Origin of the sequence: Mitsuaria sp. CC2, from assembly GCF_048957715.1 — a bacterium.
In the GTDB taxonomy this organism is placed as follows: domain Bacteria; phylum Pseudomonadota; class Gammaproteobacteria; order Burkholderiales; family Burkholderiaceae_C; genus Roseateles.
Window position 1 is genome coordinate 1 of record NZ_JARVXN010000044.1, and the last position, 56308, is coordinate 56308.

At 68.8% G+C, this 56308-nt stretch carries 50 protein-coding genes; 19 read left to right on the plus strand and 31 right to left on the minus strand.

Going from position 1 to position 56308, the window contains the following annotated elements:
* Nucleotides 1-442 (plus strand): IS3 family transposase (locus tag PV762_RS27360; protein WP_421038156.1); only part of this gene is annotated, 442 nt, incomplete at its 5' end.
* 81 nt (nt 443-523) lie between these two features.
* On the opposite strand, the gene PV762_RS27365 is transcribed toward PV762_RS27360, so the two are convergent.
* Nucleotides 524-976: a CBS domain-containing protein gene (locus PV762_RS27365; protein ID WP_421038157.1), complete on the minus strand. Its 453-nt coding sequence runs from the start codon at nt 974-976 to the stop codon at nt 524-526.
* An 89-nt stretch (nt 977-1065) separates the two neighbouring features.
* On the opposite strand from PV762_RS27365, the gene PV762_RS27370 reads away from it, so the two are divergent.
* The 3 genes from PV762_RS27370 to PV762_RS27380 all read left to right on the plus strand — a co-directional run bounded on the left by PV762_RS27370 (nt 1066) and on the right by PV762_RS27380 (nt 3637).
* Nucleotides 1066-2379 (plus strand): O-acetylhomoserine aminocarboxypropyltransferase, encoded by a 1314-nt coding sequence (locus PV762_RS27370; RefSeq protein ID WP_421038158.1) that lies wholly within the window; start codon nt 1066-1068, stop codon nt 2377-2379.
* Complete coding sequence (locus PV762_RS27375) at nt 2376-3215, plus strand: alpha/beta fold hydrolase (protein ID WP_421038159.1); 840 nt, start codon at nt 2376-2378, stop codon at nt 3213-3215. Before PV762_RS27370 ends, PV762_RS27375 begins: the two co-directional genes overlap by 4 nt.
* Before the next feature lie 62 nt (nt 3216-3277).
* Complete coding sequence (locus PV762_RS27380; protein WP_421038160.1) at nt 3278-3637, plus strand: Mpo1-like protein; 360 nt, start codon at nt 3278-3280, stop codon at nt 3635-3637.
* Between the two features lie 7 nt (nt 3638-3644).
* Here the strand turns inward: PV762_RS27380 and PV762_RS27385 are convergent, their stop codons facing one another.
* Nucleotides 3645-3977 carry a hypothetical protein gene (locus PV762_RS27385; protein ID WP_421038161.1) on the minus strand — a complete coding sequence of 111 codons (333 nt, stop codon included), beginning with the start codon at nt 3975-3977 and terminating at the stop codon, nt 3645-3647.
* A 368-nt stretch (nt 3978-4345) separates the two neighbouring features.
* Between PV762_RS27385 and PV762_RS27390 the strand changes: the two genes are divergently transcribed.
* Nucleotides 4346-4762 carry an organic hydroperoxide resistance protein gene (locus PV762_RS27390; protein ID WP_421038205.1) on the plus strand — a complete coding sequence of 139 codons (417 nt, stop codon included), beginning with the start codon at nt 4346-4348 and terminating at the stop codon, nt 4760-4762.
* A gap of 82 nt (nt 4763-4844) precedes the next feature.
* A complete protein-coding gene (locus PV762_RS27395; protein ID WP_421038162.1) occupies nt 4845-5753 on the plus strand; it encodes an MBL fold metallo-hydrolase in 909 nt (302 codons plus the stop codon).
* 22 nt (nt 5754-5775) lie between these two features.
* On the opposite strand, the gene PV762_RS27400 is transcribed toward PV762_RS27395, so the two are convergent.
* Nucleotides 5776-7152 (minus strand): MFS transporter, encoded by a 1377-nt coding sequence (locus tag PV762_RS27400; RefSeq protein WP_421038163.1) that lies wholly within the window; start codon nt 7150-7152, stop codon nt 5776-5778.
* Nucleotides 7153-7399: 247 nt separating this feature from the next.
* Between PV762_RS27400 and PV762_RS27405 the strand changes: the two genes are divergently transcribed.
* From PV762_RS27405 to PV762_RS27440, 8 genes are all read left to right on the plus strand, one after another.
* Nucleotides 7400-8962 carry a methyl-accepting chemotaxis protein gene (locus PV762_RS27405; RefSeq protein ID WP_421038164.1) on the plus strand — a complete coding sequence of 521 codons (1563 nt, stop codon included), beginning with the start codon at nt 7400-7402 and terminating at the stop codon, nt 8960-8962.
* A gap of 92 nt (nt 8963-9054) precedes the next feature.
* Nucleotides 9055-9606: a type VI secretion system lipoprotein TssJ gene (gene tssJ, locus PV762_RS27410; protein WP_421038165.1), complete on the plus strand. Its 552-nt coding sequence runs from the start codon at nt 9055-9057 to the stop codon at nt 9604-9606.
* Nucleotides 9603-10937, plus strand: coding sequence for a type VI secretion system baseplate subunit TssK (gene tssK / locus PV762_RS27415; protein ID WP_421038166.1), 1335 nt, complete (start codon nt 9603-9605; stop codon nt 10935-10937). Before tssJ ends, tssK begins: the two co-directional genes overlap by 4 nt.
* A gap of 74 nt (nt 10938-11011) precedes the next feature.
* Nucleotides 11012-12334 (plus strand): DotU family type VI secretion system protein, encoded by a 1323-nt coding sequence (locus tag PV762_RS27420; protein WP_421038167.1) that lies wholly within the window; start codon nt 11012-11014, stop codon nt 12332-12334.
* Nucleotides 12331-15909, plus strand: a complete 3579-nt coding sequence (gene tssM, locus PV762_RS27425) for a type VI secretion system membrane subunit TssM (protein WP_421038168.1) — start codon at nt 12331-12333, stop codon at nt 15907-15909. The genes PV762_RS27420 and tssM overlap by 4 nt, the downstream gene beginning before the upstream one ends.
* 22 nt (nt 15910-15931) lie before the next feature.
* Nucleotides 15932-16642: a type VI secretion system-associated protein TagF gene (gene tagF, locus PV762_RS27430; RefSeq protein ID WP_421038169.1), complete on the plus strand. Its 711-nt coding sequence runs from the start codon at nt 15932-15934 to the stop codon at nt 16640-16642.
* A gap of 107 nt (nt 16643-16749) precedes the next feature.
* On the plus strand, nt 16750-17481 hold the full coding sequence (locus tag PV762_RS27435) for a PEP-CTERM sorting domain-containing protein (RefSeq protein ID WP_421038170.1): 732 nt from the start codon (nt 16750-16752) through the stop codon (nt 17479-17481).
* A 63-nt stretch (nt 17482-17544) separates the two neighbouring features.
* Nucleotides 17545-19020 (plus strand): HAMP domain-containing methyl-accepting chemotaxis protein, encoded by a 1476-nt coding sequence (locus PV762_RS27440; protein WP_421038171.1) that lies wholly within the window; start codon nt 17545-17547, stop codon nt 19018-19020.
* Between the two features lie 19 nt (nt 19021-19039).
* Here the strand turns inward: PV762_RS27440 and PV762_RS27445 are convergent, their stop codons facing one another.
* On the minus strand, nt 19040-19906 hold the full coding sequence (locus PV762_RS27445; RefSeq protein WP_421038172.1) for a PP2C family protein-serine/threonine phosphatase: 867 nt from the start codon (nt 19904-19906) through the stop codon (nt 19040-19042).
* Between the two features lie 33 nt (nt 19907-19939).
* Complete coding sequence (gene tagH, locus PV762_RS27450; protein ID WP_421038173.1) at nt 19940-21841, minus strand: type VI secretion system-associated FHA domain protein TagH; 1902 nt, start codon at nt 21839-21841, stop codon at nt 19940-19942.
* A gap of 149 nt (nt 21842-21990) precedes the next feature.
* Between tagH and PV762_RS27455 the strand changes: the two genes are divergently transcribed.
* The 5 genes from PV762_RS27455 to PV762_RS27475 all read left to right on the plus strand — a co-directional run bounded on the left by PV762_RS27455 (nt 21991) and on the right by PV762_RS27475 (nt 26912).
* Nucleotides 21991-23034 carry a LysM peptidoglycan-binding domain-containing protein gene (locus PV762_RS27455; protein ID WP_421038174.1) on the plus strand — a complete coding sequence of 348 codons (1044 nt, stop codon included), beginning with the start codon at nt 21991-21993 and terminating at the stop codon, nt 23032-23034.
* A gap of 82 nt (nt 23035-23116) precedes the next feature.
* Nucleotides 23117-24268, plus strand: coding sequence for an acyltransferase family protein (locus PV762_RS27460; RefSeq protein WP_421038175.1), 1152 nt, complete (start codon nt 23117-23119; stop codon nt 24266-24268).
* Nucleotides 24269-24325: 57 nt separating this feature from the next.
* The gene (locus tag PV762_RS27465) at nt 24326-25600 is read left to right on the plus strand and encodes a putative DNA modification/repair radical SAM protein (RefSeq protein WP_421038176.1); all 1275 of its coding nucleotides are present in this window, start codon (nt 24326-24328) and stop codon (nt 25598-25600) included.
* Entirely contained in the window at nt 25600-26436 is an 837-nt protein-coding gene (locus PV762_RS27470) for a TIGR03915 family putative DNA repair protein (RefSeq protein ID WP_421038177.1), read from the plus strand. The genes PV762_RS27465 and PV762_RS27470 overlap by 1 nt, the downstream gene beginning before the upstream one ends.
* 47 nt (nt 26437-26483) lie before the next feature.
* On the plus strand, nt 26484-26912 hold the full coding sequence (locus PV762_RS27475) for a VOC family protein (protein WP_421038178.1): 429 nt from the start codon (nt 26484-26486) through the stop codon (nt 26910-26912).
* Between the two features lie 3 nt (nt 26913-26915).
* Here PV762_RS27475 and PV762_RS27480 read toward each other — a convergent pair whose 3' ends face one another.
* The 26 genes from PV762_RS27480 to PV762_RS27605 all read right to left on the minus strand — a co-directional run.
* The gene (locus PV762_RS27480) at nt 26916-27635 is read right to left on the minus strand and encodes a hypothetical protein (RefSeq protein ID WP_421038179.1); all 720 of its coding nucleotides are present in this window, start codon (nt 27633-27635) and stop codon (nt 26916-26918) included.
* A complete protein-coding gene (locus PV762_RS27485; RefSeq protein WP_421038180.1) occupies nt 27632-28930 on the minus strand; it encodes an AAA family ATPase in 1299 nt (432 codons plus the stop codon). The genes PV762_RS27480 and PV762_RS27485 overlap by 4 nt, the downstream gene beginning before the upstream one ends.
* Nucleotides 28931-29100: 170 nt before the next feature.
* Nucleotides 29101-29994, minus strand: coding sequence for a hypothetical protein (locus PV762_RS27490; RefSeq protein WP_421038181.1), 894 nt, complete (start codon nt 29992-29994; stop codon nt 29101-29103).
* Nucleotides 29991-31100, minus strand: coding sequence for a polysaccharide deacetylase family protein (locus PV762_RS27495; RefSeq protein ID WP_421038182.1), 1110 nt, complete (start codon nt 31098-31100; stop codon nt 29991-29993). Before PV762_RS27495 ends, PV762_RS27490 begins: the two co-directional genes overlap by 4 nt.
* Nucleotides 31100-33961, minus strand: coding sequence for a protein kinase domain-containing protein (locus tag PV762_RS27500; protein WP_421038183.1), 2862 nt, complete (start codon nt 33959-33961; stop codon nt 31100-31102). The genes PV762_RS27495 and PV762_RS27500 overlap by 1 nt, the downstream gene beginning before the upstream one ends.
* Before the next feature lie 308 nt (nt 33962-34269).
* Nucleotides 34270-34404 (minus strand): hypothetical protein, encoded by a 135-nt coding sequence (locus PV762_RS27505; protein ID WP_421038184.1) that lies wholly within the window; start codon nt 34402-34404, stop codon nt 34270-34272.
* 51 nt (nt 34405-34455) lie between these two features.
* The gene (locus PV762_RS27510) at nt 34456-35337 is read right to left on the minus strand and encodes a type VI immunity family protein (protein ID WP_421038185.1); all 882 of its coding nucleotides are present in this window, start codon (nt 35335-35337) and stop codon (nt 34456-34458) included.
* A gap of 77 nt (nt 35338-35414) precedes the next feature.
* On the minus strand, nt 35415-36425 hold the full coding sequence (locus tag PV762_RS27515) for a DUF4150 domain-containing protein (RefSeq protein ID WP_421038186.1): 1011 nt from the start codon (nt 36423-36425) through the stop codon (nt 35415-35417).
* A 4-nt stretch (nt 36426-36429) separates the two neighbouring features.
* Nucleotides 36430-37209 (minus strand): hypothetical protein, encoded by a 780-nt coding sequence (locus tag PV762_RS27520; protein WP_421038187.1) that lies wholly within the window; start codon nt 37207-37209, stop codon nt 36430-36432.
* 12 nt (nt 37210-37221) lie between these two features.
* A complete protein-coding gene (locus PV762_RS27525) occupies nt 37222-38127 on the minus strand; it encodes a type VI immunity family protein (RefSeq protein WP_421038188.1) in 906 nt (301 codons plus the stop codon).
* A gap of 11 nt (nt 38128-38138) precedes the next feature.
* Nucleotides 38139-39161, minus strand: coding sequence for a DUF4150 domain-containing protein (locus tag PV762_RS27530; protein ID WP_421038189.1), 1023 nt, complete (start codon nt 39159-39161; stop codon nt 38139-38141).
* Nucleotides 39162-39165: 4 nt separating this feature from the next.
* A complete protein-coding gene (locus tag PV762_RS27535; RefSeq protein WP_421038190.1) occupies nt 39166-40464 on the minus strand; it encodes a TIGR02270 family protein in 1299 nt (432 codons plus the stop codon).
* Entirely contained in the window at nt 40461-41582 is a 1122-nt protein-coding gene (locus PV762_RS27540; RefSeq protein ID WP_421038191.1) for a beta-ketoacyl synthase N-terminal-like domain-containing protein, read from the minus strand. The genes PV762_RS27535 and PV762_RS27540 overlap by 4 nt, the downstream gene beginning before the upstream one ends.
* A gap of 25 nt (nt 41583-41607) precedes the next feature.
* A complete protein-coding gene (locus PV762_RS27545; protein ID WP_421038192.1) occupies nt 41608-42681 on the minus strand; it encodes a DUF2169 family type VI secretion system accessory protein in 1074 nt (357 codons plus the stop codon).
* A 27-nt stretch (nt 42682-42708) separates the two neighbouring features.
* Nucleotides 42709-43335, minus strand: a complete 627-nt coding sequence (locus PV762_RS27550; protein ID WP_421038193.1) for a DUF6484 domain-containing protein — start codon at nt 43333-43335, stop codon at nt 42709-42711.
* Nucleotide 43336: 1 nt separating this feature from the next.
* On the minus strand, nt 43337-45574 hold the full coding sequence (locus PV762_RS27555) for a type VI secretion system Vgr family protein (RefSeq protein ID WP_421038194.1): 2238 nt from the start codon (nt 45572-45574) through the stop codon (nt 43337-43339).
* Nucleotides 45575-45771: 197 nt separating this feature from the next.
* Nucleotides 45772-46290, minus strand: a complete 519-nt coding sequence (locus PV762_RS27560) for a hypothetical protein (protein ID WP_421038195.1) — start codon at nt 46288-46290, stop codon at nt 45772-45774.
* A gap of 124 nt (nt 46291-46414) precedes the next feature.
* Complete coding sequence (locus PV762_RS27565; RefSeq protein ID WP_421038196.1) at nt 46415-47449, minus strand: hypothetical protein; 1035 nt, start codon at nt 47447-47449, stop codon at nt 46415-46417.
* A gap of 59 nt (nt 47450-47508) precedes the next feature.
* Entirely contained in the window at nt 47509-47931 is a 423-nt protein-coding gene (locus tag PV762_RS27570) for a thioredoxin (protein WP_421038197.1), read from the minus strand.
* Nucleotides 47932-47945: 14 nt separating this feature from the next.
* Nucleotides 47946-49418: a hypothetical protein gene (locus tag PV762_RS27575; RefSeq protein ID WP_421038198.1), complete on the minus strand. Its 1473-nt coding sequence runs from the start codon at nt 49416-49418 to the stop codon at nt 47946-47948.
* A 31-nt stretch (nt 49419-49449) separates the two neighbouring features.
* Nucleotides 49450-50490: a hypothetical protein gene (locus PV762_RS27580; RefSeq protein ID WP_421038199.1), complete on the minus strand. Its 1041-nt coding sequence runs from the start codon at nt 50488-50490 to the stop codon at nt 49450-49452.
* Entirely contained in the window at nt 50490-52079 is a 1590-nt protein-coding gene (locus PV762_RS27585) for a PAAR-like domain-containing protein (RefSeq protein ID WP_421038200.1), read from the minus strand. The genes PV762_RS27580 and PV762_RS27585 overlap by 1 nt, the downstream gene beginning before the upstream one ends.
* Before the next feature lie 35 nt (nt 52080-52114).
* On the minus strand, nt 52115-53191 hold the full coding sequence (locus PV762_RS27590) for a hypothetical protein (protein WP_421038201.1): 1077 nt from the start codon (nt 53189-53191) through the stop codon (nt 52115-52117).
* Nucleotides 53188-54426 (minus strand): DUF2169 family type VI secretion system accessory protein, encoded by a 1239-nt coding sequence (locus tag PV762_RS27595; protein ID WP_421038202.1) that lies wholly within the window; start codon nt 54424-54426, stop codon nt 53188-53190. Before PV762_RS27595 ends, PV762_RS27590 begins: the two co-directional genes overlap by 4 nt.
* Nucleotides 54427-54435: 9 nt before the next feature.
* On the minus strand, nt 54436-55041 hold the full coding sequence (locus tag PV762_RS27600; RefSeq protein ID WP_421038203.1) for a DUF6484 domain-containing protein: 606 nt from the start codon (nt 55039-55041) through the stop codon (nt 54436-54438).
* The coding region (locus PV762_RS27605; RefSeq protein ID WP_421038204.1) for a type VI secretion system Vgr family protein at nt 55038-56308 on the minus strand (1271 nt) is incomplete at its 5' end. The genes PV762_RS27605 and PV762_RS27600, both read right to left, overlap by 4 nt.

Genomic DNA, 56308 nt, shown 5'->3' on the forward strand with positions numbered 1-56308 from the left:
CTACCAGGCCAAGGTGCTTGAAGCCGGCGACAAGCATGCGGGCCTGAAGGCCCGAATCCACGACGTGTACGAGCGTCCGCTGTTCCCGCTGGTGGGCAACATGCTCAAGAGGGCACTGTCGCGGCTCACGGGCCAGCAAGCTCCGATGCTGCACTCGGACCAGGGCTGGCATTACCAGATGGCGGCCTATCGACAGCGACTGGCCGAGCGAGGTCTGACGCAGAGCATGTCCCGAAAGGGCAACTGCCTGGACAACGCCGCGATGGAGAGCTTCTTCGGCACGCTGAAGTCGGAGTTCTTCCGGCTCAACAAGTTCGAAAGCGTCGAGCAGCTAAGACAGGGGCTGCGCCGCTACATCCACTACTACAACCACCACCGTCTCAAGCTCAAGCTAAAAGGCCTGAGCCCGGTGGCGTACCGAGCTCAGGCCATGAGCGCCTAGCTTCCAACTGTCCAACTTCTTGGGGTCAGTTCAGATCGGGGCGTTTTTCATGGGATGTCGATCAGGCGACCGTCACGCGCGTCAGGCGGCGGCGCCGTCCTCGGCCGGCCAGTCGCGGATGTAGGCCTTGAGCATGCGATTCTCGAAGTCCTGCGCGTCGACCACCGTCTTGGCCACGTCGTAGAACGAGATCACGCCCATCAGCTGCCGGCCATTGAGCACCGGCATGTAGCGCGCATGGCGGCCCAGCATCATGCGGCGGACCTCGTCGATCTCGGTCTCCGGCGTGCAGGTCAGCGGCGCGTCGTCCATGACGCTGCGCACCAGCCGCGTCCCGACGCTGCCGCCGTTGCCGACGACCGCCTGGATGACCTCGCGGAAGGTCAGCATGCCCACCAGATCGCCGAACTCCATCACCACCAGCGACCCGATGTCGCGCTCGGCCATGGTCTCGGCGGCCTGGGCCAGCGGGGTGTCGGGGGAGACGGTGAAGAGCGTGCTGCCCTTGACGCGCAGGATGTCGGAGACTTTCATGGCCGCAGTGAGAAAAAGTTACTTGCCAACATAGCACACAATGCCCGGCGCCAGACACGACTGGCCACCATAACAAGCAGGAGACACCCATGTCAGGTCCATCCGACCCGGGCTTTGATACCTTGGCGCTACACGCCGGAGCCGCGCCCGATCCCACCACCGGCGCCCGCGCGGTGCCGCTGCATCTGACGACCTCGTTCGTGTTCGAGAGCGCCGAGCAGGCCGCGGGCCTGTTCAACATGGAACGCAGCGGGCACGTGTATTCCCGGCTGTCGAATCCCACGACCGCCGTGCTCGAGGAGCGCATCGCCGCGCTGGACGGCGGCATCGGCGGCCTGGCGACCGCCAGCGGACAGGCGGCGCTGCACCTGGCGATCGCGACCATCGCCGCGGCGGGCGACCACATCGTGGCCTCGAGCGCGCTGTACGGCGGCTCGCACAACCTGCTGCACTACACGCTCAGGCGCTTCGGCATCGCGACGACCTTCGTCCGCCCCGGCGACCTGGACGCCTGGCGCGCGGCGATCCGGCCGAACACCAAGCTGCTGCTGGGCGAAAGCCTCGGCAACCCCGGCCTGGACGTGCTCGACATCCCGGCCATCGCGCAGATCGCGCACGAGGCGCACCGGCCGCTGCTGGTCGACGCGACCTTCGCGACGCCCTGCCTGCAGCAGCCGATCGCGCTGGGCGCGGACCTTGTCTACCACTCGGCCACGAAGTTCCTCTGCGGACACGGGACCGTCGTCGGCGGACTGCTGGTCGACGGCGGCCGCTTCGACTGGGACCGCGCGCACGCGGCCAGCGGCGGGCAGCGCCGCTTCGCCGAACTCTGCGAGCCCTACGACGGCTTCCACGGCATGGTATTCGCCGAGGAGAGCACCGTCGGCGCCTTCCTGCTGCGCGCGCGGCGCGAGGGCCTGCGCGATTTCGGCGCCTGCATGAGCCCGCACACCGCGTGGCTGATCCTGCAAGGCATCGAGACCCTGCCGTTGCGGATGGAGCGCCACGTGAGCAACGCGCGGAAGATCGCGGAGTTCCTGGAATCGCAGGACATCGTCGAGCGCGTGAACTACCCGGGGCTGGCGTCGCATCGCGACCACGCGCTGGCGCAGAAGCTTCTTCCCAGGGGTAGCGGCGCGGTGTTCAGCTTCGACCTCAAGGGCGGGCGCGAGCCCGGCCGTCGTTTCATCGAGTCGCTGCGGCTGTTCTCCCATCTGGCGAACGTGGGCGACGCACGCTCGCTGGTGATCCATCCGGCCTCGACGACGCACTTCCGGATGGACGACGCGGCGCTCGAGGCGTCCGGCATCCGTGCCGGGACAATCCGCCTGTCGATCGGTCTCGAGGACCCCGACGACCTGATCGTCGATCTGAAATCCGCATTGAAGGCGGCCGCGAAATGAGGGCGAATCCGCTCAAGGTCCAAGGGCGTCCGGTCTACGCCTACACCGGCGGCAAGCGCTTCGACGCGTCCCTGCCCTGCGTCGTGTTCATCCACGGCGCACTGCATGACCACAGTGTGTGGACGCTGCTTGCGCGGCACTTCGCGCATCACGGTCATGGCGTGCTGGCGGTCGACCTGCCCGGCCATGGTCGCAGCGAAGGACCGGCGCTGGACGACGTGCAAGCGCTCGGCGACTGGACCAACGCATTGCTCGACGCGGCCGGCCTCGGCGGAACCGACGCGAACGGCGGCGTCTCGCTGGTCGGTCATTCGATGGGATCGCTGATCGCGCTCGAAGCCGCGGCGCGGCGTCCGGCGCGGGTGTCGCGGCTGGTGATGGTCGGCACCGCGTGGCCGATGAAGGTGTCGGACGCGCTGCTGGGCACCTCGCGCGAACGGCCGCGAGCGGCGATGGCGATGGTCAATGCGTTCTCGCATTCGACGACAGCCGGCAAGCCCTCGTATCCCGGGCCGGGCGCTTGGCTGCACGGCGCCAACCTGGCGCTGATGGCACGCATGCAGGACGGCTACGGCGACCGCGGCAACCTGTTCGAGCACGACTTCCTGGTCTGCGATCGCTACCAGGGCGCGCCGGACGCTGTCGCGAAGGTGACCGCGGCCGGCCTGCGGACGGAGATGATCCTCGGTGCCAAGGACGCGATGACGCCGCCCAAGGCGGCCCAGCCGCTCGCCGCGATGCTGGGCGCGCGCGTGCAGACCTTGCCGGCCGGACATTCACTGATGACCGAGGCCCCGGAGGAGATGTTGAATGCACTGAAGGCGGCGCTCGGCTGAGCGCCGCGCGCCGCGGATCCAGCCAAGCAGACGGCCCGACAGGGCCGCGCCAGGAGACCCTCATGAGCACCAGCCCCCTGCCCCACGCCCCTCCGGAGTCGGATCCGGGCGCCGACCGAGTCAAGGCGATACGCAGCTTCGCCGAGTTCTATCCCTTCTACCTCGGCGAACACCGCGACCGGACCTGCCGCCGGCTGCACTTCGTCGGCTCGACGCTGGGACTGCTGTGCCTGGCCTGGGCGCTGGCGACGCAGACCTGGAGCTTCGTGCTCGTCGGCCTGCTGTGCGGCTACGCGTTCGCGTGGATCGGACACTTCGGCTTCGAGAAGAACAGGCCCGCGTCGTTCAAGCGCCCGCTTTACAGCTTCATGGGCGACTGGGTCATGTACAAGGACCTCTGGACGGGGAAGATCCCGTTCTGAGCGTGCCTCAGGCGGACAGCCCGCGCGTCGCGTCGATCGTGGCGATCGCCTCGACGGTGTCGCCGTGGCGGACCAGCCAGCTGACCTTCTCGAGTTGGCGCAGATCGCGGGTGGTGTCCGGATCGCGCTGCGCCATCAGCTGGCGACGTGCGTCGCGCAGCAGGTGCATCGCGTTGTCCTGGTGGTCGCAGTAGAGCTCGACCTGCACGGCGCGCAGCTGCTGCTGGACCATCGCGCGTCGCTCCGACTTGCGCGCCATGTCGTCGGGATCGGTGGAGGCCTGGGCCGACGCCGCCGCGAAAGCGGCGACCATGGCGAGGATCGGGGTGGACTTGCTCATGTGCATCTCCTAGAGGTGTTGCCCTGGGACGTAAGGTGCGCCCATCGAATTAGGGCGTCCTTAAGATTTCCCGGGGAACAGGCGCTGAGTGCATCGCCACGGCGCTTCACGCCCCGGGTTTTACGCGGCGGCAACGTCGCCGTCACGGAGCGTCACACGCCACGGCAGCATCGTCACAGCCGCGACGATCGGCATGACGTCCGGCACCACGACGGCGCTGCGCTTTGTATGCCAGTGTGTCGACGGTCCGCTTCGACACGCGCCGCGTCAATTCGCCGGGCCCGTCACACACCGTCGATACATCGGACCGATGAAATGCAGGCCATGCAGCAAGTGACGCTGCCCCACCGGAGCCCGCCATGTCCACGATCACCGACCACGTTCAAGTCCTCTACACCGCCAACACCCGCACCACGGGCGGACGCGACGGCCGCGGCCTGTCCGACGACCAGCGCCTGGACGTCCAGCTCGGCTCGCCCGGCAGTTCGCGCCCCGGCACGAATCCTGAGCAGCTGTTCGCGGTCGGCTGGTCCGCCTGCTTCATCGGCGCGATGGGCCTGGCCGCCCACGCGATCGGCGTGCGCCTGCCCGCGGAGGCGGCGGTCGACGCCTCGGTCGACCTCAACAAGGGCGCCGACGGCTACTTCCTGAGCGCCAAGCTGCGCGTCAGCCTGCCCGGCCTGCCCCGCGACACCGCCTACGAGCTGATCAAGCGCGCCCATGACACCTGCCCGTATTCGAAGATGACGCGCGGCAACATCAACGTCGGCCTCGAGTTGGTCTGACCCGGTGCCGCGCGCCGGGCGGCGCCGGCGAGCGCTGGGTATAGTGACTTTCACCGTCACCCCGCCGCCGCGCGCCCAGGCCATGAGCCCCGACTCCCCCGCCTTCACGATAGCCGCCTTTCACGACGACCGCACCGGCACCGTCAGCTACGTCCTGGCCGATCCCGCGACGCGTCAGGCCGCGATCATCGACCCGGTGCTCGACTTCGACCTCAAGTCCGGTCGCACCTCGACGATCCAGGCGGACCGTCTGCTCGCGCACCTCGCCGAGGCCAGGCTGACCGTGCAGTGGATCCTCGAGACCCACGCCCACGCCGATCACCTGTCCGCGGCGCGTTACCTGCAATCGCACGTCGGCGGCCGGATCGCCATCGGCGAGCACATCCGCGAGGTGCAGGCGGTGTTCCGCGACCTCTACAACCTGGAGCGCGATTTCCTGCCCGACGGTCGTCCGTTCGACCACCTGTTCCGCGATGGCGAGACCTTCCTGATCGGTGGCATCCAGGCGCAGGCGGTGCTGGTGCCCGGACACACGCCGGCCTGCGTGGCCTACCACGTCAGGGACGGCCGCGCAGAGGGTGCGCCTGATGCCGTGTTCGTGGGCGACACGATGTTCATGCCCGACGTCGGCACCGCGCGCGCCGACTTCCCCGGCGGCGACGCGGCGACCCTGTACCGGTCGATCCGCCGCCTGCTGGCGCTGCCGCCCGCGACGCGGCTCTTCGTGTGCCACGACTACCCGCCCGAAGGCCGCGCGCCGGCCTGGGAGACGACGGTCGCCGATCAGCGCGCGCACAACATCCATGTCCACGACGGCGTGAGCGAGTCTGCATTCGTCGCGCTGCGCACCGGCCGCGACGCGCGCCTGGAGGTGCCCGCGCTGATCCTGCCCTCGCTCCAGATCAACATCCGCGCCGGGCAGTTGCCGCCCGCGGAGGACAACGGCGTCAGCTACCTGAAGATTCCGCTGAACACGCTGAGTCGGCAGTGAGCCGGCTGCGACGGGCCTGGGATCAATGCCCGCCCGCCGGAGCGCCCGGCTCGTCCTGGTCCGCCGCCACCGGGAACGGCGCCAGCCACGCCAGCACGATCGGCGGGATCGAGAACACCAGCACCCAGCCGAAGAAGCTGGCGTATTGCTGGCCCACGCCCGCGTACAGCCAGCCGCTGACGCTGCCGGTGGCCCACTTGGTCAGCGCCATGACGCCGGTGGCCATCGCGTAGTGGGTCATCTTGAAGGGCCCCGGCGCGATCTGCTGCATCATGTACAGCATGTGCCCGACGGAGCCCATGCCGAAGCCGAACTTCTCGATCGCGACCACGGCGCCGATCCACCACAGGTCCGTCGGCAGCGCGTGGCTGAGGTAGTAGTAGGTCAGGTGCGGCAGGTTGAGCGCGATCGCCAGCAGCAGGAACGAGCGCCGCAGCGTCATCTTCGCGGCGATGAAGCCGCCCAGGAACGCGCCCGCGATGAACGCGATCGTGCCGGCGCTGCCGTAGATGTGGCCCAGCGCCGCGTTGTCCAGCCCGAGCCCGCCGGCCGCGCGCGGATCGAGCAGGAACAGCGGCCCGAACTTCTCGATGAAGCCCTCGCCGAAGCGGTAGAAGAACACCACCGCCAGCATCATCCAGATCGACGGCTTCTGGAACAGCGTCATCCAGGATTTCTTCAGCGACACCATCGCGCTGGACAAGTCCTGACCCTGCACCGCCGAAGGCGCGCCGGTCGGCAGCACGCGCAGGTGCCACAGCCCGAAACCGCCCATCATGGCCGCCGCGCCCAGCATCACCGCCATCCAGCACTGCACCCAGCTCCAGCCCAGCGAGCCGTGCAGCCAGCCGGTCAGCGACACCAGCAGCCCCGAGGCCACCACCGCGCCCAGGTTCCAGCACATGCCCTGCACGCCGGCGTAGCGCGCCTGCTCGCGCGGGGTCATCGTCGTCATGAACACGCCGTCGGCCACGATGTCCTGCGTCGCCGACGCAAAGCCGGTGATCCAGAAGAACGCCAGCGACGCCCGGAAGAAACCGTCCAGCGGCAGGCAGAACGCGACGGCGCCGATCGACGCCATCATCAGGAACTGCATCGCGATCACCCACCACCGCTTGGTCCGGTAAGGCTCCAGCAGCGGCGACCACAGAGGCTTGAGCACCCACGGCAGGTACATCTGCGAGGTGTAGAGGGCGATGTCCTCGTTCGACACGCCCAGGTTCTTGTACAGGATGGCCGCCACCAGCCCCACCAGCACGTTGGGCAGGCCCATCGCCAGGTACACCGACGGCACCCAGGTCATCGGATGCCGGACAGGGCCCGGCGTCGCCCCGACCGGCGCATCGCCCGCGCGCGGACGTTCGCCGCCGCCGGCGACCTGGGAAAGATCTGCACTCATCGACTGGTCTCCTCTTATGGGGACGAAGCATAGAACACGCTGACAACGTTGTCATACCCGGGCAAGTGCGGAGGCGTTCGTTGAGCGATCACCCGTGATCGTGAACGACTGCGCGGACGGCGGACGGACAGATGGACGGAATGCTCACCCTGCCCTCATAGGTCATTGACGGACAGGTTTCTGAAGGCTCATCGGGGCACGCTGAAGACACCTCCCGTAACACCCGGCCTCCCCTCCGGTCATGACCATGTCCCTCCTCCGCAACTTCCGCATCGGCAAGCGCCTGGCGCTGGCCTTCGCCGCCGTGCTGGCGCTGCTGTGCTTCATCGCGGCCTTCGGCATCCAGCAGATGGCGCGCATCAACGACAACGTCCAGGACCTCAATACCAACTGGCTCCCCAGCGTGGCCAAGCTGGCCGCCATGCAGGACGCCGCCAACGAAACGCGCCGCCAGTCCCTGCGCGGCGCGCTGGAAAACGACGACGCCGCCCGGGCCGGTCTGCTCCAGCAGCACGACGCCGCGGTCCAGGCCTTCGACAAGGCCGCGTCCGCCTACGAACCCACCATCGCCGGCGACAAGGAACGGGCGCTCTACGGCCAGATCCGCGACGCCTGGAAGGCCTACCTCGCCGCCGACGCCGAGCTCCAGCGGGCCATCGCCGGCGGGGAAGCGCAGCACGAAACCGCCCGAAGACTGGCGGGCGGCGCCTCCTCCAGCCTCTTCGTGGCCCTGTCCAAGTCGGTCGCCGCGGATGTCGGCTACAACCGCGACGGCGGCGACCAGGCCGCCAGGGAGGCCGCCACCTCCTACGCCAACGGCCTGCGCGTGACGCTCGCCGTCGTGGCCGTCGCGCTGGCCATCGGCATCGCGCTGGCGCTGCAGGTCACGCGCTCCATCACCACGCCGATCGCCCAGGCCGTCCGGGCCACCGAAGATGTCGCCGCCGGCGACCTCACGGTGCAGATCCGCGCGGAGGGTCGTGACGAACCCGCCGACCTCCTGCGCGCCATGGGTCGCATGGTCGACCAGCTCGGCGGCCTGGTCGGCCAGGTGCGCGACAGCAGCGAGAGCATCGCCAACGGCTCCAAGGAGATCGCCCAGGGCAACGCCGACCTGAGCTCGCGCACCGAAACCCAGGCCAGCAGCCTGCAGCAGACCGCCGCGTCGATGGAAGAGCTGACCAGCTCGGTGGCCCAGAACGCGCAGTCCGCGGGCCAGGCCAGCCGCATGGCGGCCGACGCGTCCGGCGCCGCCGGCGAAGGCGGCCAGGCCGTGAGCGCCCTGGTCGAGACCATGCAGGGCATCAGCGACGCCTCGCGCCGCATCGGCGACATCATCGGCACGATCGACGGCATCGCCTTCCAGACCAACATCCTGGCCCTGAACGCCGCCGTCGAGGCGGCCCGGGCCGGCGAGCAGGGACGCGGCTTCGCCGTCGTCGCCTCCGAGGTGCGGGCGCTGGCGCAACGGTCCGCCGCCGCGGCCAAGGAGATCAAGGACCTGATCCAGGCCAGCACCCAGCGCGTGGACACCGGCGCCCGCCAGGCGCAGAGCGCCGGCGAGGTGATGCAGCGGGTGGTCGCCCAGGTCGGCCAGGTCGACACCCTGATCCGCGAGATCTCCGCCGCCACGCAGGAGCAGAACGGCGGGATCGCACAGGTCGGCGACGCCGTCACCCACCTGGACCAGGTCACCCAACAGAACGCGGCCCTGGTCGAGGAAAGCGCCGCCGCGGCGGAGAGCCTCAACGGCCAGGCCCAGCAACTGGCGAAGCTGGTCAGCCAGTTCCGCGTCGGCGTCGCCGCCTGACGGCGCTTCCGGGGGGAGGACGATTACCTAAGTCACCACCTTGAGCCTCCCCCGCTGGCTATCCTTTCTTCCGGTCAAGAAGGACAGCCAAGATGCTCACGCCGCGTTCGGGACACCAAAACACCCTCTCCCTCACTCGCAGGACCGCCGTCGCGGCCCCGCTGGCCTGGGGGGCGCTGCTCGCCCTGGGCGTCCTGGGGGGCTGCTCGTCCCTCGACAAGATCAACCCGTTCTCCAGTGCGGACAAGCCGACCGAGGTGACCAAGGGCAGCATCCAGGCGTCCGCCCAGGTGAACCCGAGCGTCACCAAGCGCCCTTCCCCGCTGCTGGTGCGGGTGTATGAGCTGAAGTCGGACGTCGGCTTCAATGCCGCCGACTTCGTCAGCCTGTACCAGAAGGACCAGGCCGAGCTGGGCACCGAACTCGTCTCGCGCGAGGAGATGACGCTGCAGCCCGGCGAAGCGCGCCCGTGGTCGAAGAAGATCCTGTCGTCCGAGACGCGTTTCGTCGCCGTCTTCGCCGCCTACCGCGACCTGGAACGTGCGCGCTGGCGCGCGGTGGTGCCGGTGGTCGTCGGCCGGAAGCAGGAGATCCTGATCCAGGCCGACGAGTTGGCGGTCAGCGCGACGGTCAGGCTGCCGTGAGCTGGCACAGCAAGGTCATCTGGTCGCAGGGCATGTTCCTGCTGCCGCACCATTTCCAGCAGGAGACCCGTTACCTCGAGCACCTGGTGGACAGCCGCGCCCGCGCGCTGGCGCCCCACGGCTGGGGGTTCACCGAACTCGTGCTCGACGAGGCGCTGCTGAGCGTCGGCCGGCTGGGCATCGTGCGCGCCAGCGGCATCCTGCCCGACGGCACCCCGTTCCAGATCCCGCAGGCCGACGCCGCGATGGCGCCGCTCGAAGTGCCGGCGGACCTGAAGGGCGACATGGTCGTCCTGGCCGCGCCCATCGCGCGTCCGGGCACGGACCAGGTCGCCTTCAACGGCCACGATGCCGGCGAACTGCACCGCTACCACGTCGTCGACCAGGACCTGCGCGACCAGACCAGCGCCGGCGACGAGCCCGAGCCCGTCCAGACGGGCGCGCTGACGCTGCGCCTGCTGCCCGCCCGCGAGCTCAACGACGCCTACGCCGCGCTCGGCGTGGCCCGCATCGCCGAGCGCCGCGCCGACCAGCAGCTGGTGCTGGACCGCAGCTACATCCCGCCGCAGACCCGCATCGACGCCAGCGGCCACCTGTCCGCGATGGCCTCGCTGCTGCACGGACTCGTGCGCCAGCGGGCGCAACTGCTGTCCTCGCGCATGGGACAGCTCGGGAACGGCGTGTCCGAACTGGCCGACTTCCTGATGCTGCAGGCGCTCAACCGCGCCGATCCATTGTTCCGACAGCATGCGGCCTCCCCGCACGTGCACCCGGAGACGCTGCACCGCGACTGCCTGCAGCTGGCCGGCGACATGGCCACCTTCGTCAGCGACACCCGGCTGGCCTCCGAATACCCGCTGTACCGCCACGACGACCTGCGCGGCAGTTTCGCCCCGCTGCTCGAGGACCTGCGCCGCATGCTCAGCGTCGTGCTGGAGCGCAACGCGCTGCAGATCGACCTGACCGAGCGCACCCACGGCGTGCGCACCGCCATCGTCCCCGACGCCGACCTGCTGCGCAGCGCGAGCTTCGTCATCGCGGTCAACGCGCAGGTGGCCGCCGAACAGCTGCGCCAGCGTTTCCCCGCGCAATCCAAGCTGGGGCCGGTGGACCGCATCCGCGACCTCGTCAACCTGCAGCTGCCGGGCATCAGCATGCGCGCGCTGCCGGTGGCGCCGCGCCAGCTGCCGTTCCACGCAGGCTTCCATTATTTCGAGCTGGACCGCGGCGGCGACCTCTGGAAGCAGCTCGAACGCAGCGGCAGCCTCGCGCTGCACGTGGCCGGCGATTTCCCCGGGCTGGAACTGGAGCTCTGGGCCATCCGTCAGTGATCGCCGTCCGCGGCGACGCCGGGCCCCCGCCCCCTTCCACCGATTCAAGACACCAGTAACCTCCGGGAGCCGGCATGGACCCCTCCGCGCTCAACGATCCGTTCGCAGGCTTCGACGATCAGCGCACCTTCATCAAGCCCCGACCGGGCGGCGCTCAGGCGCCGCGCGGCACGCCGCCCTCGCCCGACTCGGTGCAGCCCGACGCCGCCCCGCCGGCCGCCGGGCTGAACCCGCTGCTCACGCTGGCCAACCCGCTGCTGCTGCTGGTGACGCAGTTGCGGGCGACGCGCCGCGTCGACGACGTGGCGACGCTGCGCAACAACCTGGCGCAGGGCATCCGCGACTTCGCGGCCCGCGCGGCCGCCGCCGGCATCCCGCCCGAGCGCGTCATGGCCACGCGCTACGTGCTCTGCACCATGATCGACGAGGCCTGCGCCGACACCCCCTGGGGCGGCTCCGGCGTCTGGGCGCGGCACAGCCTGCTGTCGATGTTCCACAACGAGACCTGGGGCGGCGAGAAGGTCTTCCAGCTGATGGCCCGCCTGGCCGAGAAGCCCGAGGCCAACCGCGACCTGCTCGAACTGATCTACGCCGCGCTGACGCTGGGCTTCGCCGGCCGCTACCGCGTCATCGACAACGGTCCCGCGCAGCTGGAAGCCGTGCGCGACCGGCTCGCCCAGATCCTCAAGCAGCAGCGCGGCGACTATCCCGCCGCGCTCGCGCAGCACTGGCAGGTCGAGGCCATCACCCAGCGCCGCCACATCGGCTGGCTGCCGCTGGCCGCGACCGCGGCGCTGACGGCGCTGCTGCTGGTCGGCGTGTACCTGACGCTGACGCTGTCGCTGGCGGAACGTTCCGATCCGGTCTTCGGCCAGATCCAGGGCCTGCGCCTGTCGCCGCCGGTGGTCGCGCCCCCGCCGCCGCCGGCCAAGCCGCGCCTCGCGCAGTTCCTGCAGTCGGACATCAAGGCCAACCTCGTCACGGTGCGCGACGAGGTCGACCGCAGCGTCGTGATCATCCGCGGCGACGGCCTGTTCGCGCCGGCCAGCGCGACCATCGTGCCGGAGCGCGAGGCGCTCATGGGCCGGATCGCCGATGCGCTCACCCAGGTCCAGGGCACCGTGCTGGTGACCGGTCACAGCGACAACACGCCGATCCGCACGGCGCGGTTCCCGTCCAACTGGCACCTGTCCGAAGAGCGCGCGAACACCGTGCGCGAGCTGCTGATCGCGCGCCGCGTCGCGCCCGAGCGCATCCGCGCCGAGGGCCGCGCCGAGGCGGAGCCGGTCGCCCCCAACGACACCCCGGCCAACCGCGCGCTGAACCGGCGCGTCGAAGTCAGTCTGATGGTCAACGGCCGCGCGCCTGAAGCGCCGGCGCGCGGAGCTTCCCGATGAAACGCGTCCTGGGATGGATTTTCAACCGCTGGGTGCTCCTGGCGGTGCTGGTGCTGGCGGTCGCGCTGCTGATCTGGATCGTCGGTCCGCTGGTGGCCGTCGGCGAGGCCCGCCCGCTCGATACCGAGCGGTCGCGCTGGATCACGATCGGCGTGCTGGTCCTGATCGTGGCCGCGTGCATCGCCTGGAGCCGCTGGCGCGCCAGGCGCGGCAACAGCCAGGTCGTCAACCAGCTGCTGCAGTCGCCCGCCGCGGACGCGCCCGAGCGCGAGACCGCCGACATGCTGGCCGTGCGCGAACGCTTCCGCCAGGCGCTGCAGATGCTGCAGCGCTCGCGCTTCGGCGCGGAGGGCTCGGCCGGTTTCGGCGCGAAGCTGCGCTCGCGCTTCGGCGGACGTTATCTCTACGAGTTGCCCTGGTACCTGATCATCGGCGCGCCGGGTTCGGGCAAGACCACGGCGCTGCGCCACAGCGGCCTGAACTTCCCGCTAGCCGACCAGATGGGCGACCACGCCATCCGCGGCGTCGGCGGCACGCGCCATTGCGACTGGTGGTTCACCGACCGCGCCGTGCTCATCGACACCGCCGGCCGCTTCACCACGCAGGACAGCGATCCCACCAACGACAAGGCGACCTGGAGCGGCTTCCTGCAGATGCTGCGCCGCTCGCGCCCGCGCCAGCCGATCAACGGCGCGCTGGTGACGGTCTCGGTGACCGACCTGCTGGCGCGCAGTCCCTCGGAGCGCGCCCAGCATGCCGCCACCGTGCGCGCCCGCGTGCAGGAACTGCAGAAGGACCTGGACATCCGCTTCCCGGTCTACCTGCTGGTCACCAAGGCCGACCTGCTGTCGGGCTTCATGGACTACTTCGCCACGGTCGACAAGGACCAGCGCGCGGCGCCCTGGGGCTTCACCTTCCCGCGCAACAGCACGTCGCCGCTGGCGGGCTACGGCGCGGAGTTCGACGCCCTGGAGCAGCGCCTGCAGAACGGCCTGATCGACCGCCTCCAGGCCGAGCGCGATCCGCAGCGCCGCGCCCGCATCTACGGTTTCCCGGCGCAGTTCGCGAGCCTGCGCGCGCTGCTGGCCGAGTTCGCCGAGGGCGTTTTCGCGCCCTCCCCCTACGAAGCCCAGCCGCTGCTGCGCGGCGTCTACTTCGTCAGCGGCACGCAGGAAGGCACGCCCATCGACCGCGTGCTCGGCTCGGTCGCGCGCAGCTACCAGATCGAGAACGCCGTTCAGGCGCCCAACCAGGCCAGCGGCCGCAGCTACTTCCTGAACCGCCTGCTCAACGAGGTCGTCTTCGCCGAAGCCGGCCTGGGCGGCACGCACCGCGGCTATGAGCGGCGCCGCAACGCGCTGGCGCTGGGCGGCTACGCGGTCGTCGCGATCGCCGGCATCGGTCTGCTCACGGCCTGGACCGTCAGCTACTTCAACAACAAGAAGTACCTGGAAGAGACCTCGGCGCGCGCGGACCAGGTCCGCGAACTGCTGCAGGCCACGCCCAACCGCGCCAGCGCCGATCTGCTGCCCATCCTGCCCGCGCTGCAGGCCACGCGTGCGCTGGCGGCGGTGGACGAGAACGTCCCCTGGTCCATGCGCATGGGCCTCTTCCAGGGCAGGAAGCTGGACAGCGCGGCCCGCGCCGCCTACCAGCGCATGCTCGGCGACGCGGTACTGCCGCGGCTGGTGCTGCGCATCGAGGAACAGCTGCGCCAGGGCGCGGCCACGCCGGTCACGCTCTATGAGGCGCTCAAGGCCTACGTGATGCTGCACGACCCGCAGCACTTCGACGCGCCGGCGCTCAAGCAGCACATCGAAGGCGACTGGGAGACCACCCGCCGCGAGCTGACGCCGGACCAGCGCGCGGCGCTGGGCGCCCACCTGGACGCGCTGCTGTCGCAGGGCGGCATCGCGTCGCCGCTGCCGGAGGACGCCTCGCTGCTGACGGCGGTGCGCACGCAGCTCGCGACGCAGCCGCTGCCGCAGCGCATCTACAACCGGCTGCGCGCGCAAGGCCTGGGCACCGAATACCCCGACTTCACCGTCGCGCGCGCCGGCGGCCACAACGCGCCGCTGCTGTTCACGCGGACCAACGGCGCGCCGCTGACGCAGGGCGTGCCGGGCTTCTTCACCCGCGACGCCTACCTGCGCGGCTTCCAGCCGCGCGTGGGCCAGGTCGCGGACGAGCTCGCCGCGGAAGAGCCCTGGGTGCTCGGCGTCGCCGCCGCGCCCAGGAATCCGCAGGAGCTTGTGCGCGCCAACGCACCGCTGGTCGACGACGTCCGCCGGCTCTACCTGAACGATTACGCGGCCTCGTGGGAGTCCTTCCTCAACAGCGTGAAGCTGCTGCCGATGGCCACGGTGCCGCAGTCGGTGGAGCGCTCGCGCATGCTGTCCGCGCCGGACAGCCCGCTGGGTCCGTTCCTGCGGGCGGCTTCCCGCGAGACCACGCTCGCGCAGCCCGGCAACGCGATCGAGAACGCCGAGCGCCGCGCCGCGGATCTGGTCCAGCAGACCCGCGAAAAGGTGGCGGGCATGTTCTCCGGCCGACCCGGTCAGCAGAACCCCGCCGACCCGAACGCGCCGCGCATCGAGAACATCGTCGATGACCGCTTCGTCGGCCTGCGCAGCATGGTCACGGCCCCGGCCGGCGGCGGCAAGTCGCCGCTGGACGACACCGTCGGCCTGATCGCCGAGGCCAACATCATGCTGACGGCCGCCGATTCCGCGCTCAAGGGCGGCAGCGCGCCGCCGCCCTCGCCGGTGCCCACGCGCCTGAAGGCCGCCGCCGCGATGAGCCCCGAGCCGCTGCGCACCATGCTCGACGACCTGGGCAGCAGCAGCGCCCGCGTGTCGCAGGGCGCGATGCGCCAGAACCTCGGCATGGAAGTGCGCTCGCAGGTCGGCGAGTTCTGCAACCAGGCCGTGGCCGGGCGTTATCCGCTGGACCGCAACTCCTCGCGCGACGCGACGCAGGCGGACTTCGCCATGCTGTTCGGACCGGGCGGCAAGATCGACCAGATCTTCCAGCAGAAGCTCGCGCCCTACGTCGACACGACGACGAGGCCGTGGAAGTTCCGCGCGGTCGAAGGCACGCCGCTGGGCGGCGACAGCGGCACGCTGCCGCAGTTCCAGCGCGCGCAGGCGATCAAGGAGACCTTCTTCCCCGGCAGCGCCACGCCGTCGCTGCGGCTGGACTTCAAGCCCATCGAAATGGACACCACGATCCAGCAGTTCATCCTGGACGTGGACGGCCAGATCGTGCGCTACAGCCACGGCCCGCAGATCCCGACCTCGGTGCAGTGGCCGGGACCGCGCGGCAGCTCGCAGGTGCGCGTGCAGCTGAGCCCGGTGAGCGCGAGCGGCTCGTCCGGCCTGGTCAACGACGGGCCGTGGGCGCTGTTCCGGCTCTTCGACCGCGTCAAGATCGAGAAGACCGCCGCGCCCGAACGCTTCAAGGCCACCTTCGAGATCGAAGGCCGCAAGGCGGTCTTCGAAGTCACCGCCAGCAGCGTGCGCAATCCGTTCCGGCTGCCGGAGCTCAACGAGTTCCGCTGCCCGGGCGGGCTGTGAACCGCATCAGGAGAATCCGACCATGAGCGCGCTGCCCGAAGCCCTGAACGCCGCCGGCGATGCCGTGCCCGGCTGGTACGGCAAGGTCGCCGCGCTGGGCGACTTCGCCCAGCGGCGCCTGCCGCAGCACTGCGTGCAGCACGCCGACGCGTGGCTGTCCGGGATGATGCAGGACCTGCCGAAGACGCTCGGTCCGCGCTGGCTGGACACCTACCTGACCGCGCCGGTGCTGCGCTTCGCGTGGGCGCCGGGCGTCGTCGACATGAAGTGGTGGTTCGGCGTGCTGATGGCCAGCTGCGACAACGTCGGACGCTACTTCCCGCTGGTGATCGCGCAACCGCGCGCGCAGCCGCCGGTGGATCGCGCCGGGCTGGACCACCTCGACCGCTGGTACACGGTGCTGGCCAACGCGGCGATGCGCACGCTGGACGACACGGCGACGGTGGACTCGCTGGAGGCCGCGCTGGCGGCGGCCCCGCCCTGGCCGGCGAGCCACGCGGCCACCCTGCCCGCGCCGGAGAACGCGGTGCAGTGGGTCAGCTACACCGCGTCGGCAAGCCTGCTCACGGCGGCGGTCCCCATGCTGGCCGCGGGCGAACTGCTGGAGCGCCTGGCCGGCTGCACGGTCTGGTCGCCCAATCCCGAGCCCGGCGAGCAGGTCCACATGCGCTGGGGACCGGGGCTGCCGTACGTGGAAGCCTTCGCCGCCTTGCTGACGAAGAAGACCGGGTGACCGGTTCGTCGCATGCCCCCTCACCCGAGGGGCAGCGAGCGCATCGCCGCGCGCTCTAATCGCGTGTCCAAAAATGCCAATCCATGATCCGCTCGAGGGAGTACGTGTTGAAAAAGAATTCCGTCCGCTGGACCCTGATCGCAGCATTGAGCGTGGCCGCTTCCATGTCGTCGGCGGCGGCGACGCCGCCGACTGTCGACAAGATCTACAGCTCGACCTGGGATCATGGCCGGATCCACTTCCAGCCCGGCGCGACGCAGGGTTATGACCAGTTCCATCTCTCACTGGCCCTGGACGACTACGAACTGAGCGACGGCACGACCTGGGAGTCGGGCGCTGGCGGTTACTCCAACCTCTATGCCGCCGGACCGACCAGCATCGAGGTCCATGGCGACAGCATCGCCTATCGTTTTGCACAACCGGCCAATGGTGAGCTCCTCTATCACTACACATCCTTCATGTTCGGCGATCAGGTCGCGGGCGGGAACATCGGCACCCCGTCGGACCTCGTGGTCACAGCGAAACTGGGCGGCACTACCGCTACGATTTCGGGTTACGTCAAGGTGCTCGCCAATGATCCGCTCTGGTTCGGGGACAGGTTCAGGTACTACTCCGCGCCGGTCGGCAGCAGCGTCTTCTTCCAGCAGACCTATACGCTGTCGGACACCGTATTCGATCGGGAGCTGTTCCAGAGGGCGTTCTGGTATTCCGGATCCGGCGTGATTGACTTCACCCAGGTCGCGAGCGCCGTTCCCGAGCCACGCACCTACGCCCTCTTCCTGGGAGGGCTCCTCGTGGTCGGCGCCACCGTGCGCCGGTCTCGGGACGGCAAGGCCTGAGTCCGACGGGCGGCACGCGACGCGTGGACCGCCTTGTGCGACATTGCGCGCAGGGAGATCCACATGAAGACATTCGGACGCAGCCTCGCGCTGGGGTTCCTCCTGGCCGCGCTGGTGCTGTGCGGCGTGGGCGCCGTCGCGATGCGCAGCGCCTTTCTCATGGAGTCGGCCGCCGACGGGGTGACACGCAGCCACCAGGGCCTGCGCATCCTGGCAGAACTGCTGAACGACATCGCTGAAGCGGAGGCCGCGCAGCGCGGCTTCATGCTGACCAAGGACGCGGCCTATCTGACGACGCTCGACCGCTCCGTCGCCAAGATCTCCTCGGAGATGGCGGAGATGCGCGTGACGCCGGCCTGGGGAGCCCGCACCGCCGACCTGGACAACACGGAGAAGGACATCTCGGCGTTGCTCGCCCTGTTCCGCGAGCGCATCGCCGACCGCCAGACGATGACGCTGGAAGAGGTCACCCGCTCGCCCAAGGTCAGCCAGGTCCGCCAGCGCATGGAGCGGCTGCGCTCGCGCTTCAGCCTGATGGAGAACGATGAGGTCGAGCACCTCGTCGCGCGGTCGGCCGAGATGGGTCAGACCACGCGCCTGGTCAAGGGCATCGGCCTGGGCGGGACAGCGCTCGGGCTGATGATCGTCGTCGTCACCGGCTTGGTGCTGCAACGGCTGCTCATGCAGATGGTAGGCGCCTCCGCGGTGGACGTGGCTGCCCGTGCGCGCGAGTTGGAAGCGTCCTCGCTGAAGCAGGCCGGCGCGACGAAGCAGACTTCCTCCGCCGCCATCGAGCTCACCGCCACGATGCACGAGGTGCAGGCCGCCGCCAACCAGATCGCGCAGCGCTCCAACGAGGTCGAGGAGATGGCCTCGGCCAGCACGCGTGCCGCGCAGGCCGGCAGCCAGGCCATGGCCCGCGCGCGCGAGGCCACCGTGGGGCTGAGCCAGCAGATCGACAAGGTGGTCACGCAGATGACGACGCTGGGCAAGGAGGTCCAGGGGGCCGTCACCGTGCTCGGCGCCATCGAGGAACTGGCCGAACGCACCAACATCCTGGCGATCAACGCCACGATCGAGGCCTACGGCGCGGGCGACGCCGGCGAGCGCTTCCGCGTGGTCGCAGACGAGATCCGCCGCCTGGCCGAGAAGGTGCGCGCCGACGCGGTGGACATCCGGCGCCAGCTCGATTCGATCCGCAATGTCTCCAACGCCACCATCATGTCGACCGAAGCGGGCGTGAAGGCGGTAGCCGCGAATTCGTCGCTGTTCTCGGAGGCGGAGGCGATGTTCTCGCTGATCTCCGAACGCGTGGCCGCGTCGGACATCGCGAGCAAGGAGATCCGGATGGCGACGCATCAGCAGTCGACCGCAGGGCGTCAACTGGAAGTCGCGCTGAACAATGTCGGACGCGCGACCACGGATGCGGAACAGGTCGCGCAGCGCAATCTGGAGACCGCCGCGGCGCTGTCGAAGACCGCGCAGCAGTTGAGCGCGTTCGTGGCGTCGCCGGCGCGGTGGCCGGCCGTGCGGCACTGAACCCCGGAAGCTCGGAGCCTCAAAGCGGCATGCGCCGCGTCGACTCGTCCTCTTCCTCTTCCAGCGGCACCGGTCCGGAATCGACCGTCGATTCCTGCGCCGCGATGCCGGCCTCGTCGGCCGGCGTCTGCGCCACCTTCGCGAGCATGGGCTCGCCCACCCACAGCGCGATCGCGCTGAAGTTGTCCTGATCGGGCAGGCCCCGTTCCTCGATCACCGCGCGCATCGCCGCCAGCCAGTCGTCCGGCGAGGCCGCCGCGCGCAGCGTGTCGTGGATCAGCATGTCGCCCGCGCTGCCCCACCAGCCGTCGCTGCACAGCAGGAAGACATCGCCGTCCTGCAGCGGCTGCGGCGGGGTGGTGTGCGGATGCAGGTCGTCCTCGATGCCCAGCGCGGCCACGAGGTGGTTCTTGTGCGGATGGTCCTCCGCCTGCTCGGGCGTCAGCAGCCCGGCCTCGATCAGCATCTGCACGACGCTGTCGTCCTGCGTGATCGTGTCGATGTCGCCGCCGCGGATGCGGTACAGCCGCGAGTCGCCCACGTGCGTCCACAGCGCGAAGTTGCGCTGCGCGTCGACGCACAGCGCCACCAGCGTCGTGTGCATGCGGTCGCGGCCCGTGCCCTCGACGCCGCGACGCACGTCGTCGTGCGCGGCCAGCACCGCGCCGGTCAGCAGCTCGGGACGCCACGGCAGCGTCGCGTCGCCCAGGCTGGTCTGCATGCGGTGCACGGCCCGGCGCGCGGCCTCGGCCCCGTTGCGGTGGCCGCCCGCGCCGTCGGCCAGCACGGCGTACCAGCCGGGGCCGTTCTCGTGCGCCACGATGGCGTCCTCGTTGTTGTTGCGCGCGCCTTGTTCGCTGCAGGCGGCAACCCTGATCTTGAGCATGGTGTGAACGACGTGTAGGACAAACGGCGGGGCTCAGGCCCCGCTCTGCTGTGCTTGTTGTTGTGGTGATGGCGCGGCGCCCTGCCCATGCTGGCTCAGACGCTCGAGTTGATCTTCGTAAGCCTCCAGGAACGCCTTGCCGAACAGCGTGTGGAAGTCCTCCTGCGCCTCGTCGCGGATGGACTCGAAGTGTTGCAGGTAAAGCTCCCAGAGCTTGGCCTTGCGGTTCATCGCCAGCACGCTGTCCAGCACCGAGCGGCTGGTGAGTTTCGCCTCCAGCGCCTTGGGCTGGAAGCGCGTCAGCACGCCCTCCAGCGCGGCGCGGGTGCCGGCCATGGTGCCGATGGTGTGGCCGACCAGGTCGCGCATCGCGTCCTGCATCGCCGCGGGACCGGGCAGGAAACCGCGCACCGGCGGCTGGAGCAGCTGCTCGAGCGCGGACTGCACGTCGGGCGAAAACTTCAGCGGATTGTTCTCGCGCGAGCGGATCACGGTCACCTGCGCGCGCAATTCGTGTTTCGTCGCGGCACGCACGGCCATCATGCGCAGCGTGCCGTCCACCGAGGCGTTGAGTAGCGAGCCGATGACACGCATCAGGTCCGGATTGAGACCTTGCGGCGGCGCGGCCATGCGGATGCCGGCGCCTTCGCAGAAAGCCTGCCAGAGCGCGGCGGTGTCGGCGGCCGAGCCCGGCGCGACCGGCGCAGCGGCCATCGTTGACGGGGGTGGCGGCGCGTAAGACGGCGGCACCTGGGCCGGCGGCGGCATCACTGGCGCGGCCACCGCCGCCGTCACGGGCGGCAGGACCTGCGCCGCCGGCGCAATGACGGGTGCCACGGCGGCCATCGGCGGCGGCGCGGGCGGCGCCGGCGTGCGGACCTCCGGCGGCCGGAAGGCCGAATGCAGCGCGGGCGTGTGATCCGGGAGCGCGGGGGTCTGCGGCTCGGTGTTCGTGGCCGGCGCCGCGGCGCCGAACAGCGCCAGCGGATCCGATCCCACCGCATCGCGCAGGCTGTCGCCGGGCCTGTTCGCGCCGGCCATGAAGCCCGCGAGCGGATCGGTGCCGGCCGGCTGCAGGCCGAAGAGATCGTCCAGTGAGCGGTTGTTGTCGCCCGGCACCAGGTCGGCGAAGGCGCCGCCGAAACCGAGGTCGTCGTTGCGGGCCGGCGGCTGCGCCGGCGCGGGCGGCGGGGCCAGGTCCAGCCCACCGAAGGGATCGAAGGACGAGGGGATGCCGCCGGCGCTGGCCGCGGCGGAGCCTGACGCATGACCGGATGCATGAGCGGATGCATGCGCCGCCGGATAGCCGGGCGCGGAGGCCGGCGCGGCGCGGGGCGGCGGCGGCGCGAACGGGTCGAAGTCGTCCGGCAGCATCATCGGCGCGACGGGCGCGGGCGGCGGCGCCTGGACCGGCGACGCGGCGAAGGCCGATACCGGCGGGGCGGGCGCCGGCGCCGGGCCGAAGACATCGACAGGCGCCGCGGTGCCGCCGAACAGGTCGGCGAAGGGGTTGGAACTGGACAGCGCGGCCGGCGTCGGCGCCGGTGTGGGTCCGAGCGTGTTGGGCCGGCTCAGGTCCGGCGCGCGGCGGATGACGGTGGCGCCGTTGTCGGCGTCCTCCTCTTGCTGGACCTCCAGCAGATAACCGCCGATGCGCACCTGGTCCAGATGGCGCAGCGGCACGGACTGGCCCTGGCCCACGGGCTGGCCGGCGACGGTGATCGGATTGGCGCTGCCGACGTTGCGGATCACATACCCGCCGGCTTCGGCGGCGATCTCCGCCTGCTGGCGGGAGATGTGGCGCTCCGGGTCCGGCAGCGCCATGGTGTTGTTGTCGGCGCGACCGATGGTTCCCCCGGTGGCGTCGAAGCGCGCGGTGATGGGCTGCGTCAGGGGCAGGTCGTTGAGCGACACCGCGCGCAGGGTGAGGGTCATGTGGCTTGCCTTTGGGGACCTCGGGAGACTGGCATGGGATGTTTGCGTGACAATGGTCTCGCTTCAATGAACGAAAGTCACCTGAGAGGGGCTTGTCGCTGTTTCATACTGCACCCCGCTCGAATTCCGACAATTCCGACGTGATGCCGATGTCGACCTCCTTCCGTTCCGACGCTCCGATCTCCCTGACCCCGACCGCGCAAGCGGCGCGGGGGCGTGGGCATTCCACCCTCGCCGTCGGCACCGCCCTGCTGCTGAGCGTCGCGCTCGCGGCCTGCGTCACGCCGGCGCCGCCGCCTCCGCCGCCCGAACCGGTGGTGGCCGCGCCGCCGCCCCCGCCGCCCCCGCCGCCCGAACCCGTGCCGCCGACCGCGGCCGAGCAGGCGCTGTCGCAGAAGACGGCCATGCAGGCGATCGAACTGCTGGAGGCCGGCCAGGAAGACCAGGCCCGCAACGAGCTGCAACGCGCGTTGCAGCTGGACCCGGGCAACAAGCTGGCCAACAGCCTGATGCGGCAGATCACGGTCGATCCGGTGCAGCAGCTGGGCCGCGAATCCTTCGCCTACACGGTGCAGTCCAGCGACACGCTGTCGCGGATCGCGGGCCGCTTCATGGGCGACATCTACTCGTTCTACATCCTGGCCCGCTACAACGACATCCGCGTGCCGCGTCAGGTGTCGGGCGGCCAGGTGCTGCGCATCCCCGGCAAGCCGCCGGCGGGTCCGCTGTACCCGCGCCCCTCGGCGAAGCCGGATCCGAAAGCGACGGCTGCGGCCGCCGCTGCCGCGGCCGCCGCGCAGGCCCAGACGCCCCCGACGACGACGGTGGCCGCCGCCCCGCCGCCGGCCGCTCCGCCCGCCCCGCCGCCGCCGCCGGAACTCTCGCCCGCCGAAAAGGCGATGCGAGCCGGCGATGCGCATGACCGCGCGGGTCGCTTCGACAAGGCTCTGGACGAGTACCGTCGCGCCGAGGCCGCGGGCCAGCCGGGCGCCGGCGCCAAGATCGAGGCCGTGCGCAAGAAGCAGATCGCCAGGGCCACGCTGACCGCGCGCACCGCGTTCGCCAAGCAGGACCTCGCCGGCGCGATCAAGGGCTGGGACAACGTCCTGCAGCTCGATCCGGACAACGAGCTCGCCAAGCTGGAACGCCAGAAGGCGGTCACGCTCAAGGCGAAGGCCGATCAGCTGAAGTGACCGGTTCCACCGGTCTCCACGGTCTTTCCTGACCGCATGCGAAAGAGGCGCCTTGGCGCCTCTTCGCTTTTGATGCCCCCTCATGGACGTCCGCAACCCACGCAACTTCGCCATCGACTGCCTGCGCGGCGTGGCCATCCTGCTGGTGGTGGTGCACCACCTCGCGCTGCCGTTCCGGCTGCCGCTCGCCCCCAGTCTGCTCGGCCCGTGGCTCCCCAGTCGCCTGATCGACGCCGTGAGCTTCAACGGCTACGAGGCGGTGTTCATGTTCTTCGTGATCTCGGGCTTCCTCATCACGTCGCGCATCCTCGAGCGCGACGGCGATCTGCGGCGCGTCCGTCTGGGCGCCTTCTACCTCGCCCGCGCGCGGCGCATCGTGCCGCTGCTGCTGGTCGTGCTGACCGGGCTCACGCTGCTGGCCGCGCTCGGCGTCCCGGACTTCGCGCCGTCGTCCCGGCAGTCGATCGCCGGCCTGCTGGGCGCCGCGCTGACCTTCACCTTCAACTGGTATGAAGGCCGCACCGGCTGGGCGCCGGCGGCGTGGGACGTGCTGTGGTCGCTGTCCATCGAGGAAGTCTTCTACGTCGGCTTTCCGCTGCTGTGCCTGGCCCTGCCGCGCCGGCTGCTCGTCGTCGCGCTGGCGGCGCTGGCGCTGAGCCTGATCCCGCTGCGCTCGCTGGTCCCCGTCAGCAATGAGGTCTGGTGGGAGAAGGCCTACCTGCCGGGCATGTCCGCCATCGCCTGGGGCGTGCTGGCGGCCCTGGCCGCGCAACGCTGGCGACCGGCGCCGCGCGAAGCGCGGGCGCTCGCGATCTTCGGCGGCGTCTGTGTCCTGCTGGTCATCGGCTGGGGGGACCTCGTCCATCGTCACCTCTTCAAGAGCGGCATGTACGGGCTGTGCGTCGGCACCTGCGCGATGCTCATCGCGTTCCGGGCGCATGCGCCGGGTCCCCGCCGCGGCCTGCGCTGGCTCGCGCGCATGGGCCGGCTCAGCTACGAGCTCTACCTGAGCCACATGGTGGTCGTGCTGGGAACGGTCGCGCTGTACCGCGCGCTGCTGGGCACCTCCCAGGCGTGGACCTTCGTCGTGTACGTGCCGGCGGTCGTCGCCAGCGTGGGCGTGGCCCTGGCGCTCGAACGCCTCATGGCGGGTCTGAGCGGCGTCGTCAGGACCGTGATCGGCCCACCGCGGCCATCCGCCGACGAATCACCGGGAATCGCGCGCGGTCACTGACAGATTCCAGCCGGAGAAACTGTATATTCATACAGTATTCAATCTCTCCGGCAGTTCATGGACCTCTCCCGCAAGCTCGCCATCCTGGCGGACGCCGCCAAGTACGACGCCTCCTGCGCCTCGAGCGGCACCGACAAGCGCGACTCCCGCGGCGGCACCGGCATCGGTTCGACCGAGGGCATGGGCATCTGCCACAGCTATGCGCCCGACGGCCGTTGCATCTCGCTGCTGAAGATCCTGCTCACCAACCATTGCCAGTACGACTGCCTGTACTGCGTGAACCGGTCGTCGAGCAACGTCGCGCGGGCGAAGTTCAGCGTCGAGGAGGTCGTCGCGCTGACGCTGGACTTCTACCGCCGCAACACCATCGAGGGGCTGTTCCTCAGCAGCGGCATCATCAAGAGCCCGGACTTCACGATGGAGCAGGTCGTGCGCGTGGCGCAGGTGCTGCGCGAAGACCACGACTTCCGCGGCTACATCCACCTGAAGACCATCCCGGACGCCAGCGAGGAGCTGCTGCGGCGCGCCGGCCGGTATGCGGACCGGCTCAGCATCAACGTCGAGCTGCCGACCGACGACGGGTTGAAGGCGCTGGCGCCCGAGAAGGACACCGCCGCGATCCATCGATCGATGGGCCGGCTGAAGCTGCACATCGACGACGCGAAGGACGCGCAGAAGACCGCGGCCGCGACGCCGATCCGCCTGATCCCGGGCGCTGCGTCGCGTCCGGCCCGGCCGCCGCGTTTCGCGCCCGCGGGCCAGAGCACGCAGATGATCGTCGGCGCGGACGCGAGCGACGACCGCAGCATCCTGCGCAGCAGCGCCGCGCTGTACGGGCGCTTCCGGATGCGGCGGGTGTACTACTCGGCCTTCAGCCCGATCCCCGATGCGGCGCGGGCGCTGCCGCTGCAGTCGCCGCCGCTGGTGCGCGAGCACCGGCTCTACCAGGCGGACTGGCTGATGCGCTTCTACGGCTTCGACCACGAGGAGATCGTCGACGACGGCACCGGCCTGCTGCGGCTGGACGTCGATCCCAAGCACGCCTGGGCGCTCGCGCATCCGGAGCGCTTCCCGGTCGACCTCAACCAGGCGCCGCGCGAGATGCTGCTGCGCGTGCCGGGACTGGGGGTCGGCTCGGTCGACAAGCTGCTGGCCGCACGACGCGTCCGGCGCCTGCGCGCGGAGGACCTGCGGCAGATGAAACTGCCCGCGCGCAAGGTGCTGCCGTTCGTGATCGTGGACGGCCACCGGCCGGGAGCGACGCATTCATCGGTGATCCCGGCGCCGACGGCGTCCACCGGGCCGGCGCCGAAGCAGATGGGGTTGTTCTGATGATCCGCATCCCGCTCGACGGTCCCATCGACATCGACGGATTCCGTCGCTCGGCCAGGCAACTGGTGGCGCGCGGCGTCGCGCCCGACCAGGTGGTGTGGACCACCGGTGGCGAGGATCTCGGGCTCTGGGCCGAGGAGCCGTCCGACGATGCGACCGAGTCGGTCGAGCCCACGCCGTTCACCGTCCCCGCGAGCTTCCTCACCCTGTGCCGCGCCGCCCTCCTCCATGCCGAACCCCAGCGGTTCACCTTGCTGTACCGGATGTTGTGGCGGCTCAGGAACGAGCCGGGCTACTGGCGCGACACGCTGGACGCGGACCGTCGCCGGGCGGAGGGGCTCGAACGCGAGGTCCGCCACGAGATCCACAAGACGCATGCCTTCGTCCGTTTCGTTCCCGTCGAAGACGCCGACGGCGAACGCCTGGTCGCGTGGTTCGAGCCCACGCACCACACGCTGGAAGCCGCCGCGCCCTTCTTCGCCCGGCGTTTCGCCAACCTGCGCTGGGCGATCCTGTCGCCGCGCTGTTCGGTGTCGTGGGACGGATCGACGCTCCAGATCGGGCCGGGCGGCCGGCGCGAGGACGCACCGCCGCAGGATGCCGGCGCCGAGCTCTGGCTGACCTACTACCGCAGCATCTTCAATCCCGCGCGGCTGAAGGTTGCGATGATGGCGCGCGAGATGCCGCGCCGCTACTGGGCCAACCTGCCCGAAGCCGCGCTGATCGAGCCGCTCATCGAACAGGCCGGGACGCGCACGCAAGGGATGCTCGCCGCCGATCCGACCGCGCCGCGGCGCATCCGGCCGATGGCGACCCTCGACAGAACGGCGCGCTGATTGCCCCTCCCCTCCACCTCAAGCCTCACTCGTCAACGGGAGCACCCATGGACACCCAGGAACTGCATCGCGGACGGCTCATCGACCACCTGCACCTCGTCGTGCGGGATCTGGCGGTCACCAAGGCCTTCTACACGGCGATCCTGCCGCCGCTCGGCGTGCCGCTCGGCGGCGAAGGCAAGGACTATTTCTGGTTCGACGAACTGTTCGTGTCCAGCGCGGACAGCGACGCGGCGGTGGGCAAGCTGACCGGCCGCCATCACCTGGCCTTCCAGGCCAAGGACCGCGCGGCGGTGGAGGCATTCCACAAGACCGCGCTGGCCCATGGCGGCACCGACAACGGCGCGCCCGGCGAGCGCCCCTACCACCCGGGCTACTACGCGGCCTTCGTGCTGGACCCGGACGGCAACAACATCGAAGCCGTCTTCCACGGCGAGGCCAAGCGCAGCGCGCCGTCGGTCAGAGTGACGTTCTAGACGTCAAACGCCCTCTGCAGGCAACCGCGCGACGGGCACCAGGTTCTGGTCGAACCAGGCGGCGTTCAGGTGGAAAGCCGGCTCCTGGACAAGGAGCGTCTGAACCTGGGGCACGTTTGAGAACACCTTGAACCAGACCGAGAAGAACCCGGACTTCTTCGCCATGTCGACGATCGCCTCAGGCGTCGCCTTGCCGTTTGCAAACTCGACGCGACGCGTGGCAGCCATCTGAACAGCTTCCAACCTCTCGATATGGCGGATGTCTGCCGCGCCGTCCTTCGTAGACACTGCATCTAACGCGTAGAGATCGATCAGCGCCTGCGCCCTGGTCGCAACGGCCGCGGACGCTGACCCATTCGGCTGAACGGTGGCAGGCACGGGACCGGTCAGCGGCACATCGAACGCCATGAGCGTGTTGTGAATATGGGGCCAGACATATTTTTGACGGTAGGGAGAATCCAGCTTCCGGGCCCTCTTCCGGGAATTGCAGCAGCCACAACTCAGGACAAAGTTGGTCCAATTCCCGGCCAGAATCGGATAGTCGTCGCGCGACTTGATGTGCTCGATCGACAGATGATTGTTGACACGCATCTCGCAAAGATGACAGTACCAACCCGTCCGCGCCTTCAAGTGGGGAATAGCGCGTTTCCAGTTGTCAAAACTCAGCTTCTTGGTCGCCGGTTTCTTCCAGGTCGGCCAGGATCCCTTGTCTATCGGCCTCAAGGCGCATCCCCCTTGTCGGACTCCTCAAGATATGCCCTGTACTCCGGATCATTCGTTTCGGACTTCAGCACGTCGCTGGCGGCCCGACTGATTTCGGCATAGTCATCCAAGGTGAGCTCACCGTTATCGCTGCGGATCCGCTGGAATTTCTCGCGTGCCGACTTCACACGCTCCTCGAAATTATCACTGCGGATGTTCTCAACACCCATCACGTCCGTGACGATCGCATTCAGCGGCAATTGGTCCGGCACCGGCTCAGGCTCTTCGCGATCGAGATTGATCAACTCCCCATCGCCAAGACTCTGAACGATGAAAGGCGAGTGCGTGGTTGCAATGAACTGCAGGTTGGGAAATGCCTTCTTGAGATCTCCGACCACCGTGCGCTGCCAGTTGGGATGCAGATGAAGATCAAGTTCGTCGATCAGGACGACTCCCGGCGTATCTTCGACGGCTTTTTCTCCCAGATGAGGATTGAGCTGGACGCACCGGTAGGCGATATCGGCCACCATGCCAACGAGATTTCGATAGCCGTCGCTCAGTTGTCCGTAAGACAAACGATGAGCCTGACCTTCGGCGTCGATGAACACACCGACCAAGGCATCGTTCTTGTAGTCCCACTCGATGTCATGCCACCGCTCGGACGGCAGCATCGCCAATACTGTCCGCTTGAACGCTCGGAAATGGGCTGTTTCCAGCGGGTTCTCAAACTTCTTCAGGCTGTCTTCCTGAGTCTTGAACCAAGCAAGGAACTCCTTGCTGGAAGATTTGGCCGTCAAGGCATTGGCATACCCTCTTTCCACACCTTCGATCTGCCGCTGATAGGAGATCTTCTCGTGCTCGGCCCAGAGACGGCCTGTACCGTGATAGACAATGAGCGGGAACACCTGCCGCCCCTGCTGTTCTTCAGCAGGCTTGCGACTCTGGATCAGCTTCGCCTGAGCGAGTCGGCTGATCGGCCTGGCCCCTGAAGACGTCGTATTGCGGCTGACAATTTCGCGCCGCCACGGGCCAACGCGTTCGCCATCCAACTTACCTGTCGCCTCGATCACCACGGGCTTCTGGGGACGGGGCTGACCGTCGACATCCACGATTCGAATCTCGCTTGGCTGGATGCCGCGTGATCCAACCCCATCAATGCCGAGCATGAAACTCCCGAGCGCCACCGCAAGGGCATCAAGAACCGATGTCTTGCCCGTGGCGTTCTCGCCGATCAAGACCGAAAACTGAGTTTCAAAAGAAAACTCGCGGCTCTTGATTCCTTTGAAATTCTCGATACGAAGCGTCTGGATTCGCATGGTGCATTGAGCGGTTCTGTTCGCGCATCGGGGCGAAACTATCGAACAAGGCACGGATCGTATCAGGCCATCCGCAAGCGAAAACAGCACGGAAAGAAAGCTTCCATGCCGCCTCTCGCCGCCCAAACAGCGACGCCCAAGGTTAGCCCTGCCGGGCTGACGCCACGCACCTATCGTTTGTCGACCTTGTTCTTCGCCGTCGCCGCCGCGGCCGGCGCGGGCGCTGCGGTCTTCGCCGCGGACGCGTCGATCAGCTGCCGCATCATCGCCGTGGCACGCGCGTTCTTCGGATCCACGCGCAGGCACTTCTGCAGCACCATGATCGCGCCGGACTTGTCGATCACGGCAAGCTTCTCGGCCTTGCGCACGTAGAGGTCGGCCAGCAGCCGCTTCGCCGACGGATCGTTCCGGTCCTGCGGCGCGCGCTTCTCGAGCAGGCGGATCGGCTCGTCGACCTCGCCCTGCGCGGCCAGCATGGCGATGTGCTCGAGCTGGTTGGGATCCGCGCCGCCAGCCGCGGCCTGCGTCGCCTCCTTTGCCGGCGAAGCCGTATTCGCCGCCTGCGCCTTTGCGGCAGCCGGCTTCGCCGCGACCGGCGCCGCCTTGCGCAGCGTCACCCGCGCCGGCTTGCCGAGATAGCTCTTCTGGTTGCGTTCCTTCTCGAGTGCGCGCAGCGCGTCGGCGGCCGGCTCATTGTCCGGCTGCAGCGACAGCGCCGACAGGTACAGCGTGGTCGCGCCGTCCAGGTCGCCGCGCTTGTGCGCGGCCTTGGCCTTGTCGAGGCGCTCGCTCACGCCGGCGTCGATCTGCTGCCGCGTCGCGGCCAGGCTGTCGCGGTAGCCCGCGTTGTCCGGACGCAGGACCGTCAGCGCCTCCCAGGTCCAGGCGGCGTCGGCCAACTGGCCGTCCTTCACCTGCTCCTGCGCGCGCTGGACCTGCGCCTGCTCGAACGCCGACGGCGGCGCCCCGGCGGCCCCCTCCGGGTTGCGCAGGGCGCTCGGGCCGCCGGTACAGGCCGTCAGCGTGACGGCCGCCAGGAGAGCCAGTGCAACGACCGCCTTCATGGCGTCGGTCCGATGCGGCGGCTGGTCTGCAGCCGGGCCTTGAAGGCCTCGAGATCGTGGTCGCCGAAGATCATCGTGCGGCGCAGCATCAGCGGCTGCGCATAAAAGGCGTTGCCGCCCGGGTTGACGGTCACCGCCAGCGTGTACTTCTGGCGCGTCAGCGCGTCCAGCACCAGTTCGTTGGCGTCGCCGTAGGGATAGGCATAGTGGCGCACATGGCCGGCGGTGCCGAGCTTCTGCTCGATCAGGTCGCGCGGACCGGCGGTTTCGGTGTCGAGGTTGCGCTTGTAGCGTTCGTCGTTCTCGCCGGCCGTGCGCTCGATCAGGTTGCGATGCGACTTCGAATGCGACTGGATGTCCACCAGCCCCGAGGCCTGCATCTCCGCCAGCTGCGGCCAGCTCAGCGCGTCGCCGCCCGCGCCGACGAAGTCGGTGTAGACGAACATCGTCGCCGGCAGGCCGAGCTTGCGCAGCACCGGGTAGGCGAGCTTGTAGACCGATTCGTAGCCGTCGTCGAAGGTGATCACCACGGCTTTGGGCGGCAGCGGTTCCTTGCCGTCGAGGTAGCCCGCGAGCTGCGACAGCTTCACGACGCGGTAGTCGTTCTTCGCCAGCCACTCCATCTGCGCGGCGAAGTTGCCCTGCGACACGGCCATCTTCCCGCCCACCGTGCCGAGCCGGTGGTAGCAGAGGATGGGCACCGTCTGGAGGTTGCCGGAACGCACGCCCAGCGGGTTCATCGGCTTGAGCGGCACGATCAGCGGCTGGCCGGGCTCGGCCTTGGTGACTCCGGCGTTGGCCTCGCTGATCTGCCAGTCACGATCCTCGCTGCCGAGCAGCCGGCCAGCGATGCCGCGCAGCGATTCGCCGGCGACCGGGACGTAGATCAGCAGACGGTCGCTGCGGGCGACGATCTCGCCGTTGGTCGTCGTCGCCGGCGCCTTGACCGGCGCGGGCTCGTTCAGCGGCGGCGTCGCGGTCGGCGGCGCGACGCAACCGGTCAGCGCGAGCACCGCGGCGACAGCAGCCGCGGCGAGGATCGAACGACCCTCACCCCTGCCCTCTCCCGCAGTGCGGGAGAGGAAGTTCATGCGGAGGTTGAGCATCAGGCGGCTCCCGGGGTCGATGGCGGCACCGGCGGCGCGGGCTGGGTCTGTTCGTCGGACACGGTCCCGGCGGAGGATGCGGGAGCGGGAGCGGGCGTAGGCTCGGCGGCGGGAGGCGGCTCCGATGCCACCGCTGCCGCCAGGGCGGCGTCCTTCGCTGCCTTGGCTTCCTTCGCCGCCGCGACGATGGCCGCGGCCGCCGCCGACGCGCCGGACTTGCGCCCGATCGTCGTCGGCGCCTCGGCCTTGGCGGCGGAGGCCGCCAGCGCCTGTTTGTCCTGCAGCGCTTGCGCCATGCGGTCGAAGGCGGCGTAGAGCAGGCCGAATTCGTCCTTGCGCTGTTCGCGGATGCGGAAGTCGACGCGGCCGCGGCCGATCTCGTCGAGCGCCTCGACGACCAGCTTGATGGGCCGCGAGAACCAGTTGGCGACGAAGAACATCGCGATCGCGACCGCCAGCACCGTCGTCACCGCGAGCACCGCCATCAGCGTGCGCGACAGCCGCGCGACGCTTTCCAGCGGCCGCTCCGGCAGACCGAGCGCGACGCGCCCCACGGTCTTGTCCTGGAAGGTGATCGGCGAATCGAAACCGAGGATCGCCGCGCCGCCCGCGGCGTGATACCGCGTGCGCTTGACCGCCCCCTGATCTCCCAGCAGCTCGCCCGGCGGGGCCTGGTAGAGCTTGCCGACGGTGTCGGGCAGGCTGGACGCCGCGACCACACCGGCGCGGTCGATCACGCTGACGCTCTCGAAGTCGCCCGTTTTCATGATCTCCTGCAGCGAGACGTCGACGGAGACCCAGTCCTCGCCCAGCGCCGCGGTGGCGTTCTGCGCGGCGATGAAGCGCGACAGCGCGGTGCCGTAGTCGGCCACCTGCTGCATCAGCGCGGCGTTCTGGCGCTGGCTGATGATGGAGCCGCTCACCGCCATCACGATGGCGACGATGCCGGCCATCATGGCCGCCCACTTCACGCGCAGCGGGATCAGCTTGGCGCGGCCCTTGTTGCGCGCTTCCTCGTCGATCTCGCCCAGCACCTTGACCAGCGCGTCGGCCAGTTCGGCGCCGGTCTGGAAACGGTTGTCAGGCGCCTTGGCCAGGCAGCGGTCGACGACGCGGCGCAGCGACGCGGGGATCTCGGGCCGCAGCTTGTTCAGCGGCGTCGGATCGTCCTTGGCGATCTTGAGCGCCAGGTTCACCACGCTGTCGCCGGTGAACGGGCGCACGCCGGTGAGCATCTGGTAGAGCACGATGCCGACCGAGAACAGGTCCGAGCGGCCGTCGATCTTCTCGCCGTTCATCTGCTCGGGGGCCATGTATTGCGGCGTGCCCAGCACGTCGCCGACGCGGGTGCGCTGCTCCCCCTTGGTCGACTCCATGTGGGCGATGCCGAAGTCCATCACCTTGATGTCGAGCGTGCCGCGCACGCGGGCGATGTTGCCCGGCTTGATGTCGCGGTGGACGATGCCGCGCTTGTGCGCGTAGTCGAGCGCGCGCGCCAGCTGGATGGCCATCACGACGGTGTCGCGGATGGGCATCGGCGTGCCGGGTTCGAGCAGGTCGGCCAGCGGCTCGCCGTCGAGCAGCTCCATGGCCATGTAGGGCCGGCCGTCGACCTCGCCCACGTCGTGTACGGTGACGATGTTGGGGTGCGACAGGCTGCCGGAGGCGCGCGCCTCGCGCAGGAAGCGGGCGTGGTATTCCTCGTCCTCGCACAGCGAGGCGTGCAGGAACTTGATCGCGACGTCACGGCCGATGCTGGGATCGTGGGCCTTGAACACGCTGGCCATGCCGCCGCGTCCGATGCGATCCAGCACCTGGAAGCGGCCGACCTGGCGCACGGGGGCCTCGTTGCTCGCGATCTTGGTGGCCAGCGCGCCGCCGGGCAGCGTGCCGGTGGGCAGCGGATCGGGCACCGGCGGCATCGCGCGCAGGGCCGCCACGACGGCGACCGCGTCGGGATCGAGCACGGTTTCCGCGAATTCCGAGGCGCCGAAAACCGACTCCTCGGCCTCCGCGACGACAGGCGGCGGCGCCACGGGAGGGGCGACCGGCGGTGCGACCGGCGGCGCGACAGGGGCGGCCACGGCCGGTGCGGCAGGCCTCGCCACTGGAGGCGTCGCGGCCTCGACTTCCGTCGTCGCCGGCTTGGTCGGGACCAGCCTGGACGCCGGCACGATCACGGTCTCGTTGCCGGTGGCGGCGGATTCCGGGATCTGTGCGGCGGGAGGGGTCGCGGGAGGAATTGCGGGAGCGGAGGCGGGCGGCGTGGCTGCGGCCGGCGGGGGAGTCTTGGTCACGGGATTCAGAACGGCGGCGGGAGCGATGACGGTCTCATTGCCGGTGGGCGAGATCGTGTCCAGGGGCGAAGCGATGGGCGAGGAGGCGACGGGCGCCGCGGCGGGAGCGACCGGTTCGATCGGGTCGGCAGGCGCCTTGGGGGCTTCCGCGGGCGCGGCGGCGACCGGCGCGGGCGAGGCCGGCGGTTCGGCGCTCGCGGAGGGTTTCAGCATCGCGGCGGGCGCGATGATGGTGTTGTCGGTATCGAGCGGGATGTCGGCCGGCTTGCGGCTGGCGCGCATCGAGAAGGTGTCGGGGAACGTGGGGTCGATGAAGCTGATGTCGCGTTCATGCTGGACGGTCTCGGGGCCGTCGTCGTGGGCGGCGTCGGCGTCGACGTCCGGCACGGCCGTCTGAGCGGCCGCGGGGGTGACGCGATTCGCGGCGGTGTCGGGCGGCATGCGGTCGAGCGGCGCGCCGGCCGGCACGATGCGTGTCGCGTCCGGATCGAACGTGGAATCGTCGGCCGCCGCCGACGCCTTGCCCGGCTTGGCCGAGCGGGGGTTACCTTCTTTTCGTGACATCGAACGCCTCGCCGCGGCGAGGATCGCCGCCCAATGCGCATCGTCCCTGTCACGGGGATCGGGGGCAATGAACGAAAGTCACCCGATGCCCTCCCCCAGGCCGCGTTAGAAGACTTGCGCGACCCAGCAGTCCCCCAACTCTGAATCCGTCGTTGGATAGCTGATCCCGCCCTGGCAGTCATCGCTGCCCCAGATCGGTCGGAGCGCCTTCGCAACAGTCTGATACGCCGGCAACCGATCGTTTCTGTTGCTGGTCGTCGTGGTCGCCTCACAGTCGGATGCTGGCGCCATACCGTTGCATGAAGCCGTCATACAGCCGCTGGATGGCAGGCATCGCCGGGCGGGGTTTTGCAGACGTCGGGAATGGTCACCGCGCTGATGCCGTTGCTGAACTTGTGGACCAGCGAGTTGACCGTTCCGTTGACCTTGATGGTGACCGGCATGGCGTCAGTCGATCCGGCCGCGGAGCATGGTCACGAGGCGGCCGTGGCACATCAGGGCCGGAGGCGATGCAGCCATTCGCGTGTCGCCTCCTCGTCCGGAAACCCCGGCAGCGGGAAAAGGTTGTCGACCAGCCAGGGCGCGAGCAGCGCGTTGACGCGTCGATAGGCGCTCAGGTCCGCCCCGCGGTTCACGTCCCCCTCCAGCGGCTCGGCCGCGGCCTGCACCAGCACGCCGGCGCCGATGCGCGCGGCGCCAGGATGCCCGGACAGCGCCTTGGCCGCGTCCGGGTCACGTGCCAGCATCGCGTCGCCGACGTAGGTCAGCCATTGCGCGCCCTTGAGCTCGGTCTGCAGGTTTTCCTTCTCGGCGATCAGATCGCTCAGCGACACGCCGGCGTACCGCATCACATGGGCGTGAAGCGCCTTGCCGCGCGCGCGGTTAATGTCGTTGTGGTCGAAGTTGAGCGCCAGTCCGCCATAGCCGTGCAGGAAGCCCGATCGGCCCACGGCATCCGCGACCCAGTCCCGAAGACGCTGTGCCGGCTCCGTGACCGGCATGTGGACCTGCAGGTAGCCGACGATCTGGCCGTCGTAGCTCGGGGAGCACGAGTACTTCAGCGCCCAGGGGCCGACGCCGTCCCCGACCTCCCCCGAGTCGATCACGATGGACAGGTCCGTGCGCTGTCGCGCGGCATCCTCGGCCAGCGTTCGCAGCTTCTGCGCCGTCGTTGCCGACACGGCCTGGTTGCGGCGCGCACTGCCCGCGCGCACCCAGCGTGCCTGCGGCAGCACCCGCTCCAGGGTCGCGAGCAGGGCCGGCAGTACGCCCTCGGCCTTGGGGCCGGTATCGAAGAACAGGGTGGCGCCCAGCGTGCGCAACGCCAGCACTTCATCGCCATCGCTGAAAACGATAGTCTCTTCCTGTGGGCTCATGTTGTCGATTGTCCTGTCGACGAGGCCGCTCGTGGCGTCGCCGTCTCTGTTTCGCCTGCTTGCCTGGGCTCGCTGGCCTACTTGGTATAGCCCGGGCATCCGCAGTCCTCGGGCGTCATGGGGGTGGGCTCCTGACCGGGCGGCTTCGAGATCCGACGATACGCGGAGATCTGGTCGTCGGAGAACTTGTCGCGCTTGCCGGGCCCGAGGATCTTCTCGTAATTGAACTTGGCATCGAAGATCTGCCGCTTGCCGGCACGGTCGACGACCAGATCGGGAAAGCGCACGGTCCTCTGCGAGGGGTGATCCTTGAACAGTGAGCACACCTGACGGATGAAATTGCGGGAAGGTTCTCCGGCGGCATTCAGCTCGACCGGCGGGTGCGAGCCGTTGAGCGAGAGTAGCGTATTGACCAGCTTGTCCAGCACGTTGCCCTCCATCATCGGCTCGATGGGCACGGGCGGCTTCCTCAGATCGGTGGGCATGAAGTAGGGCTGTTCCGGCGAGATGCCCTCGCCCAGCTTGCCCTCCTGCTTCAGCTTGTTCAGGCGGTCCTCGAAGTCCTTGGACGCGCGACCGGATCCGCGCAGCTTGCCCTTGTCGTACTCGGCCTGCGTCTCGCACAGCGCCTGGCAGATCGCGTTGGCCTCGGCCTCCGTCAGGCCCGCGTCCATCAGCGCCTGCTGCACGACGCCCGCCAGATTGGCCGCGTTCTCGTGGTTGTGGAACATCTTGTCCGTCAACCGCGCGGCGCCCTTCCCGTTCAGGTTGACGTCGAAGGAATACAGGATCCAGGTCGCCTCCTTCATGAAGGTGCTGGACTTGACCCCGCCCAGCGTGCCGGCGTTGTCCCCGTTGGACATCGCGAACTTCGATCCCTTGATGGCCGCCATCGTCTTGTCGCCCTTGACCGTCGTCGTGCCGTCGGACAGCGTGATCGACTGGGCGATGTTGGGATACGGGATCGGCACGGGACCTCCCGGGCTGGGGGTCTTGCAGACGTCGGGGATGGTCGCGACGCTGATGCCGTTGCTGAACTTGTGCACCAGCGAGTTGACCGTTCCGTTGACCTTGATGGTGACCGGCATGGCGTCAGTCGATCCGGCTGCGAAGCACGGGCCACAACTGCGCGTGGAAGGTACCGCACAGGCCGAGCAGTCCGTCGAGCAGGTCCGGGTGCGCCCGGAACCGCCACAGGCTCCAGGTCAGCCGGTTGTCCAGCCAGTCGATCTCCTCGTCGTACTGGAAACCGCACTTCAGCGGATCGACGGGCGCAACCCCGTAGGCCCCCGATGAGGCGGCGTGGGCCCAGAACCGCAACAGCTCGTCGATGCCCGCCTTGGCATCGTCCGGAGGGATGCCGTCAAAGGTCAGGTCCAATTCGAACTGGTCCTGGCCTTCGTGCGAGATCTCCGCCTCGAACGGCAACGGCATCGTCGCGGGATAGGCGTGATCGAGCGTTGTCTCCTTCGCCAACCGGTACCGGCAGGCCCGGCCATCGCCGGACACCTCGATCCGCCGCAGCAAGGTGACGACGTCGCTGCCCATGAACTGGCTCGCCAGGACCGACACGGCGCCGTCCACCGCCGGCCACCCCTTGAGCTTCCACGCGAAATCGTCCTTGCCCACCCGGACGGACTTGAACAGCGGCGTCATCGGATCGAAGTCGCTTGCCGGCAGCACGCCCAGAGCACCGGTCGCACCGAGCACCCCGAAGTTCATCAGCTTGCCATGCAGCAGCGGACGGACCTCGTCCATCGGCAACTCGTCGTTCACCACGAAGCGCAGATGCGTCGTGACATCCGGGCCGAACAGGGGCTCCTCGGACAGGAGGAACTCGAACGGCAGCTCATAGGCAGTCGACAGGGTCATGCGCGGCGGACCTCAATGCAGTTCATGAAGGAAGCGTCGTTCGTAGCGGTCCAGCAGGTCGGCGTTGTCGGCGAAGCGGGCCCGTTGCAGCGCCAGGTCGTCGAAAAGCGTCATCGGTTCGAGGAACCGGGCCATCGCGCCGTACTGCGCGGCAGTCGGACCGTCGTGAACCCAGCCGGCAAACGGCGAGCCGGGAACCTGCAGACGCCATCGCCCGCGTGCCGATGCGGCCACCACGCCCGCGGCGCGTAGACCGACGAGTTCCTCTTCGCCGCCCGCGCGTTCGACCAAGGCATCGTCGAGCAGCACCATCCAGCGCGCACCCCGGCAGCGCCCGCCGATCTCCAGGCGTGTCGCGCCGTTGGTCGACACGTCCAGGGGTGGCACGCGCAAGCCCCAGCCGCCAGTGCCGGCGGAGGGCTCATCGTCGGGGTCGCGTGGACTCGCCAACGCGGGCGCCAGATAGCCGCTCTCCAGCGGACCCGCCAGCAGGACGCCCATCAGCGCCTCCAGATGGTCCGGCCAACGCGGCTGCGCGCGCAGCGCATCGATCGAGAGCTCGGCCTGCCACCAGTGCCGCACCGGGCTGCCGGCCACTGCCGCATCGGCGTCGGCGACGAACTCGACCGATTGCTCGGCCGCCATCGGATCCGTGCCGGCGCAATACTCGGCGGAGAACAGGCGCCGCGCCCGCCCTGTATGCGAGCGCCGCCACGCGGCAATGTGCGCGAGGAATTGCCCGGCCTCCGCACTCCGATAGCGACCCGCGCCCGCACCGATCATCGCGGCGCCGGGCAGCGACCGCCACAGCGGGGAGGTCAACCACGCACTGCTGGCGCGCTCCGCCCAGGCGACGAAGTCTTCCAGCGGACCTACGCAGAACGCAGCGGCGGTCAAGGTCATGCGCACGGGCGGCATGGTCGGCGCCTTCAAACCGGCAGCGGCGGAAGCGACGGCAGCTTCGTGACCGACGACACCACCTTCCCGGCCTTGTTCCAGGCCGAATGGATCACCGTCGGCTGGCCGTCGCCGGTGTAGCGCCCATAGGCCCGCTGCTGCTTGTTGGACATCTTCCCCTTGCCGCCGCAGTTGAACTTGAAGTCGATCGCCTTGGCGATGTTGTCCTTGGTGATGGGGAGCTTGGGGTCCTTCAGCACGAGCACATCGGCGACGAAGTTGCCCATGCCGCCGGCCGCCTTCAACGCGTTCTTGAACACGTCGCCCCAGCGCCGCACCAGTGAGCGCCCCACCAGGGCGACGCTGGTCTCGTAGACCTTGCGGGCTTCGTCGCGGGCCTTGCGAGCGACGCCCTCCAGCGCCTGGCCCTGCCGGTTGAACGCCACCTCCGAACGCAGCGGCGAATTGGGATTCTTCTTGTTGTACTCGTTGATCGAGTCCTCGCAGCACTGGTGCTTGCTTGAACCGAGCGCCGTGCAGGCCTTGCCCTTTGGGGGATTCGACGGGCTGTAGCCCGCCTTGCGGTTGATGGCGTCGTTGCAGTCTTCAGCCAGCTTCTGCAGATCCGCGTCAGTCACGCCGCCGAGTGCCTGCACGACGCCCGCCAGGTTGGCCGCGTTCTCGTGGTTGTGGAACATCTTGTCGGTCAGCCGCGCCGCGTTCTTCTTGTTCAGCTTGACGTCGAAGGAGTACAGGATCCACGTGGCTTCCTTCATGAAGGTACTGGACTTCACACCACCCGCGACGCCGGCGTTGTCGCCGTTGGACAGCGCGAATTTCGAGCCCTTGACCGCCGCCATGGTCTTGTCGCCACGGACCGAGGTCGTGCCGTCGGACAGCGTGATGGACTGGGCGATGTTGGGATAGGGGATGGGCACCGGCCCGCCAGGACTGGGCGTCTTGCAGACATCGGGGATGGTGGCCACGCTGATGCCATTGCTGAACTTGTGGACCAGCGTGTTGACCGTACCGTTGACCTGGATCGTGATCGACATGGCCTCACCCCCCACCGAGACGATCCAGCAGCCTTCGCTGCCGCCACGCCGGCGCATCCACCGGGAACAGCGGCGTCCCCGGCCGCAGCAGGCACAGGTGCAGCGCGGCGAGCGCCCTCGCCCGCTGCTGTCCGCCGTGCAGCACGCGCAGGCAGTGCACTTCGCTCAGCGGCTGGCCGAGGAACAGCCGGCCGTCCGGCGACAGCGTCGGCAGCCGCGACTGGTGCGCCAGCCACCAGGCCCGCACCTGCTCGACATGCGGCCACGGCAGCGCGACGTCCACCGGCACTTCGACGTCGTCGTCCTCCGGGTCCTCGTTCGGGCCTTCCTCATGGTCCTCCGGCGGCGGCGCTTCCAGGCCGTCGATATTCACGTCCGCGCCGGCGATCAGGCAGAAGGCCTCCAGCGCGATGCGCGCCGACGCGGGCTTGGCCATCTGGTCGATCAGCCACGGCACGTAGCGCAGTTGGCCCGACAGGCCCGCGCCGATGATGCGCAGCCGCGCCGCGCCCGCCATGGTCTCGGCCTCGACCAGCAGGCGATGGCCCTCCTGCACCGGCAGCGCGAGCACCGCCAGCCGGAACGCGTCCATCTGCCGCGTGCCCGGCCGCAGCGCGGCGCCAGTCAGCGCGGCCAGCGCCTTGCCCCGATCGCCCAGCAGCACGCCGGCCCACAGCGCCCAGTAACGCGGCTCGCTCTTCTCGTCGCCAATCAGCTCGAGCACCGGCTCCAGCCCCTCGACGCGTCCGAGCTCGCCCGCCAGCCGCAACGCCCGCGCGCGCTCGCCGGCATTGGTCGAGCGCATCGACACCGCCCAGCGCTCGCCCGCGTCCAGCCGGTGCGCGCCGTAGGCCTCCAGCGTCAGGCGCCGGCTCAGCGAGTCCTCGGGCGGCATCAGCGCTTCGGCCTTGAGCGCCTCGTTCGCGCCGACCCAGCCCAGCGCAGAGGCAAGACCTGGCGCCGCCTCGGGCGCTTCCTTGGCGCGTCGCACCAGCGCCGGCCAGTCGTCCGGCCGTCCGTTGAGCGCCAGTACCCCGGCGACGAAGAAGTCCTCCGCGCAGTCGTTGACCAGCGCGGCCTGGCACGGCGGCCAGGCCTCCTCGCCGGCTTCGGCCAGACCGTCGATCTGCGCGGCCAGCTGTTCGTCCAGATCGGCGAACTGCTGCACCGAGTAATGCGGTGCGTCCAGCGCGTCGCGACGCTGCGTCCAGAGGAAGGCCGCCTCGTCGCGGTAGGTCTCGATCTGGTCGGCGGTCACCGGCGCTGGGAGACCGGCCTCGATGCGGGCGTTGTCCATCGTCATGCCCGCACCGCCACGTCGGCGCGGATCACCGCCGCGCCGCGCCCGCCGCCGTCGGAGCTGCCCCAGAGCAGCGTCAGCGGTCCCTTCGCATGGCCCTTGCGGCAGGCCGAGGCCGCCAGCAGCAGATGCAGCGGCAAGCCCGCCGCGCCCACGTCGCCCCAGCAGTCCGCCGGCGCGAGGAAGTCGGTCGGATCGCGCAGCCGGTCGCGCACGCGCAAGCCGCAGAAGCCGTATTCATCGGCGCGGTACGCCTCGCCGTTCATGTCGCAGACCACGTTGTCGATCACCCCTGCTCCCGCCACTTCATCCAGCGCGCGGCGCAGCGCCTGCGTCAGGCCTTCGCCGATGCAGACCTCGCCGCTCTTGTTCAACTTCGATTCGCGGCCGAGTCCGACCGCGAGCACATCGGCCCAGCCGCCCGACACCGCCGTGCCGGCAGTCGCCAGCAGCAGCGCGCCCGCCGCCTCGCCCGGGATGAAGCCCCAGGCGTTGTTCAAGGGCCCCGCCCCGTGGAGCTGCTCCTCGGCCTCGAGCCATTCGAGCGTCTCCGGCGCCAGATACGAGTCCACACCCGCGACGACGACGGCATCGGCCTGGCCGGCGCGCAGCCACGTGCGCGCCTGGTCGAGCGCCTCGAAGCCGCCCGCATGGCCGCTGGCGAAGAACTGGAACGGGCCAAGCCGGGTGCCGAGGCGGTCGCGGCACAGCGCGCGCAAGGCGTCGGTCGCGTCGGCCGCGCCGGCCGACTCGGCCACTGCGCCGGGACCTCCCGGACGGGCCGGCGGCCCAGCGACGGCGACGCCGATGCGCCCGTCCTGGAGGCCGGTGTCCGGGCGCGTCGGCACGAGAAGGTCCGACAGCGCCTCCGTCAACGCTGGCGCCAGGAGCGCCACCAGTCGCTCAGCGCCGCGCAGGCCGGCATCGACGCCTGCCACCTGCGCCACGCGCATCGGCTCGCCGGCGGTGTCGATCATGTAGGCGTGCTCGCGGAAGCCGCACAACCCGGCACGCACTGCGGCGGCGGTCGACCGCGCATCGCCGCCCACCGGCGTGAAGGCGCCGATCGCCAGCACGCGCAGCGCCGGCTGGGCCGAAGAGGCCGAAGAGCTTGGCGACACGGGAGCCCTTGTTTGCTGAGGCATGTCAGACCGCCTCCGTCCGACGGCCGTCGGCATCGACGCCTTCGGGCTCCGGCGCGCCGAGCACGCCGTCGCGCAGGTCCTGCTTGAGCCAGATGCGCGTGCGCTCCAGCTTGAGCACGCGCGGATGGCAGGGCAGCGCGCTGTGGAACACCAGCGAGACCCGGCGTTCGTCGGGCGCGAGGATCACGGTGTGCAGCCGCGGCGGCGTGTGGACCTCGCGATGGCCGTCGTTGAAGAAGGTCTCCAGGCCGAGGAACACGCGCGGCAGCGCGAAGCGCCACTGGCCGCCGCCCGGCGTCAGGTTCAGCAGTGCGACCGGCTCGCCGCCGCGCAGGAAACCCGGGTGCTGCTGGTCCGGCGGCGCGCACTGGTAGTGCCGGTCGTCGAAGTCGTCCGGCAGCAGCGGCAGGCGCTCGCGCTGCCATCGGTCGTCGTAGGTGCCGGCGAAGCGGCGGCGCTCGGTCCAGTGGCTGCACAGCGCGCCGAAACCCACCGGCACGGGCCGGTCCTTCCAGCCGCGGATCAGGTGATCGGGGTCCTCGATGTTGGGCAGCGGCCGGCCGTCGACGTGGTCGCCGGCGACCGCATAACCCCGCCCCAGCGGATTGCGCTCGTCCCAGTTCGCGGGCTCGGCCTCCGGATCGACGCCGCCGAAGGCGCGCTCCCACACGACCGGCATGCGCGTGAAAGGCGCCGGCCGGCCGATGCTCCGGCCCTCCCAGACGCGATCGCCGAAGACCTTCAGGACCTTCGCGCGACCGCCCACCGCCACGCCGACGTCGAGCTCCGTCACCGGCATACCGCCGGGCGCATGCGCCTGGCCGTCGACGATGACGTCGGTCGCTGTTTTGGTACGGATCAGGTCCGCGTCCGCCGTCAGGCTGGTCGAGGCCGCGTCGCCGCGATGCGCCGGGCCGCGCAGCACCTCGGGCTGCGTCTCGGCCACGCGCGGCGTGCCGTCCGGCTGCAGCGTGAAGCTCGCCTTCACGGCCACCAGCCAGATCTCGGTGCCGTCGCGATCGCGCACCCAGCCGCGCTCGGCGGCGAACGGCGTGCGGTTCTGCAGTTGCCACATGGGGAATCCTGACGGGGTCGAGGACCGTCAGTTGATGTCGACGAACGCACCCTTGATGCGGTTCGCGCCGCTGGAGCGGCTCAGCACGTAGGTGCCCCGGATCAGGATCTTGCCGGCGGCGGTCAGCACGATGCTGGCCTCGCCGCAGCGCAGCTCCACCTGCTTCGCACCGTTGAGCACGACGCGCTCGCCGTCGACAGTGACGGTCTGGCCGCGGCGCGTCAACGCCACGCCGGGCTGCGGATCGAGCCCCTCCACCGCCGTTTCCAACGCGGTCTCCACCTCGGTCTCCACGGGGGCCGCCCGGGGCGCGACCTCCGGTTCCGCATGCCGCATCGCGCGGCCCAGGATGACCGGTCGGCTCGGGTCGCCGCGTTCGAGCGACACGATGACCTCGTCGCCCTCGTCCTCGACCTTCAGGCCGACGACGGACATCGCGACCACGGGCGGCAGGCCCTTGGCCATGCGGACCAGGAAGCGGCCCTGCGCGTCGAAGCCGCAGAACATGCCGACCAGCACGCCGGCGTCGACCAGCCGCACGCGGTCCATGAGGTGTTCCGCGGCGGCGACGGCCGCGCGGGTCGGGTCGCCGCGACGGCGGTTGGGCGGGGGGGCCGCGCCCATCGGTCCCGCGTTGTCAGCTTGCTCGGCCATGTCAGTTCTCTCCGATCTTGGCGCCCTTGACGGCGACGCCGCCGCTGCCCTTGATGCCCACGGTGCCGCTGGCCTTGATGGTGATCTTGGACGCGGAGATGGTGATCCCGCTCGAGTCCATCACGATCTTGCTGCCGCCGGCCTTGAGCGTGATCGAGGGGGCCTCGATCGTGGCGCTGCCGCCGGCCTTGGTCTTGTAGGTGCCCTTGGCGGTCTGGCCGATGGTGGCGGCCGACAGCTTGTGCGGTCCGCCGACGCCGATGGACTGCAGCGCGCCGACGTTGACCCGCTGCAGCCCGCCGATGGAGACCATCTGCGCGCCGCCGACGTTGATCGCCTCGGCCGCGCCCACCGTGTGCATGCGGCCCGCGCCGACAGTGTGCGCCTCGGCGATGGAGATCGTGGTCGTCTGCGCGCCGTTGACGGTGTGGCTGCGCACGCCGTTGACGGTGACCGTCTGGCCGGCGTTGATCGTCACCGTCTCGCCGCCGTTGACGGTCTCGGTGCGATGCGCGCCGATGGTGATGGTCTCGGCCGCGCCGACGGTCTCGGTGCGGCTGGCGCCGACGGAGGTGGTCTCGTTGGCGCCGACCGTCTTCGAGCGGTTCGATCCGACGCTGATCGTCTGGTTCACGCCGACGGTCTGCGTCTGGTTGTTGCCCACGGTCTCCGAGTCGTCCACGTCGACCGTGTCGGTGCGGTTGTTGTGGATGGTGGAGGTCTGGTCGTGCTCGATCGTGGTGGCCATGTCGTACTGGCCGTGGATCGTGATCATCTCCTTGCCGGCGGTGTCGTCCATGGACATCTCGTTGTAGCCGGCGCCCTTGTGGGTCTTGGACTTCAGACCGCTGATGACGGCGGCGGCCGGCAGCGCGTACGGCGGCATCTGCTCGGCGTTGTAGACGCGGCCGGTGATGAGCGGCTGGTCGGGGTCGCCCTCGACGAAGTCGACGACGACCTCCTGCCCGATCCGCGGGATGGACACGCCGCCCCAGCCCTTGCCGGCCCAGGGTTGCGAGACGCGGATCCAGCAGGAGCTGGTCTCGTTGCGCTGACCGCGGCGGTCCCAGTGGAACTGCACTTTGATGCGGCCGTACTTGTCGGTGAAGATCTCCTCGCCCGAAGGCCCCGTGACGATCGCGGTCTGTGGGCCGGGCGCCATCGGCTTGGGCGTGCGGCGCTCGGGACGGAACTGCTGGTCGGCGGGGATGGCGTTGAAGCGGCAGCGCAGCTCGGACTCGCCGGAGGCCGACTCGGTCGACGCCTGGCGCATCTGCGTGATCGTGCCGGTGATGAGGTACTTGGCGTTCTGGTCGTCGCGCGGATGGCGGCTCAGGGACAGCAGGTGGCCGGTGCGCACGCCCTGGGCGTTGGTGTCGCCGTCGAAGCGGGCGAAGGCGGTCTGGATCTCGTCGAGGCGGTCCTCGACGTACTGCGCGCCGTCGCTGCCCTGCACGTAGCCGCCGGGGTAGTCGAAGACCTCGCCGTCGGACAGGTCGTAGTCGCGGGCGCGGTCCAGCTTGGCCTCCAGCGAGGTCGAGGGCCGCTCGAAGTCGTAGTCGGTGATGACGACCTTGCCGGGCTTGAGGCTCTCCTGCGTGACCCAGGTGTCGACGTATTCGAGTTCGGGCGGCGCGTTGTTCGTGCCGCCGTAGAACGGCAGCGTCTCGCAGCCGGGGGCGCAGTCGTGGGCGGAGGCGGCGTCGGTCAGGACCAGCGTGTGGCCGGACTCGTCGTGGGTGAAGTACCAGTAGATGCCCTCGTTCTCGAGCAGCCGGGCGACGAAATTGAAGTCGGTCTCGCGGTACTGGACGCAGTAGGTCCAGGGCCGGTAGGCGCGCATCAGCTTGAACTCATGGCGGGCGACCGGGTGGTCGTCGAAGACCGCCTTGACGATGTCGGGGACGGTCATCTCCTGGAAGATGCGGCAGTCGGCGGTGCGCGTGAGCAGCCACAGCCAGGGGCGCATCGTCATCTGGTAGACGGTGTGCTTGCCCTCGAAGCCGGTCTGGGCGAAGCGGGTGACGTAGCCGGCGAGGTGGCGCGGCGCGTCGTCACGCAGGGCCATGGTCAGCGTCGCGGACTTGCCGAGCAGTTCCGAGGCGCGGATGTCCTTGCGCTCGCTGAGCAGGGTCAGCGTGGTCTCGCCGAGGTCGCTCAGCGCCTCGCGCGACGCGCAGGCGTGGACGCGGAGGACATCGTCGTCGAGGGCGGTCTTGAGGCGGAATGGAGCTGCCATGGGCGGACCGTGAGGGCGGACCTGAGCAATCGGTCCGTCACGGTAGGCCTGTGCGCAGAGCGCCGGAAGCGACCAAAGTCATTCGCGAGGGCACCCCATGTAAACGGGTGATACCGGGCCCCCAGGCGTGTCACCGGTGTGGGTGACGCGTGCGCCCCGACGGCCCTGGATGGGTGCGGCGGCGCACGTTCGAGCCGTTACATCGGCAGCGTCATCGAGACGGTGATGGTGAGCACGGCGCCGTCGTCGGCGTAGTCGGCGGTGAGCTCGCGGCCCTCGACCTCCCACTGCTCCCACTCGAAGACGCCCTCTTCCTCCTCGCCGTCGGCGGCTTCACCGTAGGCGGCGATGGCGGCGTCGCGGGTGTCCACCGGCGTGGTCGCGAAGGGGCCGTTGCCCTTGTAGGGATCGACTTCCTCGCTGCCTTCAGGGTAGTAGAAGATCGCGCTCAGCACGTGGGTGCCGGTGCCCAGTGGCTCGCCGTAGTCGACCGCGTGGGTCTCGCGCGGGGAGAAGGACAGCACGACGCCGGCCTCCTTCAGGTGCACGAAGCCGGCGCGAATCTCTTTCTTGCGCTTCTGGGAGAGCTCGGTCGGCGCAGGCGTGCCGGCGGGCGTGGTGTGCGCGAGCACGGCGGCGATGAGCGGAGCGTCGACTTCGGTCAGGCCGAGGAGGCTCGGGAGCTCGGGGAGCGTCAGGATGGAGGTGGTGGTCATGAGGCTGAACGATAACCCGTATTGGGGTCGTCGGGCCGGGTGGACGTCCAGGCAGTCTTCTTCGACCCGAGTTGGGCGAAAGCCATCGTCAAGTTGAGGATTCAGTCCAAGCGACCTCAGAACATCAATTCGGCGGCGTCCAGACCTTGTCGCGGTTGGTCTCCAGCCACTCGCGCACCTCGTGGTCATGGAAGATCTCCGTCCACTGTCCGTCCCGCTTGTAGGCGGCGCCACCGTAGCCAGCGAGCAGGAGCACGCCGTCGCGAGTGGCGAGATTGCCAGAACAAACCTTCACCCCGGAGGGCACATCCGCATCGACCAGGCCTTCGTCCTTCAAGACCCACACACCGTAATCATTGGTGGCCCACAACTCGCCGTCGTACCAGACGAGATCCTTGATCGGGAGCGATATCTGAGCCTTCGTTTTCAACTTCTCCCACTTGTCGCCCAAGCCGCGAAACACGTGGTCACCGGCCGCAACGTACACATTGCCATCCCCGGCGCAACAGACGGCGGACAGTCCCCAGTTGCTCGGGAACTTCATGCGCTTCCAGACCTGTCCGGACAGATGCCAGATGTCGCCCGGATCACCGACGGCATAGAGATCCTCTGGGCCGAACCCATCGAAGTCGACAAAGCTGATCTTGTACTCGTCGGGTTCCGGCATCGGCTCCCCCACAAGGTCCCACTTCCCCGGCGCGGTACGTACAAACAGCTGACGCGCGGTGCTGCTGGCGAAGAGCCGACCGCCGAAGCTGCGAGCGCGACTGAAGCCGCCTCGCTTCACTCCGCCTTCGAACTGGGACGGAATCGGGCCTTCAAACCCGTCACTGCCCGGCGTGGGGGACCATGCCTTCGAAGTGCTGTCCAGCACGACGACTTTCTCCTCGGGGGCGAAGGCAACGCCACAGACGCTCGCGCCCAGACCGCGAAGGTGGCCGATTCCCCACTTCTTCTCATCAGGATTCTTCAGGTTGAGACTCAGCAGGCGTTTCGCCAGGCGCCCTTCTCCGGGCGCCTCCCGCCCATCCCGCCACCCGGGATGCTGCGTGTAGTCCTCGCGCGCCAGCAGATAAAGGATGTCGCGATTCTTTATCGCGCAGTCGATGACGTTGAAACCAGCCATCCGGGGCAGGAGATGCTCACTCGCAATGCTCACGACATGCCTCCGCCTTCGCATTGTCTCGGGAGCCCTTGCCAGAAGACCATGAGGGACCTTCAGCCCTTGAACGCTCGCCAGAGCGACGGCAGTTCCAGCGTCATGCCGAGATTGGGATCCAGCAGCCGCATGCCCTGAAACTCCAGAGGTCGCAACTGGACGCGATCGGACGGCACAGCATCCGGTTCGATCCCTTCGACGATCGCGGCCTGAACACAGACGCCCTGACGCCACCGCAACAGCAGCGGCAAATCGGGGGGAATGAAGTCGTCGAGGAACTCGGCATGCTCCTCCAGGTCCAGCCAGAGCGGGACGATGTGCGGAGGAAGCATGCGACTCAGTGTTTCAAAACGAGGCTGCAAGACCTGGCACCGACTGCACCACCCCGACGCGCCGATCACGGTCAGGAATTCGGCGTCAGGACGCGCCAGGCGCCGTGCAATCTCTGGCGCGTGATCCCAGGGATTCAACGGTTCGTTCATGCCTTCACTCTGGCTCACCAGTTCCAGCTCGTGGTGCCCAGCGTCGCAAGCGCGCGATCCTGGGCGGGAGTCGGCGCGCCGACATCGAAACACGGCCCCGGCCCACGTGCGAGCTGCAGGAGCAGCGCAGCCTGCCAGCGTTGCTGCTGAGAGGCCTTCGCGTTGCCCAGCATCTGAAGCAACGACGATTCGGTGACCGCCTCACCGCCGAGGTATCGGCGGGCGGCGTCGAAACTCGACGACAAGGCGGACCACTCTCGGCTCAAGACCTCGACGTCGGGCCAGAGCAGCGCACCGTCCGGGTCCCGTTTCGCAGCCGCCGGCACGTAGGGGTTGTCCATTGCCTCGTCGGCGTCGTCGGGGGGCTCCGGCGCCTCACGCCAGCGCTGATGCCCGATGCGCGCCCCGGTGATGTGCGCGAAGACGTCGCCTGCGAGGCGGGCCAGATTGCTGGACGGCTCGACGAAGAAACGTCGGATTTCATCCTCCTGGCTCTGATGCGCCATGCACTGCAGCAACACCGACAACCAGCGCGGATCGCCCTGCAAGCGGATGGCTCGCAGCGCCTCGCGCCACCGCTGTCGATCCTCATTGCCTTCGACCAACATTCGCTCGATGGCAGGCACAGTCGTCGCGGGCGCGGCGCGCCAGAGCCAGACGAGCAGTTCCTCGTCCGCGACCTGCTCCGGCGCCGTGATCCAGGCATCGAGCAGGACGGCCTCGGCCTGCCGCCAAGCGACACCGCCGTCGGCCGCGGACCCGATCAGACGTCCAATCGCCGCCGCGGCGACGCGCTTGGTCTCCATGCAAGAAGAAGGTTCATTGAGAACTGCCAGCAACGCGGGCAAGGCCTCGGCGATGCCGCAGGCCCCCGCCAGTCTGGCAGACTCGATGATGACCGATGGCTCGGCGCCCTTGGGCAATGCATCGTGGATCAACGGCGCCTGGAGCGTCGGCATCGAATACGCCGCGATCAAGGCAGCGCGTCGCCATAGCGGCGATCCCTGCTGCCACCAATGCAGGGCGAGCTTCTCGGACAGCGGGTCGCCACGACGGCGCGCCGCGCTCGCCAGACCGATGGCGATCGCATCGCCTCGCCCGGCCTCGGATTGGGCTTGGGCCAGGACCTGAAGTTCTTCCAGCCAGCCCGGCGAGCCGACCTCCATCGCATGCAAGGCCAGTGTGCCCGCCACGAACGACTCGTCGCTGGTGCCCCACCGGTTCAGCCGGGTCTTCGCGGCCGACCAGGCCACATCGCCGATGGGCGCGCGCGCCTGCGCGGATTCGAGCTGTGCAACACGCAAGCCCTCGAGATGCGCGTCGAGGAGACGCTCCATGCGCTGGAGACTCTGCCAGTCGTGCTCCGTGGCGGAGATCGCGTCACCGTGGCGGGCCCAGTAGAACGAGGCGTCTTCCGCGTGGCGCTGCACGATTGCCGGGATCACGCGCAGTTGCCCGTGGTCCGATTGAGCGGGAACGTGCGTCATGTCCGGGCCCTCGCCAAGCGCGTTCGAACCATCACTTCGGCGGCGTCCAGACCTTGTCGCGATTGGTTTCGAACCACTCGCGCACCTCGTGGTCATGGAAGATCTCCGTCCACTGTCCGTCCCGCTTGTAGGCGGCGCCACCGTAGCCGGCGAGCAAGAGCACGCCGTCGCGAACGGCGAGATTCCCCGAGCAGACCTTTACCCCGGAAGGCACATCGGCAGGGATCAGTTCATCGCCCTTCAGCGTCCAGATCCCATAGTCGCTGGTCGCCCACAGTTCGCCTTCGTACCAGACCAGATCCTTGATAGGCAACGACATCTGATCCTTGGTCTTCAGCCGTTCCCACTTGTCGCCTGCCCCGCGATAAATGACCGTGCTGGCTGCGATGTACACGTTGCCATCGGGCCCGCACTTCACCGCAGACAAGCCCCAGTTGCTCGGGAACTTGCAGCGACGCCAGGCCTTGCCATCGAAATGCCAAAGATCGCCACTGCCGCCGACGGCATAGACGTCGTTCTCGGAGAATCGGTCGAAGTCATGGAAGCCGCAGTCTCGGAAATCGGACTCGCTCACGGGAATGGCGGCTCCAACAAGCTCCCAACTTGAAGGTCCGACTCTCTTGAATAGCTGTCGCTGCGTGGCACAGGCCAACAGCTCGCCTCCGAAGGCCTTTGCCCGATTCACCGAGCCGGCCAGCAGACCACCGTTTCCCTTGTAGGGAATCCCAGGCTCGAAGCCGTTCGAGTTCGGGTTCTGCGCCCAGACCTTCGCATCCGCGTCGACGACGAGAATCTTCTCTTCGGGTGCATAGCTCATCGCACACACGCTCGTGTCCATCCCGGCGAGGTGCATGTGCCCCCACTTCTTGTCTTCCGCATTGTTCAGCCGGAGCACGAAGATGCGCTTGGCAAGCTTTCCCTCTGGAGGAGCGTCCTGCGAATCGCGCCAGCCCTTTCTCTGTGTGTAGTCCTCGCGCCCAAGCAGGTAGAGCGTGTCCTTGTCCTTGACTTCACAGTCGATGAGGTTGTAGCCCGCAATACGCGGTCGGAGTGTCTCGATCGCAATTCCCATCAGAAGTTATCTCCAGCAGAGTTGTCGGCATCCGCGCCGCCCATCCCGTCGTGGGCGCGCAGCTTGGCATTTGCGCAGTCCTTGTAGTACTCGTCCAGTTGCTTTTTCAGGCACTCGGGATTGCAGTCCGACGCAGGAGCGATCGGTTTCGGCTTCGAGATCGCGTCGACAGCATCGTCTCGGGCCGTCGCGTAGTCCAGCGTGGTCTGCCCCGCCTTCTTTCGCGCGTCCATGATCTGCTTCAAACGCGAGTGGACGTATCCATGACTGCCATGGCTATTGTTCACCCCTTCGACGCAGATGGTAGGAGCCGATCCATGTTTCCCTGCATAGCAGGGTTGACCTTCGAACATCGCGCCAGGCAGGACATGGTGCCCGGTCTGCCCCGGACAGCATCCCGTGCCATTGCGGGAAGACTTGATCGCTCCCGTCTGGTTGTAGGGCACCAGCTGGCACTTCCGAGCGCGCAGGCAGGGATCGGTCGCCGCCCGCATCGTCATCGCCTCGGAGACGAATTGGCTGGGGTTGTTGCGATACTCCTGCAGCTTCTGCTTGGCGAGGTCCTGCAACTTGTCGACATTCAACAAGTCGTCCAAGTGTTCCATCGCCTGCGGTCCGAGCTTCTGTGCAAGCTCGGTCGCCGTTGAAACCACATCCGCGACCGTCCACGCGGCCATCCCCGCCGTGACCACGGTGCCGACCCCGGTGACCGCCGCGGCGCCGCCGACGACATTCTTGGCCACGGAGCGCAGCGCCAGTCCGCCGAGCTTTCGCACCATGTACCAGGGGCTCAACTGGGCCTTGGCCATCTCAAGGATCTCGCCGAAGACAGCCTGCGCGACGAACATCTTGTCGTTGGCGATCTTGTCGAGGAATCCTTCGAACTCCTTCTGCGCGTTCTGGAAGTACTTGCTGCCCATGGCTGGCTTGACCCAGAGCCCATCGCAGTTATCTTCCATCCATGCGTTGTCGGCCCCCTTCTTGTGGGTGTAGCCGTAGGCCTTCTTGGCGGCGGCATCGGGGATGGTGATGATCTTCCCAGCCCCCTGCACGATCTTCTTGAACGGTGCCCTCTTCTGCTTGGCCGCGCGCTTCTCATCACCCTTGTCGGCGCAGGCCCGCTCCATCTGCTGGCGATCCTTCGCGCAATCGTGGTCGTTCTGCCAGATGCTCCGGTACTTCTGCACCAGCGCATTGGCCGGGCTGTTGTGGTTGTGTGTGACCGTGTCGAGGTGCCGCGCCACCCCCTTGCCTTCGACCTTGACGTTCATCGACCAGGTCGCGAAGTGCCCCTTGCCCTTGATTTGGCCGCTCACCGTGCCCTTCTTGAGCCCAGGCGTCGCCGGTTCGTTGCCATAGCTCGTCGCGAAGTAGCTGTCCTTTTCCAGCGCAGCGCCGGTGCCCTTGAAGAACACCGTGCGCGAGAGGTTGTCCAGGTCTTTTGCCAGCGTCGTGTTGGCGTAGGGCACCGGCACGCCCGGTGGCGGCGGACCCGGGCTGAAGCAGACATCCGGCGCACAGGCGGACGACACGCCGGACGCGCTCTTGGCGGCGATCTCGTTGTCGTTGGCGAAGACGAAATGCGGCATGGTGAAGTCGGATTCCTTGTGGACGGCTGGTGGCGTCAGACGCCCTGCAAGACGACGGCGCAACGGCGCTCGCGCGCGTCCGCGGCCTGGAACAGGAAGTTGCCGCCCGCGGCCCATCCCTTGCGGATCATGTCCAGCGCCAGCGCAACCGCCAGCGGTCCCTGGGCGGCGCCGCAGAGGCCCACGTGGGCGCCCAGCAGCGGCTCCGTGTAGCCGCGCGGCTCGCGCTCACGCAGCACGCGGGACCATGCATAGCTGGACTCGTCCATGAAGAAGGATTCTCCGGCCGACGTATCCAGCCGGTGGTGAATCTCATGAGCGTGAAGACCCGCCTTGCCCAGGGCTGCCCGCAAGGCTTGCGCCAGCCCCTTGCCATGGTTCGGCTCGCCGCTTTCGAAGCTCGCCGGCTCATGGGACTCGCCGGATCCGCGCAGCACCAGCACCGGCTGTGCGCCGTTGGCCGCCTCGTCCGCGCGCCAGCGTCGCAAAACCAGCGCCGCCCCCGCCTCACCGGAGATGAATCCGTCGCTCTGCTGGCTGGATAGCAGCCGCGCCTGCGAGAGGTGGCGTTGGACGTCCGTCACTTCCAGCAGCGAATCCAAGCCCAGCAGCAGCACATGGTCGACATCAGGGAGCGCGAGGGAGGCCTTGGCGCGCTCCAATGCGCCGGCCAGACCGGCGACGCCCCAGGGCAGGATCGCGCTGGCGGCGTGGAAGCGATGGCCAAGGGCCTGCTCGCAGGCCGCATAGCAGTCCTTCAATTCATCGGCGGCATATCCGGCTCTCTCGGTGCCGCCCGCCAGGAGGAGGAAGACGCAGCGGGACGCGACCAGCCCGCCCGCACCGAGCGCGGCTTCCCGAGCCGCCCGGACTGCGATCGTGGCCAGGCGGGTCACGCCGCCATGCACGCTGTCCTCGCCGACCGCACTCAACCCCAGCGACTCGTCGGCAATTCGCGCGCCGAGCAGCGCCTGGCCCACCTGATCGACAAATGCCGTTTCGCGGAAGCCGTCCAGTCCCGCGCGCACTGCGGCGCAGGTCGACGGCCACGTGAGACCCACCGCGCTCACCACGCCGGCGGAGACTACCGCGATCGAAGTCGTTTCACTCATGCCGGGTGCGTCTCCGAGATCGCCGCTGGAACGTCGTCGAGCCCCTCCTCCGGCGTCGCCGGGCGACTGCCACCACAAGTGGCGCAATCCGAATTGCCGCTCACCTGGCCATACCACCAGCGGCTGCTGTAAGGGCCGACGACCACGGTGTGCACCTCACGCAGACTGCGGCGCAGCCGGGTTCGCGCGCGCCAGGTGACGTGAAGCCGCATCGCATCGGTATCGACCACCAAGGTATCGATGTGCGGTTCCATCAGCACCGATTCACGGTCTCGCGTCAGGAGGGCCATCGACATCCGGCGCTTCGGTATGCGGAACCGGTACTGCGCGATGCCGTTCCTGGCAGTCCGGGCCACCGAGGCCGCGAGGTTGACCAAGGTGATCACCTCGCCGCCTCGGGGATAGTCCAACTGCTGATCCTCCGGCGCCGCCTGATGGAAACGGTCATCGAAGTCCGGTGGCAGCAGTGGGAAGATCTCGTCCTTCCAAACCTGGTCATAGGTCCCCGCCCATTGCAGGCGCGGCTGCCAAGCGCGCGCCAGCGGCCCCAACGCTGCAGGCGGCAGCGCCACGTCGGGTCCGTCTGCCACTTCGAGGCGACCGTCTACCCAGCGCTCGGTCCGATGGGCGGGCGCATTCTCCAGCAATCGAAGGAACGCGTCGCGGCCGTACCCGCGACCCACAGGGTTCATCGGATGGACATGGCGCATGGCAGGGTTGTCGACGCCGATCGACTCGGACGAGCAAGTGCCTCCGAAGGCGATGCCATAGTGCAACGGCTGCTCCACGAAGGGTTGTGGCGCGGACAGTTGCCATTGCCGGCCCTGCCGCTGCCATTGGCGCTCCCCGTGGACGCGGATGCGCTTGTCGACCAGGGCCTGTCCCGCGGCGTCCTGCAAGCGCAACGCCACGTCCACCGACAAGGCCGGTTGGGCCAGGCCATCGCGGAACGGCGCGTGCGCGCTGCCCTTGAACAGCAGATCGCAGCGCGGTTTGAAAGGCGCGAGGTCGGCCTCGAAAGTCGGCGCGCTGAAGCCGGGCTCATCGACGAATTCGTCCGAGAGGAGCAGCCCGCCGCCGCGCACCGGTCGAAGCGCGAGGGGCGCCTCAGCCCCGTCTTCCAGTTCGGGCAGCACGTAAGTGCCCTTGGCGATCACGGTCAGCCAGGGCTTGCCATGCTTGTCGGTCGCCTGCGTGGCGTCCACCGCGCAGAGACTGTTGTTGACCACGTGCATGACGTCGACTCAGTTGATGCGCACGGCGGCGCCCTTGATGCGCTGCGTGCCGGTGGCGTGGCTGCTGATGTACTCGCCACGCAGCAGGATCTGGCCATCGGCCGTCAACGTGATGCTCGCTTCGCCGCAATGCAAGGTCAGCTGTTGCGTGGCACCGATCACCACCTCCTCCGCAAGGCCGCCATCGCGTTCCACCATCACTGCGGGGACGCCCGCCGCCGGCGCGCGTTCCGCCGCCGACCGGTCAGAGCCGGGCTGCCAGAGCAGGCCCAGGATCAGCGGTTGGGCGAGACCCGCGCCAAGACTCAGCGCCAGCGGCGCGCCCACATGATCCGCATGAAGAGGGACCACGCTCATCGCTTCCACGCCGTCTTGAGGGCCTGCGGCCCAGCGGACTCGCGGCGCCTCGCCTTCAGACCATGCAAGGAGCTCACCGATAACGATCGAATGACTGGCATCCGGCGTGGCGGGCAGCGAAGACGCACCGAGTCCGCGCGCGTGGCCGCGCATCAACGCATGGAGCATCGAACCCGCTTGGCCACGATCGTCGGCAGGCTCCATCGACGGCGGAGCGGCGGACGGGAGGTCTGACATCGAGGGCATCGCGGGGTTCATGCGTTGTTCTTGATGTTCTTGCCCTTGAGCTGCATGTCGCCCTTGGACTCGCCGAAGTACTGCCCGGCGGCTAGCACGTTGATGTCGTGGCCGTTGATGGTGATCGTGCCGTCCGATTTCAAAACGATGCTGGCTTTTCCCACCGTCAGACTGAACTCGTCACCCGCGGTGATGGTGTAGGTCGTGCCAACACTGGTGGTCTTGCTGCGGCCGACCTGGGTCCCCTGCGTCAAACCGACGCTGGTGTTCATCAAGCCGCCGACGGTGGTCTGATAAGCCGCCCCGATCGTCAGCGCCTTGCCCAGTCCGATGGTTTCGGCCTTGGCCAGACCGATGGTCTCGGCCTTCGCCATCGAGATGGTCTCGGTCTTGTTCCCGCCGATCGTCACCGACCGGTTCGACCCGATGCTGATCGTCTCGTTGATGCCGACGTCTTCCGTGCGGTTCATGCCGATGGAGATCTTCTCGTCGAGGTCGACGCGCTCGGTGCGGTTCTTGTGCACCGTGATCGTCTCGTCCAGATCGACCGTCTCCGTGCGGTTGCCCTTCACGAACACCGTCTCATGCCGGTCGATCGTCTTCGTCCGGTCCCGTCCGACCCAGTGCGTCTCGTCGTTCTCGACCTCGATGTCCTGGTTCTTCTCCGCGTGGATCCACAGCTGCTCGTCGCCGTGCTTGTCCTCGAACCGGATCGCGTTGGCGTTGCCGTAGCTGCCACCCTTGGTCGAACGCGTCAGGAAGCCGCTCTGCGTCGCGTTGGCCGGCAGGTCCCACGGCGGCAGGTTCTCGCCGTTGTAGGTCCGCCCCATGATGATGGGCGCGTCCGGGTCGCCTTCGATGAACCCGATGATCACTTCCTGCCCGATGCGCGGGATGTGGATGCCGCCGAAGTTGGACCCCGCCCACGGATGCGCCACGCTCACCCAGCACGAGCTGCGCTCGTCGCTCTTGCCGCGCCGGTCCCAGTGGAATTGCACCTTCACCCGACCGTACTTGTCGGTGTGGATCTCCTCGCCCGCCGGGCCGCTCACGATGGCCGTCTGCGGCCCCGCCACCAGCGGCTTCGGCGTGCGCCGCGGCGGCCGGTACTGCTGCGCCGCCGGGATGCAGTTGAAGCTGCAGCGCAGCCCCGTCTCGCCCGAGCCGGCCTCGTTGGCCGCCTGGCTCAGGCTGATCTGCGTGCCCGTGATCAGGTACTGCGCGTTCTCGCTCTCGCGCGGATGGCGCGACAGCGACAGCAGATGCCCCGTGCTCACGCCCTGCGCGT

Bases quoted from the DNA above. Each gene is read 5' to 3' on its own strand.
- PV762_RS27510 (WP_421038185.1), bottom strand. From the start codon at position 35,337: ATGAGCCCACAGGAAGAGACTATCGTTTTCAGCGATGGCGATGAAGTG.
- PV762_RS27600 (WP_421038203.1), bottom strand. From the start codon at position 55,041: ATGAACCCCGCGATGCCCTCGATGTCAGACCTCCCGTCCGCCGCTCCG.
- PV762_RS27550 (WP_421038193.1), bottom strand. From the start codon at position 43,335: ATGGCCGAGCAAGCTGACAACGCGGGACCGATGGGCGCGGCCCCCCCG.
- PV762_RS27420 (WP_421038167.1), top strand. From the start codon at position 11,012: ATGGACCCCTCCGCGCTCAACGATCCGTTCGCAGGCTTCGACGATCAG.
- PV762_RS27495 (WP_421038182.1), bottom strand. From the start codon at position 31,100: ATGCTCAACCTCCGCATGAACTTCCTCTCCCGCACTGCGGGAGAGGGC.
- PV762_RS27575 (WP_421038198.1), bottom strand. From the start codon at position 49,418: ATGACGCACGTTCCCGCTCAATCGGACCACGGGCAACTGCGCGTGATC.
- PV762_RS27580 (WP_421038199.1), bottom strand. From the start codon at position 50,490: ATGGGAATTGCGATCGAGACACTCCGACCGCGTATTGCGGGCTACAAC.
- PV762_RS27365 (WP_421038157.1), bottom strand. From the start codon at position 976: ATGAAAGTCTCCGACATCCTGCGCGTCAAGGGCAGCACGCTCTTCACC.
- PV762_RS27470 (WP_421038177.1), top strand. From the start codon at position 25,600: ATGATCCGCATCCCGCTCGACGGTCCCATCGACATCGACGGATTCCGT.
- PV762_RS27400 (WP_421038163.1), bottom strand. From the start codon at position 7,152: ATGAGTGCAGATCTTTCCCAGGTCGCCGGCGGCGGCGAACGTCCGCGC.
- PV762_RS27485 (WP_421038180.1), bottom strand. From the start codon at position 28,930: ATGCGAATCCAGACGCTTCGTATCGAGAATTTCAAAGGAATCAAGAGC.
- PV762_RS27490 (WP_421038181.1), bottom strand. From the start codon at position 29,994: ATGAAGGCGGTCGTTGCACTGGCTCTCCTGGCGGCCGTCACGCTGACG.
- PV762_RS27505 (WP_421038184.1), bottom strand. From the start codon at position 34,404: ATGCCGGTCACCATCAAGGTCAACGGAACGGTCAACTCGCTGGTCCAC.
- PV762_RS27555 (WP_421038194.1), bottom strand. From the start codon at position 45,574: ATGGCAGCTCCATTCCGCCTCAAGACCGCCCTCGACGACGATGTCCTC.
- PV762_RS27515 (WP_421038186.1), bottom strand. From the start codon at position 36,425: ATGCCGGTCACCATCAAGGTCAACGGAACGGTCAACTCGCTGGTGCAC.
- PV762_RS27370 (WP_421038158.1), top strand. From the start codon at position 1,066: ATGTCAGGTCCATCCGACCCGGGCTTTGATACCTTGGCGCTACACGCC.
- PV762_RS27530 (WP_421038189.1), bottom strand. From the start codon at position 39,161: ATGTCGATCACGATCCAGGTCAACGGTACGGTCAACACGCTGGTCCAC.
- PV762_RS27585 (WP_421038200.1), bottom strand. From the start codon at position 52,079: ATGCCGCATTTCGTCTTCGCCAACGACAACGAGATCGCCGCCAAGAGC.
- PV762_RS27465 (WP_421038176.1), top strand. From the start codon at position 24,326: ATGGACCTCTCCCGCAAGCTCGCCATCCTGGCGGACGCCGCCAAGTAC.
- tssM (WP_421038168.1), top strand. From the start codon at position 12,331: ATGAAACGCGTCCTGGGATGGATTTTCAACCGCTGGGTGCTCCTGGCG.
- PV762_RS27460 (WP_421038175.1), top strand. From the start codon at position 23,117: ATGGACGTCCGCAACCCACGCAACTTCGCCATCGACTGCCTGCGCGGC.
- PV762_RS27375 (WP_421038159.1), top strand. From the start codon at position 2,376: ATGAGGGCGAATCCGCTCAAGGTCCAAGGGCGTCCGGTCTACGCCTAC.
- PV762_RS27440 (WP_421038171.1), top strand. From the start codon at position 17,545: ATGAAGACATTCGGACGCAGCCTCGCGCTGGGGTTCCTCCTGGCCGCG.
- PV762_RS27560 (WP_421038195.1), bottom strand. From the start codon at position 46,290: ATGACCACCACCTCCATCCTGACGCTCCCCGAGCTCCCGAGCCTCCTC.
- PV762_RS27570 (WP_421038197.1), bottom strand. From the start codon at position 47,931: ATGAACGAACCGTTGAATCCCTGGGATCACGCGCCAGAGATTGCACGG.
- tagF (WP_421038169.1), top strand. From the start codon at position 15,932: ATGAGCGCGCTGCCCGAAGCCCTGAACGCCGCCGGCGATGCCGTGCCC.
- PV762_RS27385 (WP_421038161.1), bottom strand. From the start codon at position 3,977: ATGAGCAAGTCCACCCCGATCCTCGCCATGGTCGCCGCTTTCGCGGCG.
- tagH (WP_421038173.1), bottom strand. From the start codon at position 21,841: ATGACCCTCACCCTGCGCGCGGTGTCGCTCAACGACCTGCCCCTGACG.
- PV762_RS27590 (WP_421038201.1), bottom strand. From the start codon at position 53,191: ATGAGTGAAACGACTTCGATCGCGGTAGTCTCCGCCGGCGTGGTGAGC.
- PV762_RS27500 (WP_421038183.1), bottom strand. From the start codon at position 33,961: ATGTCACGAAAAGAAGGTAACCCCCGCTCGGCCAAGCCGGGCAAGGCG.
- PV762_RS27545 (WP_421038192.1), bottom strand. From the start codon at position 42,681: ATGTGGCAACTGCAGAACCGCACGCCGTTCGCCGCCGAGCGCGGCTGG.
- PV762_RS27395 (WP_421038162.1), top strand. From the start codon at position 4,845: ATGAGCCCCGACTCCCCCGCCTTCACGATAGCCGCCTTTCACGACGAC.
- tssJ (WP_421038165.1), top strand. From the start codon at position 9,055: ATGCTCACGCCGCGTTCGGGACACCAAAACACCCTCTCCCTCACTCGC.
- PV762_RS27535 (WP_421038190.1), bottom strand. From the start codon at position 40,464: ATGACGATGGACAACGCCCGCATCGAGGCCGGTCTCCCAGCGCCGGTG.
- PV762_RS27405 (WP_421038164.1), top strand. From the start codon at position 7,400: ATGTCCCTCCTCCGCAACTTCCGCATCGGCAAGCGCCTGGCGCTGGCC.
- PV762_RS27525 (WP_421038188.1), bottom strand. From the start codon at position 38,127: ATGCCGCCCGTGCGCATGACCTTGACCGCCGCTGCGTTCTGCGTAGGT.
- PV762_RS27475 (WP_421038178.1), top strand. From the start codon at position 26,484: ATGGACACCCAGGAACTGCATCGCGGACGGCTCATCGACCACCTGCAC.
- PV762_RS27445 (WP_421038172.1), bottom strand. From the start codon at position 19,906: ATGCTCAAGATCAGGGTTGCCGCCTGCAGCGAACAAGGCGCGCGCAAC.
- PV762_RS27520 (WP_421038187.1), bottom strand. From the start codon at position 37,209: ATGACCCTGTCGACTGCCTATGAGCTGCCGTTCGAGTTCCTCCTGTCC.
- PV762_RS27595 (WP_421038202.1), bottom strand. From the start codon at position 54,426: ATGCACGTGGTCAACAACAGTCTCTGCGCGGTGGACGCCACGCAGGCG.
- PV762_RS27455 (WP_421038174.1), top strand. From the start codon at position 21,991: ATGTCGACCTCCTTCCGTTCCGACGCTCCGATCTCCCTGACCCCGACC.
- PV762_RS27380 (WP_421038160.1), top strand. From the start codon at position 3,278: ATGAGCACCAGCCCCCTGCCCCACGCCCCTCCGGAGTCGGATCCGGGC.